We start from the raw sequence: 57,671 nt of genomic DNA, 5'->3' as shown, positions 1-57,671 counted from the left end.
CATACCCATGAAGTTGTTTACAAGCTTAGTAACGTGACCAGAACCTAGAGCACCTAGGTGGAATACGTTTTCGCCTTGCTCTTCAAGAACAGGTTTAACTTTGTTGAAAGTTTCCATGTCGCCAGCAGCCATGATGTTCAGAAGACCATCTTTAGCGTGTGCCGGAGTACGGCCTAGAGGTGCGTCGATCATGCCCGCGCCTTTTTCAGCTAGAGCTGCGCCGATTTTCTTAGTAGAAGCAGGGATAGAAGTACCGAAGTCTACTAATACTGCGCCTTCTTTGATGCCAGCTAGAACGCCGTCTTCGCCGTAAACGATTTTTTCAACAACAGCAGAAGTTGTAAGACAAAACTGAACGATATCACTTGCAGCCGCTAGTTCTTTAGCAGAAGTGAATGCAGTTGCGTTGCCGCGATCTGTAACGCGAGCAACAGCTTCAGCGCTTAGATCCATTACGTTTACGTGGTAGCCGCGCTTTTGCAGGTTTTCAACCATGTTGCCGCCCATAAGACCTAGGCCAATGAAACCGATTACAGGTTTAGTCATGTTCAAACTCCAAATATAGTATTGTATGATTATATGCTCATTATAATAACTACGTCTTTCTCGTTACGCAATAGTTTTAGGGTAATCCTTCAATGCTTAGACGCAAGTTGTGACGGGGGTTCACTTTACGAGAAAATATGGGGCACGCTTTGTACTTACAGGAACTATTTGCCAGTTTAAAAACCGTCTATTGATGAAATAACATACGTTAAATGTCATACGATTAGTAAGCACAAGCTACGCCTTTACCTATGTATAGTTCACGACTCCCCTACTCAGCCAGTGATTAGACTGTTCACGCAGAAGTAAGTCATATCAGTTTTTACGAAAAAGGGGTTGGCGCCCTATTCTTTTAACAGAACGATAAATATAGGTCTCGTATACTACTCCTGCACCTTTCATTAAGAATAGTGGCTAAGTACATACACAGTCTTTGTGTATATCAACTTCCAGGTTTAGCCCTCGATCTACTGACTTGGCATCGAGAAGCGATTGATTTCTCAGCCAATTAGTTTCGTTTCAACCTGATGGGGTTCCCAACTTTGCCAACTAATACAATTTAACTGAGTATCCAACTTGCTAGCTAACAAAACAAAAAAATCCGAGCTTTCACTCGGAGTTTTTAATATCTAGCTTCTGTTGCTTCAGCGAATTACAGTTCGATTGAAACCGTTTCACCGTCAACATTTAGCATTAGCGTGTTACCTTCAAGCTTGTGAGACACTTCAACTTGCTCGCCTTCGTTCTTATTAGGAACAAGAAGGGTCAGGATGTTGTGCTCTTTCGATGGCTTGAATTCCACTTCAACGTGACGGTGGATTTCAAGATCTTTGAACTCGTATGGGTCAACTTCGCCAAAACCTTCAACATTCTTAACTGACGTGATGTTATCAGCAGACTCGTTGATGAAGTTTACGTCTAGGTGCGCAACTTCGCCACGGATAGTGAAAGACTTGTCTGCCACGTCGTTTGCGAAAGTTGTATGCATTAGCCAAGTCATGTCTTTCTCTTCAGAAAGCGTTGCCTTGTCTTGCATTACGAATACTTTACCTTGAACAAACCAGACCTTACGCTTGTAAGATTCAATTTCAGGAACGAAGTACTTGTAAGACGCTGTCGCATCACCTTCAACCATCTTCACATCAGATTCAGTGTCGAAATCAGAGATGTTGCCGCCCGCTTCGATACAGAAGCGATCTTGATGGTTTTCGTAGCCTGTATTCTTGTTCTCGCCATACTGACCTTTACCGCCAAATAGTGGAAGGTTCTTAGAGAACGTTTGACGACGCCATTTCGTGTGCATATCAACACCGAAACCACCGTAGTAGCCAGTGATTGACGCTAGCGTTTCACCGAATGCATGCAACGTGAATGCGTTTTGGTCACCGTGAGAGTGGCTGATTGAGCCAAACGGAGAACATTTGAATACCATGTGAATATGGTTATCACGCTCAGTCATCTTGTTGTGGAATGCAGCCCAACCCGTGATTGGGAATACTTTCAACAGTGGGTCATTCGATGGTGCTTTCTCTTCAGGTGCATCCCAAAGGAAGTTAAAGCGAAGATCATCGTAACCGAAGTCCCACCAACCGAAGTTGTAGAATTTGGTGTGTGCTTCAGTATCACGGCCTTTCAGTTGGTTGTAGTACCAAACATACTCAGGCTTCTGGTTGACACCTGCGTAATGCTTGATGTTGTAAGCCAGTTTTAGACCTGGGAAATCACCGATTGAAGACTGGTCACAGAAGCTCGCGCGCTTAGAGTGAACAGGCATGCAGTAAAGCGGGAAATCACCTGTGTTTTCGTAGAATGTTTTGTTGAACATGTCTACGCCACAGTATGCTTTCAATAGATCGAATGCTTCGCCTAGGAATGCAGTTTGTGTGTTCCAGTAGTCAGGACCTTCAGCCCAACCGCCGTCTACACCGCCCCATGGTGGGTAGTGTACTGCGTAGTATTCTAGAGCGTATGCAATGTACTCGCCTGCTTTCGGGTGATCGTGGTAAAGCGCGATACACGTTGGGATGATAGCAGAAGAGATAGAACGAACACCGTGGCTGTTCAGTGGGTTGTTCAATAGATCAACCGTCACTTTCAGGTGGTGCATGATTTCGTCTAGACGCTCAATCAAAGCATCTTGAACTTGCTGACGTTCTTCATCTGTAAAGTAACCGTGTAGCCAGTCGTAACCCCAAGCCATAGCCGCGATAACACGGAAAGCTGCTTCATCGTTATAGCCACGAGAAGTCACGCCTTCTGGATCGTACGTAGACAGTTTTAGAGTCCAAGCTTTTGCTTTAGCAATTAGCGCTTCGTCTTCTTTCACAACACCAGCAATTGCTAGGTTACGTGTCGCGTTCAGTGCCATTTGGCAATCAACGTACATTTGACGCCAGTAAGGACGCCATAGAGAAGCTTTACCTACCGTCTCAGCTGGGTACGCTTGAGGCTCTTCGAAAGGAGCAGTCTCAAGGAACTTAACTGTCGAGTTGTTATAGAAATCATCAAACATGCAGTGAGCTTCATCAGCTTTCACTTTCGCTTTGAATTCTTCTAACTGATCTGCTTGAACAAGAAGACGTGGACGTGCTTCGCTCAAGTTGTCTAGGAATGATAGGTCGAAGTCACGTGTTTGGACTTCGATAGGGAGTAGGTCTACAAGATTACCTGCTGAAGTATCATTCTCCAGCTTCATCTTCCTGATTGCATCAAGAGATTTTTGGTCGCTCATTCTAACTCACTTATTTTTCAAGTTGATTGAAAGGAATTAGCAATAATATACGTCTTATTGTAGGACAATTGAATCTATTTCGGTTCGATTGAACCATTTTGTACAGTTTTCGTGATTTAGGTCAGATATCTTCCACCTGACAGTTTTTCCGTTTCGCAGAACAAAAAATGCGACGCCCTTTCGAGTCGTCGCATTCTATTATAAACGTTTTCTCTATATTAGCTTTCGGTTACTGCTTTCGCTTGCTTGCCGCCGTCATCGACCGCTTTAACCAATAGCACACCAACACCACCAACAATCACACCACAAAGGATAAAGACTAGACGTCCCCACATTGGGTTAGTAAGTAGAGCCATTAGCATGATACCGACACCCGCTACCGCAATCAGTTTACCAAGCATTTCACGCTGTTTGTTATCCAGTACTTTCTGTTCTGCTGACTCCGCAACCAATGGAGTAGACAGATTGCCGAAGAACTTATCAACGTCTGCTTGACGCTTCTCAGTTAATGGCTTGTAGAACAGAGTTGATAGGATGAAGAAACCACCTGTCAGCGTAATGTGAGCAATCAGACCGATAGCTACCTTAACATCAGACCATTCACGGCTTGTTAGCTCTTCTAGACCGAAGATTGAAGAGACCATTTCAGCGTTAACAACGAAACCCACGTAGTAAGAAACAAAACCACCAACCACTAGCGTACCCCAACCAGCCCAGTCCGGAGTCTTCTTAATAAAGAAGCCAAGGAATGCAGGAATTGTCATTGGGAAGCCGATCAGTGCGCCTACATACATCATGGTATCGAACAGGCTCAAACCTTTAAGCGAGTTGATGAACTGTGCAATAAGGATGATAGCAATACCAAACACGGCAGAAGTAATCTTAGAAACCGTTACTAGTTCTTTTTCGCTAGCCGTACCTTTACGAACGATTGGTTCATAGAAGTTCTTAACAAAGATACCCGAGTTACGGTTTAGACCAGAATCCATTGAAGACATTGTCGCTGCAAACATCGCCGCAACTAGAAGGCCAACCATACCTGCTGGCATGTACTCTTGTACGAAGTATAGGTAGGCAAAGTCACCCGCTTTCTTACCTGCTTCTGGGTAAGCTGCTGCTAGGTCGACACCTTGACCTGCAATGTACCAAGAAGGCATGAACCAGATAAATACACCACAAAGCATTAGCACACACGCTAGTAGCGCCGCTTTCTTCGCGTTCTTTGAGTCTTTAGCCGCTAGGTAACGGTAAGAGTTAAGCATGTTGTTAGTAATAGAGAACTGCTTCACGAAGATGAAGAATGCCCAAATGCTGAAGATGCTTAAGTAGTTAATGTTGTTACCAGAAAGGAAAGAACCGCCTTCCGCTACAGGGAAGTTATTCACGATTTCACCAACACCGCCACCTTGAACAACAGCAACAACAGCACATGTCACGGTTACTGCCATGATGATAACCATCTGCATAAAGTCAGATGCAATTACCGCCCATGAACCACCCGTTACAGACATTGCCAATACAACCAAACCGGTAATCCAGATAGTTGCTGTCATGTCGAAACCGAAGATACCAGAAGCGATGATTGCTAGTGCGTTTAACCATACACCGGCAGAAACAACACTGTTTGGCATTGAAGACCAAGTGAACACTTGTTCGTTAGTCGCACCGAAACGCATACGAATTGCTTCGATTACCGTTACTACACGTAGTTGACGGAACTTTGGAGCAAAATATGCGAAGTTCATGAAGTAACCAAATGCGTTGGCTACGAAGATGACCGCTACTGCAAAACCATCGTTATACGCTTTACCTGCCGCACCGGTGAATGTCCATGCACTAAACTGGGTCATAAAGGCGGTTGCACCAACCATCCACCACAACATGTTACCGCCCCCGCGGAAGTAGTCACTGGTGGTACTTGTAAATGTTCTAAACATCCAACCTATCGCAATCAAGAATAGGAAATAAATGCCGACAATAATCGTGTTGAGTTCCATCGTGTATCCTTTGTCCGTTGTATTTTGTTACGAGGACTATAGGAAATCTCAAACTTTATTTGTAGTACAATAATCTAAATAAGTGATGGCGATCTTATTTTGATTGATTAAGTTAATTATATATATGACATAGGATGGAATATGGCCAATCCATTAAGGAAATTACTGGTGTTTGAGATGAAAACTCAAAAAACCAAGACCAAAGAACATCATACCCATTAAAATCAAAGACTTATAAAAAAGCGAGACTTTGCACACTTATTAACAAATACAACCAAACACATATAGATATAAAATTCTCAAAAATAATAAAAGCCAAATCAGAGCTGAATCACCCTCATTTATCACACAATAAACCAGTGTTTTATATCAATTGAGAGTAGCTAATTCTATTAGAATTCTACGTAAGTTACTCAATATAGAAGCCACATATCTTGTTGAGATGATGATGGATTCAAAAGATAAAAAATGAAAAATCATGGATGGTGCATAATTATTTGAGGAGAGATCGAGTGTCTAAAACACAAATCTCGCCGCAATATTCTCTTAATTACGATGGTAAAAAGAACTACCGCTAAACGTATACAAGAAAAATTGCCTTAAGAAAGAGTTAATCGGGAGTGAACCAAAACCGTGCTACACATGGTGCAACACACTTCTTAAAAACAAAAAAAGCATTCACTTGGTATACCTTTTTGACTGGTTTTGATGAACCTATAAATGGTTCATCGGGACGTTTAAGTGGTTCACATAATAGTTGAAACACCCGTTTAGCTTAACGGTGGTTAGCGTCTTGCAGGTGAGCCGCTGACATGTTCGCATATAACTCGTTGTGTTATAGGACGCTCGATTATCAAGCCAAAATTTTCTCCCATATGAATTAACAGAACGGCGAGCATATGGTGGTGAGTTTATATCTAGGAAATCAGCCAAAATAAAACTGGATCTGTGTCCATTTACACCCAGCTCAAAAAAAGACCAGAATCACACTATTTCCGAAACAATATGGTTAAAACAAGATCGAAGTCTAGTTAGAAGACTTTCACTTGTGATCGCTCCCCGCTTCCAAGTCATCGTTAATTGAAGAATTATTGTCATACAATATTCTATATTCATCTACCAAACGTAAGGACATGTGGAATGCGATCAATGAAAGATATCACTCAAGACGCTATCGATATCGTTAAACCCTCTATCGACAAGCTGTTTGAAAGAACGAATAGAAAAGAACTGCATATTGTCGTTATGAATCCACACCTCAAGCCTTGGGAAGCCTCTTTTGAAGACGCCATTCTATATGAAGAGTCGTTAGGAGCTCCTGACAACTGGACAATCAAGTTTGATCACCTTGCCCGTAAGAAAGCACAACAAGCGTGGCGAGAATCGACAAGCAATCTAACACTGCACTCCCAACACCCATCTTCACTACGTGACGAAGACTTACTGTTTTATGGTTCGTTTGTTTACGGAAACGTGGTTGTTGCCTGCAGTGGTGTACAACAATGGTATGACATGCTGATCAGTGGCTGGATAGCGGTAGCTATTGAACAGTTAGCAATGCACGAATACCAAACAGAAAAAGCAGAAAACCCTACAAAAACATATCGCTAATAATTAGAAACAGAAGGTACTTATTATGAGTAAACTATTAAAATCCATTATGCTAGCAGCCGGTATACTTGTTTCTGCAACGTCAATTGCAGCTGACTATCCAAGCAAAAACATTCGCTTAGTTGTGCCATTTGGCGCGGGCGGCGGCACCGATGCCGTTGGTCGTACTCTTGCAAATAGCGCGAAAGACATTCTTGGGCAAAATATTTCAATCATGAACCGTACTGGTGGCGCAGGCGCAGTTGGGATGAGCTTTGGTGCTCAGCAGCGTGCGGATGGTTACACATTAACAGTAGTAACACGTGAAATCGCTTCACTTCCTCAAATGGGTTTGATGCGTCATACCGCTGACGACTTTAAACTCATTCGTTTAGTTAACTTAGATCCTGCGGTCGTATTGGTTGCAGCAGATAGCCCATACAACACGATTAACGACCTGATTAAGGAAGCCAAAGAAAAACCAGGCAGCGTAAAATTCGCTTCAACCGCTGCGCCAAACTTCTACCTAATGTCTCTTGAAAAAGATCAAGGCATTAAATTAAACGCTATCCCTTACAACGGTGCATCAGAAGCAATTCCTGCTGTACTAGGCCATCACACAGACGTCACTATGGTTACTCCTGGTGAAGCTATCGCTCAACTTCGTTCAGGCCAACTAAAAGCATTAGGTGTCATGTCTGAAGAACGTATTCAGTACATTCCAGATGTTCCTACTTTGAAAGAGCAAGGCATTGATGTAGTAACAGGTACATGGCGCGGTATTGGTGCTCCAAAAGATACACCTGATGCAGTAATCGAAAAGTTGGGGGCTGCATTTGATGAAGCAATGGCAAGTGAAGAGTTCAAAACTTTCATGGCGAAAGGTGCAATGACGATTCACAATCTTGATGACAAAGCCTTCACTGAGTTTGTTGCAGAAGATACAAAATCATTGACTCAATTAATTCAATAACCTTTGTTCAGAGGCACAGCTTTTATCAGTTGTGCCTCTGTTACTAGTTTGTACCTTTCCCTTGCTTTACTTTTTAGGGGTAAACTCCATGTCTAACTCTCACTCTTACTTAAACCGAAACGTCGTTTTCCCTTCTATCATCATTATCCTTAGCGCAATCGCGTTCGCGCTGATCACTCAATTTGATCGTCCGATGTACCAAGATGCAAGTGTCGATGCAAAATTCTTCCCGATGGTGATTGTGATTGCCCAAATTGCTATCTGTATTGTTCTCATCGTTCAACACAAATTAAAAGGTGCCTCTGAACAACAAGAAGTGATGATAAGCAAGATGTCGATTTTCGGCGTTGCTTTTCTTATTGGCTACGCATTACTCATCAGTGTAGTTGGCTACCTTTATGCTAGTTTGATTGCATTTATGTTCTACCTCGTTTACTTCAAAGTGAAGAAGCCAATCTATTACGTTGTCGCCGTTGTCTTTGTGTTCGCGGTTTACTATCTATTTGGCGAGGTGTTCTACATCGCGCTTCCTGAAGCAACGTGGTCTTAGGAGGTCATATGTTTGAATATCTAATCGATGGTCTCGCAACTGCAGTTAGCTTTGCAGTGCTTCCTGTCCTTGTTTTTGGCGTACTGGGCGGCGTTATTTTAGGCGCACTACCCGGACTTACAGCGACAATGGGCGTGGCAATTCTCCTTCCATTTACCTTTGGCATGGAACCGACTTCAGCCCTTGTGATGTTAATTGGTGTATACATTGGTGGGATTTACGGTGGCTCAATTGCCGCAATTTTACTTAAAACCCCAGGAACACCGGCTTCTGCAGCAAGTGTACTCGACGGTCACACTATGGCTGTTAGAGGACAAGCAGCAAGAGCATTAAGTATTTCTGCTGTTGCATCATTTATTGGCGGGCTGTTAAGTACTATCGTCCTCATCGCGATTGCGCCTAAATTAGCGACCTTTGCACTGCGTTTTAATGCGCCAGAATATTTTGCACTCGCTCTGTTTGGTTTAACGATTATTGCGAGTGTTTCTTCGAACAACATTTTTAAAGGGTTACTTGCGGGAACCATTGGATTATTGGTTTCAACTGTTGGACTCGACCCAATCAGCAGTGTGCCAAGATTTACTTTTGACATCATGGATCTTTACAGCGGAATCAATGTCATCCCTGTCTTAATTGGTTTATTCGCTCTATCTGAGGCATTAAACCAACTAGAGAAGCTGTTCTCTGAAAAGAAAGTCGTTGCACCGAAATTTGACCACAAACTATTAAGTAAAAGTGATCTCAAAGAAATGCTACCAACGGCCATAAAAAGTGGTTTGATGGGAACAACTATCGGCTCGGTACCGGGTGCTGGTGCTGATATATCTGCATTTGTTTGTTACAACGAAGCAAAACGTTCGTCTAAGAACCCAGAAGAGTTTGGTAAAGGCTCGGTTCGTGGCCTTGCAGCCGCTGAATCTGGAAACAACGGCGTAACGGGTGGCTCGCTAGTTCCGTTATTAACACTAGGTGTTCCTGGAGATGCCGTGGCAGCGGTTCTTCTTGGTGCACTTATAGTACAAGGACTCACACCAGGCCCACTGCTATTCGCCCAAAACCCCGAAGTGGTTTATGGCGTGTTCAGCTCAATGTTGGTCGCTAACCTTGTGATGTTAGTGATTGGTTTAATGGGTATTCGCTTCTTCTGTCGAATCATTGAAGTACCGAAGATCATCATGATTCCAATCATTGTCTTCCTTTCAATTGTCGGCGCTTACGCAATTAACAACTCGATGTTTGATGTGGGTATTGCAATCGGTTTCGGTCTACTTGGCTTTATCTTAACTAAACTGGATATCCCTTCTTCACCGATTCTGCTTGCGATCATCTTAGGGCCAATGGCAGAAACAAACCTTAGAAAATCACTGCTGATGTACGATGGCAGTTGGTCTTTCCTTTATGAGCGTCCTATTGCTCTCGCGTTTATCGTGTTAGCTGTATTCTCGGTTTATTCAACGTTAAAAATGAAGAAAAAGCAGAAACAAAAGCAAACTTACGAACATCATGATTAGCCGCTTGTTTAAGCTAGAATATTGAAACAACTCAAAGCCAGAGACAACAGTCTCTGGCTTTTTTCATACATGAAAGCAGCCAATTTTCGTAAACGGTAGACAACAAAAAAGGTATGCACTTGGCATACCCTTTTAAGTCGTTTATCCGAGCGTAATGCTGTTCATCTCTATATGAGGTGACTCATCTACCTACGCTCTAGATTATTTCTATTACGCCGTCGCCAGACGGTGGTTGGCATCTTGCAAGTGTGCAGCAGACACAACTCGTGCCTTATCACTATCACCAGCCATGATTGCTTCATAGATTCTACGGTGTTCATTGATACACGTGCTTCCTTCTTCAGAAGAGTGCACGATGAAGTTCACGAACATCGTAGTCAAGATATTGCCGAATGGCAGGTAGAAGTCATTACCTGTCGCATTAAAGATCAAGCTATGAAAACGAGTATCAATATCTGTCCAACGCTCTTGATCAAATACTTCAGCCTCATCCACTTCTACCATTTTTTGGAAGATTTCTGAAAGTTCAATGCGTTGTTCAGCCGTTGCAAATTTAGCCGCCAGTGCGCACGCTTCAGGTTCAATCGCACGGCGAAGGCCTAAAAACTGAGAACAGAATTGATCTATGTCGGTTAGACCATCCATCCATTCAATCAGCTGAGGATCAAGAAAGTTCCAATATGCGCGGTCGACTACACGAGTACCGATTTTCGGGCGGGACTCTAACAAACCTTTAGAAGTTAATAGTTTAACTGCTTCACGTAGTGCCGTTCGGCTAATACCAAACTGTTCACATAACGCCATTTCACCAGGAATAATAGAACCTTGCGGCAGATCGCCAGACAAGATTCCACGAGCGATTTCACGCGCTACTTGCACGTGCAGGCTACGCTTCGAGCCCGAAATTGAATTAAAAGTGCTAACCATAAGTTCACTTATTTTATATGTTATGTTTATGTATTATTTAAGGATTACTATAACAGTATTTCAACCTACAGCCAATTGAGTAAAATCCAAACGAATCACAACCTGCAAATTTTTATAATCAGAGATTTAAAAAACATCCTGTGAGAAACGTTATCTTAAATCACTCATAAATCCGTACTCAAAACTAACCCTCTTTGTATCGGTATGAAAACCACCAGCACAGCCTCGAAAAACCATGGGAAAAAGGTACACCTTTAGAAGCGCAATTCATTAACCGCCAGAGATTATTAAATGAGATCCCCTTCCCAAATTACATCAGCCTCTGTCCTACACGCATAAAAAAACCGAGCAACTCACAACGAGTTACTCGGTTTGACTTATTTCCGATATTCTTTGTCATCGACATTAATTTCGTTCAGTTACTTAGATGCGAACACCCTTACAATCGAACATGATATGGCGCTTCGTTCCCGCAAAGCACCACATCAGCACACACCATCGTTAAACGGTATGTGTGTTGATCATTTACAGTTGAGCGAATGACCCTTCCCACGAGTATGTCTCACCCGCGAACTCAACAGCGTGAGTTGCTTGCTGCGTGTCTTCAGCTTGGTTTGAAATACCGTAGTGGTAAGTGTTACCAGAAGTAGTCTGAATGCGAACAACAGTCCCGACACTGTTATGGCCCACAACAGATACTGATTTAACCAGACCACGAGCGCCTACAGAGGCTTCGATAGACTCGTTAAAGTAACCATGCGTTTCTAGTACAGAAGCAAACACGTGGTTTTGACCAGACTGACGTAAGATAAGCGCAGGCTCACTCTTAAGGTTGAAGTCTGGATCGTTAGCACCAGTGCGAGCAAAAATCACTTCGCTGCCCGCATTCGCGCTGGTTACTAGGCTGTAGTAACTGCTGTCATGTAGCCAGCTTACTAGAGAGCCCTCTTCGTTCACTTTGCCTGAAGCAACGTTCCATAAATGTTGGTAACCGTTGTCTTCACCTAATGGCTTAAGCGTTGTTTCCATGTTGTAATCGAAGTCAGTGCGAATGATTTGACCCGAGTGGTGAACGGGTAAGTCGTACTGGTGCTCAGCGTCAGCTTCGATGCGGTACACATCAATTACTAGCGGTTTTTCGAACTCAGGTAGTTCAGCAAGAATCACGCTGCGTTGCATGTCTACGCCAGTGTAGTACTCAGAAATGGTGCCGCTCATGCCTTGTAGAGACTGGTCGTCTGCTACGAAGAAGTGCTTCTGACCAAACTTAGACTCAGCCAGTGCTGTGTTGAAGTTGTTCTGCGTTTTCTGATCAACCGTTACTGTGTTGTGAGCAACCGTCTGCTTACAGTAAGACTTGTTCTCTGGGATGTAACGACCGCCAAACTTAGGCTCCACGTTTACCCAACGACCGAAGCCGTAATCGTGCAGCACTTCGTGGCCACGGTTGAATACGCTTAGGTGTAAGCCATCGTAGTGACCGTGGTCTAGCGCAGAGTGATACTGGTGGTCAGAACCGTGCTGACCAAACCAGATCAACGCCATGGTATCGTCGTCTTGCTCATCACGGTGACGAAGAATGCTAACGCCGCCTTTCTCACCTTCAGGGCCGTCGGTAACGAACAGGCTACCCCAGTTGAATGGTTTGATTTCATCAGCTGCTTTAACAGCATCAGACAATGTTTTACCTGAAGCATGAACCCAAACGTTTTGTTGGTGGTTAGCCATACCAAGCAGAGTTTCAGTCTGCTCGTAACGGTGGTAACACACAGACGTTGCCATGATAACGCCTTCATCGTTGATAGAGATTGTCTTCGATGAATCGTTCAGCGCTGGCAATGTACCGTCTGGGAATGCGGTTTTGAATACAGAGTAAGACGTTGTCTTGATCACTGAATCGTTGAATTCATAGATACCAACTTCAGGCTGACGACGTTCAATCGCTTCTGCGAACAGGTAAATTGGACGTAGAGAGAAACGGTGGTAGTAAGGACCTTCCATGTAGTAGCCGTCTGGCGAAAACAGTTGGTCAAGTTGCGCTAAGAAACCGCCGCTTACTTTGTCTAGTTTCAGGCCGTAAAGCGCTTTGTCTACAGACTCTTGATCGTTGATTGCGTAACCACAGATACCTACTGCTGCCACCGCCCATAAGCCGTGGTTGTGTACGATATCGAAGTCGTGTGCGTAAGTCACAACGAACATTTCGATCATTTGCTTAAGAAGATCGTCTTCGATCAGACGTTTTTGCTCTTCAGAGATCGTGTGGTAAATACAGCTGTACGCACAAGAAGCGTAAAGCATCCACATGTTCTCGTTCAACGTTTGGTGGAACAACTTACCCGGAGGGTTAGAGTCACGGCTTACGTTGCTTTCAAGCGTTGGGTATACCGTCGCGTACGCAGTTAACATATCAACGATGTAGTCACGGTATTTTGTTTCCTCAGTGATAAGGAACAAACGGCCGGCTAGATCCATGTGGATGTAGTTTTGCTTGTGACGGTTATGTTCGTAACCGCCGCCTTCACCGTGACCTGGAACTTCAATGCCAACTTCAACCATGTAAGCGTCAGTTTGTTTAATATCGCGAGTCAGTGCGTTACCTAAAAGGCTATCCTTGCCAAGTTCTTTACGAAGCTCTGCTGCTTCATCAAAGTTAAGTAAAAGTGGTTGATAGCTCATTATTATTTCCCCTGCTCTGCTGTGCTTGCTAATTCTGGGTTTAAAATTATTTCTACTGAGTAGAAGCCTGTCCAGCTGTATACTTTGCCGTTCAGTTCTACCTTGTGTTCAGTGTTGTCAGTCGCACCAAGTTGGTTGCTGATCATCACGGTCACATTTGATTTTTCTGTGCTGATTTCGACGACTGAACCTACATTTGTATGCGCGACAACCTTGATGTCTTTCACAACGCCGCGAGCATTGACTGATTGCTCGAATTCTTCGTTGAAGTAACCGTGCGTTTCAACAACAGAAGCAAACAGTGTTGTTTCGCCTTTGCTGCGTAGAATGAATGCAGGCTCTGAACGTAGGTTGAAGCTTGGGTCGTTAGCGCCAGTGCGAGTAAAGATCACTTCAGCATTGTCGTTAGACGTTGCACCTAGCCAAGTGTAGTACGTGTTGTTTTGTAGCCAGCTTACAAGTGCTGTGCCCTTCACTTCACCGCTTGCCACGTTCCATAGGTGTTGGTAACCGAAATCGTCACCTAGAGTGTTTAGCTCTTTGTTTACTTGGTATTCAAAGTTAGTGCGAACAATCTGACCTTGATATTGGTGTGAGTAGTCGTACTGATGCTCACCTTCACCGCCTTTCTCAGAATCTAAACGGTAAAGATCTAATAGTAGCGGAGATTCTAATTCTTCAAGGTTTAGCATGAACACGCTGCGTTGCATGTCAAAACCTTCGTAATGATCGTTAGCAAATGCGCTCATGCCATTGATTTGCTCGTCTTCTACTTTGAAGAAGTGTGGCAAGCCGTGTACTGCATCTGCACGTTCAACGTCAAAGTTGTTCTGACATTTTTCATCAATCGTTACTGCGTTATGTGCAATTGTTTGACGAGCGTAAGATTTGTTTTCGTCTAGGTAACGGCCGCCGAATTTAGGCTCAACGTTCACCCAACGACAGAAGCCGTATTCACGCAGTACTTCTTGACCACGGTTGAAGAAAGAAATACCCAGCGTATCAAAGTTACCGTGACCCATGCCGTGTTGGCCGTAGTTCATCACTAACTGAGAAACGTCGCCTTTCTTATCCTGCATACGGATAAAGCCTTGCGCGCCGTTGTGACCTTGAGGGCCTTCGTTCAATTCAACACTTGGCCAGAAAGGCATGCCGATTTCTTGCTCAGCAGACGCCGCTTCATAAGCTTTAGATAGCTCAAGACCACATGGGTGCATCCAAACTGCGTCTTGAATCTTCGCCATACCAAGAATGTTTTGGTCAACGCCGTTTTCAGATGAGTAATGTTTGCTGTAAACGCTCACTGCAACCTGAACACCCATGTCTGTAATACCCATTGTGCGAGATGCATCGTTCAGAGCTGGGAATTCGCCGTTCGGGTAAGCCGTCGCAAGCATCGCTTGTACTGTGTTACCAATCACGCCGCCTTTGTAGTTGTAGATATCCACTTCAGGCATATGACGGTGAATCACTTCAGCGAACACACACGTTGGACGAATCGCATAACGGTGGTAGTAAGGACCTTCCATGTAGTAGCCAGACGGTGCAAACAGCTGAGAAACTTGCGCTAGGAAGCCGCCAGTGTCGTTACGGTCAATGCCGTACACCGACATTTCAAGGTACTCACGCTTGCCAAGAGCAAGACCACAAATACCGACAGCCGCTACTGCCCAAATACCGTGATTGTGAATTCGGTCGAAGTCGTGTGCGTATTTAACCGTGAACATTTCTAACATTGGTTCAAAAATGCGAGACTCAATATTGTCGCGTTGTTCTTGTGTCAGGGTTGAAGCAACACAAGAGTAAGCTAAGCTTGAGAACATTAACCAGCAGTGTTCGTTCAGGATTTGGTGGAACAAACGACCTGTAGGGTTAGTGTTTTTCTGTACGTGGTAATCAAACGTTAGGTATTTGTCTGCGTACTCTTCTAGTAATTCTGTAACAAAGTCAGCGTACTTTTGCTCTTTAGTGATCAAGAACATGCGACCAGCTAGATTCATGTACGTGTAATTTTGCTTATGGCGGTTATGTTCGTAACCACCAGCCTCACCATGACCTGGGACATCAATAGGTAAACGCATGAATGCTTCTAGATCTTTCGCGTTCGCTGCAATGGTTTTGCCCATTAAGCTAGAACGGCCCACTTCAAGGTGAAGTTGCTCTATTTCAGCTTCAGTCAACAATACTGGTTTAGTCGTCATATTCTTTGTCACCCTCAATAAAGAGTTTATCTGCTTAAACTTTGATTAAATTTTCAAACTCCATATAAAGTAATACAATATGAGCTTTAATTATACCTATTCGTCGCCAAATGATGAGTAGAGTCACACTATTAGTCATAAGTCATTGATGTAGCTGACTAATGGTAAATATCAGCCATTTATTAAGTTGTTGATTTATTTACGCTATATGAAGTATCGCTTGATCAATATCACACAAATTTAGATATATTGTATTACAATTAGGCTCATTCCCTTATGATGGATGCAAGTTAAGTAACACTTAAAAGATTTAAACAGATTAGGAGATACACAATGAACTCTTTCTTTATCCTAGATGAAAACCCATGGGAAGAACTTGGTGGCGGCATTAAGCGTAAAATCGTTGCTTACACTGACGATCTAATGGCAGTACACCTATGTTTTGATAAGGGCGCGATTGGCCACCCTCATACTCACGAAATCCATGACCAAATCGGTTACGTAGTTCGTGGTAGCTTCGAAGCTGAGATTGAAGGCGAAAAGAAAGTCCTTAAAGAAGGCGATGCTTACTTCGCTCGTAAACACATGATGCACGGTGCAGTTGCACTAGAGCAAGACAGCATCCTTCTTGATATCTTCAACCCTGCGCGTGAAGATTTCCTAAAATAATAAACAGCGCAACCTCAGTTGCTAAGGTAAGCATATGAAATCATTAAACATCGCGGTCATTGGCGAGTGCATGGTTGAGCTACAAAAGAAACAAGACGGGCTTAAGCAAAGTTTCGGTGGCGACACACTAAATACTGCACTTTACTTGTCTCGCTTAACAAAAGAGCAAGATATCAACACGAGCTACGTAACAGCACTAGGCACTGACCCATTCAGTACCGACATGTTAGAAAAGTGGCAAGCGGAAGGTATCGACACTAGCTTAATTGCTCAGCTTGATCACAAACAACCAGGGCTTTACTACATCGAGACCGATGAAACTGGTGAACGCAGTTTCCACTACTGGCGTAATGATGCTGCAGCAAAATTCATGTTTGACCAGGAAGACACACCTGCTCTACTTGACAAGTTATTCTCTTTTGATGCGGTTTACCTAAGTGGTATTACGCTTGCTATCTTGACAGAGAATGGACGCACACAGCTATTCAACTTCTTAGACAAATTTAAAGCTCAAGGCGGCCAAGTATTCTTCGATAATAACTTCCGTCCAAAACTTTGGGAAAGCCAACAAGAAGCGATTTCTTGGTACTTGAAGATGCTTAAGTACACAGACACGGCTCTACTGACGTTCGATGACGAGCAAGAGTTGTACGGCGACGAAAGCATTGAACAGTGTATTGCACGTACGTCTGAATCTGGTGTGAAAGAGATCATCATTAAACGTGGTGCTAAAGACTGCTTAGTAGTTGAAAGCCAAAGCGCTCAGTACGTTGCTCCAAACCCAGTAGACAACATTGTTGATACTACAGCGGCTGGCGACTCGTTCAGCGCGGGCTTCCTAGCTAAGCGCTTAAGCGGTGGCAATGCACGTGATGCAGCGTTAGCAGGTCATATTGTGGCAGGGACTGTGATTCAGCATCCAGGTGCTATCATTCCTCTAGAAGCGACGCCTGATCTGTCTCTATAATTACGCACTTTAACTATTAATCAAGGGTTTGCTTAGTTGAAAGCAAGCCCACATTTAACGTGAGAAAGAATTCATGACGACATTAAATGAACAACTAGCAAACCTAAAAGTAATTCCTGTAATCGCTATCAACCGTGCTGAAGACGCTATCCCTCTAGGTAAAGCACTTGTTGAAAACGGCATGCCATGTGCAGAAATCACGCTACGTACAGAATGTGCAATCGAAGCGATTCGCATCATGCGTAAAGAATTCCCAGACATGCTAATTGGTTCAGGTACTGTACTGACTAACGAGCAAGTTGACGCATCTATCGAAGCTGGCGTTGATTTCATCGTAAGCCCAGGTTTCAACCCGCGCACTGTTCAATACTGTATCGATAAAGGCGTTGCAATCGTACCGGGTGTTAACAACCCAAGCCTAGTTGAACAAGCAATGGAAATGGGCCTTCGCACGTTGAAGTTCTTCCCTGCTGAGCCTTCTGGCGGTACTGGTATGCTTAAAGCACTAACAGCGGTTTACCCTGTTAAATTTATGCCTACTGGTGGCGTAAGCTTGAAGAATGTTGATGAATACCTATCGATCCCTTCTGTACTTGCGTGTGGCGGTACTTGGATGGTTCCAACTAACCTTATCGACGAAGGTAAGTGGGACGAACTAGGCAAGCTGGTTCGTGACGCAGTTGATCACGTTAACGCTTAATCTATTTTAGATTGAGTGATGAAGCCTCACCTCGGTGGGGCTTTTTGTTATCTGGCGTTTATTGCGCTGACTAACCGTAAAACACGCTCAATCAACATTATGTTTCCCCCACACCTTATCGCCTTTCTCTCTATGGGCTCGTCCAGCTCCGCGACTAAGACAGGCAATAACAAGTAATGTAAGCTTTCAATCGACTTCAGCACGCATCTAACGAAGCGTTACTGGTGCCCCCTATCGCCTATCCAGCTTCTTATCCAGCCCCTTACCCAGCAATGTTCCTTTTCGATACGTCATCAAACATCTCTCGTGGCATCTAATGAAGGTCACAATAGACAAAGTGCACCGCAAAATGTGTCCCGTCCGTCCAGTTTAACGCCCACTCAGTGACAAAAATTCCAAATATGCACCTCTATGGCACGAAAAAATGAATAAATAGCATAGAAAGGCTACAGAGCCGCAGACAAATACAAAATAGCGAAGTGAAAACAATGAGCTACACTTGAAATCCCAATACAGAATTTTTCAGTATAGAGTTCCAAATTAACGTGAATGTCGTCGCACAACACACCAATTTGTAGCACATTTGTTACGGTTATAATTAAAATCTTATAGATACGGCAAAGTAAGCGCTTTTGTTTATATTGTAATACATATAAACATTTAACCCTCAATTTATTTTAGATCTCAAACAAAATACACTCACATTTAAATTCAATTAAAACAAATACTTATATAACCACGTGTTAGAGGCCGAAAAATCAATGCGACCTAGATCATACTAAAGACATATTGTAGTACAAATAAACCTTGAGACGCGTTAATCTAAGCCCAGTTAATTATGATATTTAAAAGGCTGAAAAGATGACTATTGATACTTTTGTTGTTCTCGCCTACTTCTTCTTTTTAATCGCGATTGGTTGGATGTTCCGTAAGTTCACCACCTCTACAAGTGATTACTTCAGAGGGGGCGGCAAAATGTTGTGGTGGATGGTTGGTGCAACTGCCTTCATGACACAATTTTCAGCATGGACGTTTACAGGTGCCGCAGGACGCGCATTCAATGACGGTTTCGTTATTGTAATCCTATTCTTAGCCAATGCTTTTGGCTACTTCATGAACTATATGTACTTCGCTCCAAAGTTCCGCCAACTTCGTGTGGTAACGGCGATCGAAGCTATTCGTCAGCGCTTTGGTAAAACGTCTGAACAGTTCTTCACATGGGCAGGTATGCCGGACAGCCTTATCTCTGCAGGTATCTGGCTAAACGGTCTAGCTATCTTTGTAGCAGCGGTATTCAACATCCCAATGGAAGCTACCATTGTGGTAACGGGTATGGTTCTAGTATTGATGGCAGTAACCGGCGGCTCTTGGGCGGTTGTTGCTTCTGACTTCATGCAAATGCTTGTAATCATGGCCGTGACAATCACTTGTGCGGTAGCAGCTTACTTCCACGGTGGCGGCTTAACTAACATTGTTGCTAACTTCGACGGCGACTTCATGTTAGGTAACAACCTAAACTACATGAGCATCTTCATCCTTTGGGTTGTATTCATCTTCGTGAAGCAGTTCGGTGTAATGAACAACAGCATCAACGCATACCGTTACCTATGTGCAAAAGACAGTGAAAACGCACGTAAAGCGGCAGGCCTAGCATGTATCCTTATGGTTATTGGTCCACTAATTTGGTTCCTACCACCTTGGTACGTTAGTGCATTCATGCCTGAGTTCGCTGAGCAATACACATCAATGGGCGACAAAGCCGGTGATGCTGCTTACCTAGCATTCGTACAGAACGTAATGCCAGCAGGTATGGTTGGTCTTCTTATGTCAGCAATGTTCGCTGCGACAATGTCTTCTATGGATTCAGGTCTGAACCGTAACGCTGGCATCTTTGTAATGAACTTCTACAGCCCGATTCTTCGTCAAAACGCGACTCAGAAAGAGCTGGTTATTGTCAGCAAGCTAACCACTATCATGATGGGTATTATCATCATCGCGATTGGCTTGTTCATTAACTCTCTGCGTCACTTAAGCTTGTTCGATATCGTAATGAACGTAGGTGCGTTAATTGGCTTCCCAATGCTTATCCCTGTACTACTTGGTATGTGGATTCGTAAGACGCCTGACTGGTCTGGTTGGTCTACGCTAATCGTTGGTGGCTTCGTTTCTTACATCTTCGGTATCTCGCTTCAAGCAGAAGACATCGAGCACCTATTTGGTCTAGAAACAGCGCTTACTGGCCGTGAATGGAGCGACTTGAAAGTGGGTCTTAGCCTAGCTGCTCACGTAGTGTTTACTGGTGGTTACTTCATCATGACTTCTCGCTTCTACAAAGGCCTATCGCCAGAGCGTGAGAAAGAAGTTGACCAACTATTCACTAACTGGAACACGCCGCTTGTAGCGGAAGGTGAAGAGCAACAAAACCTAGATACTAAACAGCGTTCAATGCTTGGTAAGCTTATCAGCACAGCAGGTTTCGGTATCCTAGCAATGGCTCTGATTCCAAACGAACCAACAGGACGCTTGTTGTTCCTACTATGTGGTTCAATGGTACTAACCGTTGGTATCCTATTGGTTAACGCATCTAAAGCTCCGGCTAAGATGAACAACGAGTCAGTTGCTAAATAGCTAAATAAGCAGCTAACAAGTTAAACCAAAATGAAGCCCATGTTATTCGATAACATGGGCTTTTTGTTTGTCTTCGGTTTATCAAAACGGAATATGAAACGCACCTCGATCAATGCTCACAAACCATAGAAATACCTATCTCCTGCCCTCGTTTCATCTTCTTTTCCAACCTTTCCAATGGTTTGATCTCTTTCTCTGATTGTTTCTGTTACTTTGAATGACAACACAAACACAACAGACAATTACAATGAAAAAAACATCACTATTACTTGCTTCCATTGCTCTGGCACTTTCTGGTGTCGCACACGCTGACCAGCTAGAAGACATTCAAAAATCAGGTACTCTGCGTGTGGGCACCACAGGTGACTACAAGCCTTTCTCTTACTTCGATGGTAAAAGCTACTCTGGCTACGATATCGACGTTGCACAGCACATCGCGGAACAATTAGGCGTTGAATTGAAGATTGTTCGTACCACATGGAAAGATCTACTGGCCGATCTAGACGACGATAAGTACGACATCGCAATGGGCGGCATTACACGTAAAATGCAGCGTCAGTTAAACGCGGAACAAACTCAAGGCTACATGACCTTTGGTAAGTGTTTCTTGGTTGCAAAAGGCACCGCAGAACAGTACGACAGCATTGAGAAAGTGAACCTCTCTTCTGTTCGTGTGGGCGTGAACATTGGCGGTACTAACGAGATCTTTGCCGACGCGAACTTGCAGAATGCAAGCTTCACACGCTACGAGAACAATCTCGACGTACCGAAAGCAGTAGCAGAAGGCAAAGTTGATGTGATGGTAACAGAAACGCCTGAAGGTCTATTCTATCAAGTAACTGATGAACGTCTTGAAGCGGCACGCTGCGAAACTCCATTCACCAACAGTCAGTTCGGCTATCTGATTCCTAAAGGTGAACAACGTTTGTTGAACACGGTGAACTTCATTATGGATGAGATGAAATTGAAAGGTGTTGAAGAAGAGTTCCTGATCCACAACTCCCTTAAGTAACTCTTTTCAATTTATACCGTAACAAAAAAGAGGCCAGCAATGCTGGCCTCTTTCGTTATGGTTTAATGGTTCGCTTTTAGTTTAATCGTTAGATTCTAATAGCTAGCCTCCAATTTAGCGTTAACCGTGAGTGATGACATTTTGTTGCACTAACGCATCCAAAATATCCGAAGGCATGGTGCTACTTAAGGTTAGCTTTGGCGCAAGGTCTTCAACCACAATCACCTGTTCCGTAGTACCTAAGCCATCCGGGTTGATCGTAAGCTCAATATCATCCCCGTCCACTTTCGCGTCTATCTGTTTTAGCAACGCGGTCATGTCTGGAGATGTATTTTTAAGCTCCGGCAACACTTCTCTCAAGTCAATGCTGTCCCCTTCCGACAAATCAAAGTCGGTAATCGTATCTTCAACACCATCTTCGATGTTAAGCCATACGAACGAGTCCATACCATCACCACCAGTCAGAATGTCTGAGCCTCCGCCGCCAATCAGGGTGTCGTTACCGTCACCGCCAACAAGCGTATCGTCACCTGCGCCACCTTCAAGTCGATCATTCCCTGAACCACCCGTTAAGTCAGTCGCATTAGCACCAGCCAGTAACTGAACATCATCGGTTTCCGAAGCCAAGTTAATATCAACTGCGTTAGACACAATGTTCAAGTTAAGGTCAATCGATGCAGAGGTTGCTGTATCGTTGTTGTCAGTCTCTTCAGAAACCGCCTCGACTTTCAGTGTGTAGTTACCTGGAGTTTGAGAAAGCCCAACCGCTTGCAAGCTTTCAATTGCATCTGCCGTTGCTACCCAAACACCACCGCCAAGATCCGTCACAGAACCCGCAGCACTGGTGATTTGAGCGCCAGCAGGTACATCACTGATATGCAGCGTTAGCTCTTCTGTAATGTCCGTTAAGGCTGCGATAATCCCAACTAAAGGAATGCCACTCGCACTCACAGACTGACTCGCAGTAATGTTTCTCACGTAGTTAGTCGCACTATCGATAGACAGGGTTGGTGCATTCGCCACTGGCGTCACCGCGATGTTGTAAACCACAGGTGCTGTCTCTATCGCAATACCTGAAGGGTTGCCGCTGTCTTTGGCAACAACTTCTAATCCAATGCTATTGGTTGGAGACAGGCTCGCATCAAGGAAAACACCATTTGGACTGGTTGGCGTATCAATCAACGCATTCAGGTCACTCAATGTCCCCACTAAGATGACTGAACCCGTGTTGTTGCCGTTAACAACAACCGTCGTCACTGCTGGAAGTGATACATTCAATGTACCGTAATCCACCGTCAGCGTGACGGTCATCAGATCATCAGAAAATGTATCTACATAATCAGGGTCACTGACATTGATACCACTCAACAGTTGACCAGCATCCTCGTCAATAACCGTAGTGACACTGTCACCATTAACGACCGGTGTATCGTTCACTCCATCGACAATCGCGGTGATCTCCGCTGTATCCGTTAGGAAGTCATTAGCGCCGTTGGTTGTACCATCATCCTCTACGGTATAGGTAAACTTAACGTTGCCGTTGTATTCATCAGCTGCCGTAAATACCCAGTATGGGCCAGTGATCGTAGCATCATCAGCACCACCTACGTTCTCGAAGCGTTGTAGTTGACCTTGGCCTTCATCGAGCGCCAGATTAGTCACGGTAATCGTGTCGTTTTCCGGATCGCTCGTCGCAGCAATTAAATCGCCCTCTTTGATGATCAACTGACCTTCTTCAAGGATGTTGCCTAAGTCGATGTCCGTTGCTACAGGAGCGTCATTCACTTCCGTTACTTCAAGACTAATTTCAGCACTGTCGGTTAGGAAGTCATCCGCGCCATTAGTTGTACCGTCATCAGTAATTGAGTAATTGAATTTAACGTCACCGTTAAAGTCGTTGTCCGCTACAAATAGCCAGAATGGTCCGGTAATCGCCGCGTCATCGGCGCCACCTGCATTTTCAAAGCGGGTTAGTTGGCCTTGTCCCTGAGTCAGAGTTACACCAGTTACTGTTAAGTTGTGGTTTTCTGGGTCAGAGCTTGCTGCAATTAAATCCCCTTCAACAATGACGATTTGACCATCTTCTGCAATCGAACCTAAATCAACGTCTGTCGCGACAGGTGCATCATTCACTTCCGTTACGATGAGGCTAATTTCAGCGCTATCGGTCAAGAAATCATCCACACCATTGGTTGTGCCATCATCGATAATGGAATAGTTGAATTTCACATCACCGTTGAAATCATTATCTGCAACGAACAGCCAGAATGGTCCGGTAATCGCCGCGTTATCGGCGCCACCTGCGTTTTCAAAGCGCGTTAATTGGCCTTGTCCTTGAGTCAGGGTTACACCCGTAACCGTCAGGTTATGGTTTTCAATGTCAGAACTTACTGAAATCAAGTCTCCTTCCACAATCACTATTTGACCATCTTCAGCAATCGAACCTAAATCAACATCAGTTGCCACAGGAGCGTCATTCACTTCCGTTACTTTAATGGTGAAAGTAGTTTGGTTGGTCTGTGCTGTATTCGGATCACCCGCATCAATCAAGCCATTATTACCGCCGTCATCGAGTGTTGCATTAATCGTGACTAAACCACTCTGGTTGAGATAGTTCTGGTCTGGGTCTGGTTTGAAAGTCACGGCTCCATTAGTCAATGCGGTATTGATGTCGGCTTCTTTACCGGTAATCACCAATGAGCCACCAGGTTGCAATACAAACGTCACGTCAGGTGAGCTCGTAAACTCAAACACACCTTGCGCTCCCGGAAGTGTTTGATCGACTTGCAACGTAAGAACATACGGAGCGTCTGGATTATCAAAGTTAGCATCAACGTCGTAGATACTAAAGTTGTCGATAGCAACACTAATGTCTTCCGATGTTTCAATATTCGTTACGTTCACAAAGATCGGTTGATCGTTAATAGGATCAATCACCAGATCAACATCGAAGCTGGTTGGCGTCCCCAAATATTCGGTGTTATCAGCGTCAGTATCCACAGAGCGAACGGTAATCTGCAGCGGGCCATTAATGCCTAATACATTACCCGTATCGCTATTGTGTTCACCTGAATTGAATACGATCTTATCGAGCGACTGTGCAGGAACATCAAGTGTCCAAAGCTGCGTAACTGGATCATAACTAGCCAAGGTTGTGCCGTCTGGATAATAGATAGAGGCATCTTGAGGAACGCCCGCAACTTCTACTCGAAGTGTCTCTGGTGCATTCTCGGTATAAGTGCCGTTGCCCGTTGCAGATAGCTCTTTATCCAAAATCGTCGCATTGATTTCGATATCAATGTTTTGACCTTCGTTACCTGTCACAGAATCTGTTGGATTAGTATCAACATCATCACCCACAGGTACCACATGCAGCTTAAAGCTTGGCAGATTTGATGCTGCAGTAGGCACACCCAACAAAGATTCTTGAGTAAATACGGCAACACCAAATTCAGCCGTACCACTGAAGTCCTTAGGCGGTAAAATCGAAATCTCACTCAAGTCGAACGATAACCCTGATGCTTGAGGTAGTTGAACACTCCACTCACCACCACCATTATTCTTCACCGTGTATGCCGAACCAGCATCTGCACGCATCTGGAAGCCATCAGGTACATCTGTAAACTTAATCGACACAAACTGTTCTGAGCCATCAAGGTCAGTCAGTGCAATCGATACAGGCCCTGTGCCCGACAAAGAAATCAGCTGGTCCTCAGTACCCGTAATCTCGATAACATCAGGATCGCTACCCGGGCCAGTGACAGACACGTCATCCACCACAGGAACGACTTCAAAACTGACATTGGTAGAGAAAGTATCGGTATCAGTCGCGCTGCCAGTTGGCGAAGCTGCATCATTGTATGTAGCAGTATCGGTAATCGTCCCGCTGACATTCACTTGCACCTGATTTACGTCATTATCTGTTGGGTAATTTAACGCCGGTCGGAATAGTACATTATCCAACGCGCCTGCATTAATCTCAGCTTCATTAAAGGTCACCGATGTGCCAAGCGATACCCCTGCGCTGGTATAGAAAGCCCCAACACTCGTGTCATTTAACGTCAGTGTGATAGAGGTGAATTTTTCGTCACCACCTTCAACTCCGCTTACTTGGTCATCAATGGTCGAGCTGAAATCAAGTTGGATATAGGTATCTTCGTAGCCGACTGGATCTTGCCCTGCTTGACCGTCGGTATCGACAGGGTTAAACGAATCGTCAAGCGAACCAACGACAGTAACGTCAATATCTGGGTTACCTTCAACATCAGGAGCAACTTTAATGACTACTTCTGTCACTAGAGTTTTCTCATCCCCCGACAATACGTCTTTAGTTACTATCGTCAACGGCAACCTAAAGTCGCCGGAGTAGTCGGCTGGTAAGTTAAGCAGTAGTCCAGAGAGGTCGGTCGAGACCCCTTGATCGACGGTAGTCTGGAATACATATTTGCCATTAACAAAGTCTAGGTCGCTGCTTCCCGATAAACTAATTGGGAAGGTGACTTCGTTCACCGCTCCTGGATTAATGGTCACACTGTCATCAATAATGATGGTCACTTGATCAGTTGAGTCATCTTCGCCCGAGAAAGTAATTAAACCATTCAATGCCGTACCTAGATCTAACTGGGTGTCCTCAATCGCATCAACAACACTGTCTGGTGTTATATCAATATCGGCTGCAACCTTAGTACTCCCAGCCACCACTTGAGGGAATGACAGAGTGACTTCTCCGTCCCTACGAGCGGCCGTAGATGACTCAACCTCAGCACCATCACCTCGGTCTATTACCGTGCTAAAGATATCCATCTTGATGTCATTGAACCCTCCTGCCCCGCTGTTTCCTGAAGGAAGAACAAGGCCGTTCGATGCACTGATGCTAAATATGTCTTCATTCGTTACAACCCAGCGCCCATTGCCTTCATAAGCAGCGCCAATAACGAGCAGTTGATTGAGTACAGCATCTGATAGCTCCGAACCGTCCACGTTTGTTAATTCAATAACTAACTGGTCAACTTCTTCGATAGCGGACGAAGCATCTGTTTCTTGATATCGAATGACGAACTCATCCGTAACCGATGTATTATCGCTGTTGGTTGTGAACTTAAGCACGCCAGTGTTTGCATCAGCAACTACGGTTGCTAGTGCTCCAGTACCCAGCACATCATCGACGATAAGCTTGTTGCTAGCGTCTTTCGGCTCAACGACTGGACGTACGATAACATCAATCGAGCCCGTGATTGTAGCGGTAGCGATGCCCTGACCAGGATCAGTCGCATCAACATACTCATGATCTCGCTCTTCGATCATGACAACCGTATTAAGCGTAAAGTCGGTGCTCGAGTCTTGTTCAGGTGTGATCTGAATAAAATTATTGTTCAGTGCAATTTGAGTAAACTCTTCTGCCGTCTGTCCACTCTTCGGCGTAATGGTTAAAGTGCCTGCTGAAGCATCGTAAACCCAAGTTACATCGCCATTAACCACAACACTTTCAACATCTGTCGGAATGGCACTGATCACAATAGAAGTGAAATGCTCATCATCATCAATATAATCAGTACCCTCTGGGTGCCAATCAATACTGATCGCCGTATCTTCATCGCCATTAGTGACTGTGCTGTACGTCGCTGAGGTATCGATTCTAGGTTCGACCAACACTCGCACTTCTTGGTCAAACGTAAGCGTATGACCGTCATTCTCAGTCACGATCACTTTACCCTGAATGTGAATGTTCTCTGTTGAAGAATCGACAGGTCTGATGCGGATTCCTGAGGTTTTAACTGCGTCAGTGATGTTCGCTTCGTAGATAGGTTTAGAAAGATCGGGGCTACCACCCGGACCGGTTTCGTAACCGACAAAGTTAAGGTCAATAATGGTACCGTCACCGTCTTCCAGAATAACGCCATCAGGAATACCCGAGAGGATAACGGTTATGGATTCTGAACCATCGTCAGGTAATGGGGTTTGATCTACTGCTGCAGGATCAGGTCTTCTCTCTCCCGACAACACGGTGAAATCAAGCTCGGCGTAGCTGTCTCCATTCTGGCTCTCTTGGATCGTGGTTTGAACACCAGGTGTTGTGCCATCGGTGATTGCTGTCCAAGCCGAACCGTTTGTACCGCCATAAGGAATATCTGCAACCCCTTTAACCTCAACGTTAACCGTTTTAGTTCCTAGGATTTCTTCATCAACTTGTGCACCAGTAGAGAGGTTCGCAGTGTCTTTAACCACACCGGTTACATCAAAAGTAAAATCGACATTGCTGTGTTTAGTCGGAACAATCTCTACGTTGGCGAGATCGGAATACGCCACTTCCTGATAATCAATACCGTTAATGGTGATTGTAGGAACTGGGGTCGTAGTTCCAAGGAAATAAAGCACCGCCCCTTCGGTAATATTACTGATACGAACAAATAGCTCTTCTGAACCATCAGTGTCCACTGAGCCGTTCATTGTGATGACTTCGTCTAGCGTGAAGGCATCTTTGTTGTCCAGAGGACCTAGGTAGTCTGGGTCATCAATATTGTCTTCGTTAATACGAATCCTGTTAACACTGAATGAACCAGGATCCGCGTCGGCAGTCACATCAATGATAATATTTTGCTCAACAGAGCGAGCGGTCGTTTTGTCTAACCCGCCGTTCGCTGAGTCATCGTATGGGTTAAGCGTCTCTTCCGTAATTGCCGTCGCTTTGAACTCAATTTGTCCAGAGAAGTTGTCGATTGGGTTAACGACTGTGCTATTGATATCAGCAGATGCGATGATATAAACACCATTAACAGGCGTTAACACATTGCCATTTTGATCAAGTAACTCAAACTTCCCATCACCCTGAATCGCTTCAAGTTCATAGGTAATCGTCTCAGTATTACTGTTATCTTGCGATTCAGCATTCAGCTGCAACGTAACATTGTCTTCATCTTCATTCACTTGATACTGATAAGTACTGTTGGCGTCATCCCACGTTGCAATATCCGCTACCGCTTCAATCTCGATTCTGAAGTTTGAGTTAACGGTGTGATCCGTATTGCCATTTTTCTCAATTTCTAGCTCATAACGAACGCGCCCACCAGTTTCATCCGAACTAGCGTGTTGGTCCGGAACAAAGAACAAGTTGTCTATCGTCGCAATAGTTTGTCTTGGCTCATTCGGATTTGGAGCAAAGCTTTGTTCGAGTTGAGGAGGACCAAATATAATGCTCCCATTTGACTCAGGCACTAATTCAATGTAGTCAGCACCATCAAAGTAATAAAAAGTACCTTGATGACTATCACCTCCGTTCGGGCTTTTAATCGTCAACTGGCCAATAGATTCAGCGTTATCTTGGTCATACAGACTAACTTGCAGCGCAACTTGAGCTGGCGCATTAGGCAAACCATTTTGGTTATCTTGAATATTCTCAAGAGCCGGCTCATCGCCTGTTGCATAAGGTATGGTTGAGTCTCTACCCGCATCCTCGAAGGTCGTCACTTTCAGAGCGATTCTTGTAGAGTCCCTATCAGTAATCGTTATATCTAACGGTGTTTCAGAGGTATCTAAATCGCCATCCGTCGCAATCACATTAATCGAAAAATCGATGGTGTCTAGGCCGTCATGATCGAGATAGCCGTTAGCTCTAAATTCAACCTCGCCATTTGAGTTGATACGCAAACGCCCTAGCTCACGGGTGTCCACGCCACCACTACCATCGTCGGTTTGTTCGTACACTCGTACTTGTTGACTACCGCTATTTAAATCGAAACTGCTGCTGTACGGCCCGCTGTTTCCTGTACGGAAAACAATATCTGCACCATTACTGGTAATGCCCTCAATTCGACTCAGTACCGCGCCATCCGCGCCGACATCCGTCGCATTAGCAAACATGTCAACTTTGGAATTACCATAGCCCTGGCCTTCAATTCGTGTGATCGATTGAGTTGTCACCAATGGAACATCATCAGTCACCGTGATTTTCAAATCGATCGCGTTTGATTGGTCTTGATCAAAATCTTCTGCAACAACAGAAAAGTTAAGGTCAATTGCGTTTTCATTCGCGCCATCAGGGTGCTTAAGTGGTTTAAACAATTCAAACTGATAGCTGTTATCCGAGGTATCGAAAATAATCTCAAACACAGCTTCATTACTCGTTGCAGTTTGAGCAACGTAAGTAAATGTTGTGCCGCTTTGTGAAACAGCAAGCCACTCTAAACTTTCTCCGTTGGAGGTTAAGCCAGTCAGAACCAAATCTTCATCAACCAGTTCATACTTCACAACACCATCCGCGCCTTCATCGACAGTGAACAGGCCATTAATAATGGTGTCTTCAGATTGATCGGAACCAATACCAGTAAGATCGTCTTCATCGACAACCGTTTCACCCGTCGGCGCACTCATTACTGGCGCATCGTCTAGCACCTCGATTGGCAATACATATTGGTTAGAATCATCACCGTCACCATCAACCGCAACGACATCAAATGGAATCGTTAAGGTATTGGAATTCGGGCTTGTTGGGTGGTTTAGAGGACCTAGCAACGTAAACGTATAAGAGCCGTCATTCGCTAGCGCGAGCGTGAAGATAGGAGTTCCACTTGTCGTCGTACCTTGATAGGTCGTTGTGTTGGCGGCACCTGTGACTTCTGTAATAGAAATCGCTTCAGTTCCAGAGGTCAATGTCGCTTCAAGCGCAGAGATATTACGCAGTTCGTAAACCTCTACTTGGTCTGCACCTTCTGTGGTAACAAATGCACCTGTTGCTTGAGAAATCGCAGAGCCGAGATCATCTTCATCAACCACAAATGTGCTGGTCGCTGTCGTATCGGTAATGACAGGCACATCATCGGTGATAGTAACGGTCAAAGGTTTCATCACAGAGTCGGTATTGTCTTGGTCGACCGCGATCACTGGCAGAGTGAATACTTGATCGTTGTTGCCTTGCACAGGCAGATGATCGAGCTCTTCCAACAAAGTGAAGGTGTATTCGCCTAGCACTACACTATTAAAAGTGATGGTAAAGATATCCGTTTGAACACCCCCACTCTCAACGAAACCAATATAGGTTCCGCTGTTGGCTGGATCTTCTTTAAGCTGAACCACTAGGCCATCCGATTTCAAATCACCAGACGTGTTGAACTGAGTGGTATCAATACGGAAATAGCTCACATCATCACTTCCCGCTGTGAAAGCAATGGTTTCAGTTTGGCTCACAGGTAAGCTCGGAGATGAACCATCCACGAGATTCGCTTCTTCCAATGCAACCGTTGGTACAGTATCAATTACCGGTGGAGCACCATCTGAAATCGTCAATGTCACGGTCGAAGTAACAATATCACCGTCTTTATCTTCTGATGTCACGGTAATCGTCTTAACGATATCACCACCAGAATGATTCAGGTTTCGATTAGGCTCAAAGCGCACATCACCTTCAAGCGTGATAAACAACGAACCTTCCGTAAATACAAACTCTTGCTCACCAGTGTTGGTTTGCACCAGAGACTCTTCAGGCTGACTACCATAAGTAAATTTGGTTATGGTGGCGCCATCAGCACTTTGCGCAGGCATCACATCAAATGTCGTTGTGGTAGGTGTGCCCGTGCTTGGTTCAGTGATGCTAAGCGCACCAGACTTCATTAACTGGACATCATCGGTAATGGTTACTGAAAGCGGTTTAGACGCTGAAATATCGCCATCGGTGTCTTGCGCGTAAACAGAAAGATCAAAACTCAGATCGTTGCTTCCTAAGCCATCAACGTGATCCAAACGCTCAAGCAGCGTAAAGGTATACTGGCTAGGATTAGTATCATCAAAATCTAGGGTGAATATGATTTTCTCACCACCCGAACCATCCGTCGTAAACGCAATGTAGTCGCCAGAACCCGCAGGCTCCTCACGTAAACTCAATTCAAGGCCATCAGACTTCAACACGCCGTTGGTATTGAACAGCCCAGCTTCAACGACTATTTTTCCAATGTCATCACTGCTCGCTAGCGAGGTGATAGTCTGAGTCACACTGACAGGCGTTCCGCTAGGTGTCGAACCATCCGCAAGTAAGCTTTCCGACAAGCTGACACTTGGCACAACGTTGATTGTTGGTCCATCGCCATCAACAATCGTAAGCGTGACTGTTGATGAAAAGGTATCTTTATCAAAGTCAGAAGACGTAAACACAATCGACTTAACAATGTCGCCCGCAGAATGATCTAGATTTCGGTTTGGTTCGAACCTTACATCACCGCTTAGCGTGACAAACAATGAGCCTTCAGTGAAGGTAAACTCTTGCTCGCCATTGTTAGTTTGATCCAAGGTGATCGCTGAACCGCCACCAAAAGTAAACTGAGTAATGGTCGTCCCATCAGCACTTGGTGTAGGCATTACATCAACAGTAGCAGTGGTTGGTGTGCCAGTATTTGGCTCTGTGATGCTTAACGTGCCATCTTGCATCTGTTGAATGTCATCTTGTATCGTTACCATGACATCGCGTTTAACCGAATCATCACCATCGGTATCAACGGCGTAAACAGGCAGGTTGAAGTTGAGGCTGTTATTAAGATCACCATCAAGGTGATCTAACGCCTCAATCAAAGTGAAGGTGAACTGCCCTTTATTAACGCTATCAAAATCAATGGTGAATACATTAGTTACGTTACCGGCCCCGTCATCAGTAAACCCGATGTAGTCGCCAGGTGAAGCAGGATCTTCTTTTAACTGAACAACAAGACCATTTGATTTGAGTAGGTCGCCAGGATTGAACTCGTTGGTTGCAATTCTAAAGTGGCTTAAATCATCACTACCCACGGTATAAGTGATCGTTTGTGTCGAGCTAACCGCTGAACCACTCGGCATAGAGCCATCAGCAAGACCAACTTCCGATAGGTTAATATCTGGCACTACATCGATAACCGGATCAATTCCGTCTTTGATCGTCAACGTGACATCCGCGGTATCGGTATCGTTATCAAAATCACTGGTCGTCACGACTATCGTTCTCACGATATCGCCAGATGAATGGTCTAGATTTCTACTTGGTTCAAAGCGCACCTCACCTTCAATCGTGATGTACAGTAAGCCATCGGTTACGGTAAAAACTTGTTCTGTAGACACAGTTGGGTCTAACGTAACAGCCGTGCCACCATCGTAGATAAACTGAGTCACTTTCGCGCCATCAGCACTCTGTGTCGGCATAACGTCGATTGTTGGCGTGGTTGGCGTACCTGCTGCTATATCAGCAAGTGAAGGCTCAGTGATACTTAACGCCCCATCTTGAACGCCTTGTACATCATCGGTGATCACCACGGTCATTGGCGACATTGCAGAATCATCACCATCGGTATCAACCGCTAAAACAGGGACATCGAAACTTAGAGTATTGTTTTGTAATCCATCTGTATGGTCTAACGCTTCAAGCAGTGTGAACGTATATTGCCCTAGATTGGTTGTCGAGAAACTGATCGTGAAGACGTTGGTTTCGACGTTAGAACCGTCCTTGACGAAGCCAATGTAATTACCAGAATTCGCTGGCTGCTCTTTAATCTCAACCTCTAATCCATTCGACTTCAAAGCCCCCGAAGTATTGAACTGAGCAGGGTCAATTCTGAAATAACTAACATCGTCACTACCCTCTGAATAGGTAATAACTTGAGTCATCGCCACTGGATTGCCGGTTGGCGAAGAACCATCAGCGAGATCCACTTCTGAGAGCGTAATTCCAGGGACCAAATCGATCGTTGGAAGATCACCATCGGTAATCTTCAATGTCACGGTAGATGAGACGATATCACCATCAAGGTCAGTAGATGTAACAACAATCGTCTTAGTAATATCACCACTCGTGTGATCTTGATTTCGCACAGGCTCGAATCGTATCTCACCTTCTGTGGTAATAAATACAGAACCTTCAGTGAACACAAACTCTTGCTCGCCATTCACATTGAGATCAAGGCTTTCTGCACTGTTTCCATCAAACACAAATGAAGTGATTTTTGCTCCATCTGCGCTCTGATTTGGCATCACGTCCAGAGTATTCGATGTTTCGACGACTCCAGCAGGCTCACGACTGGTTATTGTGCCGCCTTGCATCAACTGCACATCATCACCAATAGTCACGCCAAGCTGAGAGACTAACGAATCGTCGCCGTCACTATCCACCGCATACACAGGCAGATCAAAACTCAGGTCGTTGTTGCCACGTGCATCTTGATGATCCAAGGCTTCGATTAAGGTAAAGGTGTATTCACCTAAGGTTGTCCCAGAAAAACTCAACGTAAATACTGTGGTTACCGCATTCGACGAGCTGGTTGTAAATCCGATGTAGTTGCCCGACCCTTGCGGATCTTCACGTAATTCAACAGCTAAACCATTCGATGTGAGTGCATCATTGGTATTGAACTCTGTTGGTTCAAGGCGGAAGCGGACCACATCATCACTTTGATTAGTGAAGGTGATGGTTTCGGTTTGACTTACCGCACTGCCACTTGGGGCTGAACCATCCGTCAGGTTCGTTTCAGATAAGCTAACCGTTGGAATAACATCAATGGTTGGAATATCACCATCGGTGATCGTTAACGTAACGGTTGACGTGACTGAGTCTTTGTCGAAATCGCTTGAGGTCACCACTATCGACTTAACAATATCGCCGGCCGTATGGTCAAGATCTCGATTAGGCTCAAAGCGAACTTCACCTTCGAGGGTAATGTACAGTTTGCCTTCTGCGAAGATAAACTGCTGTTCGCCTGCAATATTTTGATCGAGGGTGTTTACGACGCCATCATAAGTGAACTGAGTGATGGTCGCGCCGTCAGCACTTTGGTTTGGCATGACATCAAAAGTAGCCGTGGTCGGTGTACCAGCCGCTAAATCAGCGACGGTCGGCTCGGTAATATTGAGCGCACCACCTTGCATGATTTGAACATCATCATCAATCGTTACATTAAGCTGCGATACCAGTGAATCATCACCATCACTGTCTACCGCATAAACAGGCAGATCAAAGCTCAGATCATTGTTCGCTAGGCCAGCAACATGGTCTAGCGCTTCAAGTAGAGTGAAAGTGTATTCACCTAACGTGGCTGAAGAGAAGCTAATGGTAAACACGGGGACTTCAGCGCTCGAACCGTTGGTAATAAAGCCTATGTAAGTGCCCGGATTAGCAGAATCTTCTTTTATCTCGACCGCAAACCCATTCGATTTCAGTACACCACCGACATTAAACTCAGTTGGTTCAATGCGGAAACTCGTCACATCATCACTTTGGTTAGTGAAAGTAATCGTCTCGGTTTGACTTACTGCGCTACCGCTCGGGCTAGAGCCATCGCTAAGGTTAGTTTCAGATAGAGTAACGCTTGGCACGGCATCGATGGTTGGGATATCACCATCGGTAATCGTCAGCGTAACCGTTGCTGTCACGGGATCGTTATCGAAGTCACTTGAAGTCACCACAATCGACTTCACGATGTCTTCGCTCGTTGTGTGGTCTAAATTACGATTTGGCTCAAAACGCACTTCACCTTCAAGAGTGATAAACAACTCACCTTCTGTGAAGCTAAATTGCTGCTCACCATTGTCAGTTTGATCCAATGTTCGAGTTTGACCATCATACGTAAATTGAGTGATCGTCGCGCCATCGGCACTTTGTTCTGGCATCACATCGATGGTATTGGTTGTTACAGTACCACCAGCCAAATCAGCAACATTCGGTTCAACGATATCTAATGTGCCGTTTTGCATGATTTGGACATCATCACCAATGGTCACGTTAAGTTGAGACACCAACGAGTCATCGCCATCGCTATCGACCGCGTAAACCGGTAAGTCGAAACTCAAACTATTATTTGCGAGGCCATCTACATGGTCTAGTGCTTCAAGTAACGTAAATGTGTATTGACCTAGATTTGTATCCGAGAAGCTAATGGTAAAGACGTTGGTTTCAACATCCGACGTGTCTTTAACAAAACCGATATAATCGCCAGCACTGTTAGGATCTTCTTTTAGCTGAACCGCCAAGTTGTTTGACGTTAACGTACCTAGAGTATTGAACTCTGTTGGCTCGATACGGAACGACTCAACATCGTCACTCTCATGAGTATACTGAATGACTTTGGTGTCGCTGACCGCAGAATTCGACGGATCAGAGCCATCGGTTAGATTCGTTTCAGATAGTGAGATTGGTGGAATGACATCTATGGTTGGGACATCGCCGTCCGTAATCGTAAGCGTCACTGTCGAGGTAAGAACGTCATCATCGCCATCGCTTGATGTCACAACGATATTTTTAACAATATCGCCTGCTGAGTGGTCTAAATCTCGGTTCGGCTCAAAGCGCACTTCCCCTTGAGTCGTAATAAACAGTGAGCCTTCGGTGAAGGTAAACTCTTGCTCGGTCGCATCATTCGGGTCTAGAGAGTAAGCGGTGCCGTCATAGGTAAATTGAGTCACGCTCGCGCCATCGGCACTCGCGAATGTTAATACATCGAAAACGGATGTCGTTGGCGTACCTGCAGCTAAGTCGGCGACAGTAGGCTCTTCAATCGTCAGATCGCCACTAGCCATCACTTGAACATCATCGGTAATAGTGACTGACAGAGGTGACATTAAAGAATCATCACCGTCGGTATCAACCGCGTAAACTGGTAGTTCAAACGTGAAGTCGTTATTGCCACGACCATCCTCGTGGTCGATATTCTCCAACAGCGTAAAGGTATATTGCCCCAGAGTCGCAGCGCTAAAGCTTAATGTGAAAATCTGTGTTTCTACATTCGAGGCACTAGTTGTAAAACCAACATAGTTACCTGAGCCTGTCGGATCTTCTTTCAGATCAATTGGCAGACCATCGGATTTCAATGAGTCATCACTGTTGAACTCACTTGGCTCTAAACGGAATTTCTCAACATCATCGCTTTGATTCGTGAATGAGATGGTTTCTGTTTGACTCACCGCACCCATGATTGGTGACGAGCCATCCGCTAAATCTGCTTCAGCAAGCGCGATGCTTGGCACCGATTCAATCGTTGGGATATCACCATCAATAATCGTCAGTGTGACAGTGGCCGTTTCAACATCGATATCGCCATCGCTTGACGTAAAGACGAGAGATTTAACGATATCGCCATCTTCGTGGTCTAAATCACGGTTTGGCTCAAAGCGCACGTGACCTTCGATGGTGACGAACACATCACCCTCAGTGAACGTAAATTTCTGCTCACCTGTGATTGTTGGATCTAGAGTTTGAGCGGTACCACCGTCATAAGTGAACTGGGTAATCACTGCGCCATCGGCACTTTGCGCCGTCATTACATCAATGGTGTTGGTTGTGATTGTTCCGTCTGCAAGATTTGGCTCAGTGATATCTAACGTACCGTCTTGCATGATTTGAACATCATCACCAATGGTCACATTGAGTTGAGACACCAGTGAATCATCGCCATCACTGTCTACCGCATAAACAGGAAGATCAAAACTCAGATCGTTCTTATCTAGGCCATCTGCATGGTCTAGCGCTTCAAGTAAGGTGAAGGTGTATTCGCCCAACGTACTTGTAGAGAAAGCAATCGTGAATACAGGAACTTCAGTATTCGAACCATCGGTAATAAAACCGATATAAGTACCCGGATTAGCCGAATCTTCTTTTATCTCAACCGCAAATCCATTCGATTTCAGTGCACCGCCCACATTGAACTCTGTTGGCTCAATACGGAAACTCGCCACATCATCACTTTGATTGGTGAAGGTAATCGTCTCTGTTTGACTTACAGCACTGCCGCTTGGCGCTGAGCCGTCACTAAGATTAGTTTCAGACAGAGTAACGCTTGGCACTGCATCAATGGTTGGGATATCACCATCAGTAATAGTCAGAGTGACCGTTGACGTCAGTACATCGTTATCTAAATCGCTTGAAGTCACCACAATCGACTTCACGATGTCTTCGCTCGCTGTGTGGTTTAGATTGCGATTTGGCTCGAAACGCACTTCACCTTGCAAGGTGATGAACAGTGAACCTTCAGTAAATACAAACTTCTGTTCACCGGTGTCGTTTTGGTCGAGTGTTATTGCCGCCCCGCCATCGTAAGTAAACTGAGTGATTGTCGCGCCATCGGCACTTTGGCTAGGCATCACATCAACAGTGGCTGTCGTCGGAGTACCTGCAGCCAAATCAGCAACCGTTGGCTCAATAATATTAAGCACTTGGTTTTGCATGACCTGTACATCATCACCAATGGTCACATTCAGTTGAGACACCAGTGAATCATCACCATCGCTATCAACCGCATAAACAGGAAGATCAAAAGTCAGATCATTCTTCACTAAGCCATCTACATGATCCAACGCTTCAAGCAGGGTGAAGGTGTATTGACCTAAATTGGTATCCGAGAAGCTAATCGTAAACACGTTAGTTTCAACGTTCGAACCATCAGTCACAAAACCGATGTAGCCACCCGGTGTAGTTGGGTCAGCTTTCAGTTCGACCGCCAATCCGTTCGATTTCAGAGCACCACCAACATTAAAATCAGTCGGTTCAATACGGAAACTCGTCACGTCATCACTTTGGTTAGTAAAGGTAATGGTTTGAGTTGAACTTACCGCACTTGCATTCGGAGCAGATCCGTCGCTCAGATTCGTTTCTGACAGAGTAACGCTTGGCACCGTGTCAATCGTTGGGATATCGCCATCAGTAATGGTTAGCGTTACCGTTGAAGACACAAGATCGCTATCGGAATCACTTGAAGTTACGACTATCGACTTCACGATATCGCCACCAGTATGGTCAAGGTTACGACTTGGTTCGAAACGAATATCGCCTTGCAGAGTGATATATAATGCCCCATCAGCAACCACGAACTTCTGCTCACCTGTATCGTTTTGATCAAGCGTTAATACCGCCCCACCATCATAAGTGAACTGAGTAATGGTCGTGCCATCAGCACCTTCTTCATCAAGTACATTAACGGAAGCTGTCGTCGGAGTACCTGCTGCCAAATCTGCAACCGTTGGCTCTTCAATTGTGAGAGAGTCATTAACCATCACTTGAATATCATCAGTGATAGTTACAGCCAGTGGCGACATTAGCGAATCATCACCGTCGCTATCAACCGCGTAGACTGGCAAGTTGAATGTTAGATCGTTATTGCCTTGAACAGGCGTGTGGTCAATCGCTTCCAGAAGCGTGAAGGTGTACTCACCCAAAGTGGTACTGCTGAAATCGAGTGTAAACACAGTGGTTTCGACATTCGAAATATCGGTCGTGAAACCAATATAATTGCCGGATCCTGTTGGTTCCTCTCGAATCTCAATGATCAAGCCATCGGACTTGAGCGCGTTGTTAGTATTAAATTCACTTGGTTCTAAACGGAATTTCTCAACATCGTCACTTTGATTAGTGAAAGTGATGGTTTCCGTTTGACTAACCGCGCTGCCACTTGGCGATGAGCCATCAGTTAAATCAGCTTCTTCAAGTACAACGCTCGGTACCGAATCGATAGTCGGATTATCACCATCAGTAATGGTCAGCGTAATGGCTGAAGTCACCGGATCGTTATCGAAGTCGCTTGAAGTCACTACTATCGACTTCACGATATCTTCGCTAACGGAATGGTCTAGATCGCGATTAGGTTCAAAGCGCACTTCACCTTCAAGGGTGATAAACAACTCGCCTTCTGTGAAGCTGAACTGCTGTTCACCAGTGTCATTTTGATCAAGCGTTCTTAGCTGACCGTCATAAGTAAACTGAGTGATCGTCGCACCATCAGCACTTTGGTTTGGCATCACATCAATGGTGTTGGTTGTGATTGTGCCGTCTGCAAGATTTGGCTCGATAATATCTAACGTACCATCTTGCATGATTTGAACATCATCACCGATGGTCACATTCAGCTGAGACACCAGTGAATCGTCGCCGTCCGTATCAACCGCATAAACCGGCAGATCAAAACTCAGATCGTTCTTATCTAAACCATCCGCATGGTCTAACGCTTCAAGCAGAGTAAAGGTGTATTCACCCAACGTACTCGTAGAGAAAGCAATCGTGAATACAGGAACTTCAGTATTCGAGCCATCGGTAATAAAACCGATGTAAGTTCCCGGATTAGCCGAATCTTCTTTTATCTCAACGGCAAAGCCATTCGATTTCAGTGCTCCACCCACATTAAATTCAGTAGGTTCAATACGGAAACTCGCCACATCATCACTTTGATTGGTGAAGGTAATTATCTCGGTTTGACTGACTACACTGCCGCTTGGCGCAGAGCCATCGGCTAAATTAGTTTCAGACAAAGTAACACTTGGTACCTCATCAATCGTTGGGTTATCGCCATCAGTAATGGTCAGCGTCACTGTGGAAGTCAGTACGTCATTATCTGAATCGCTTGAGGTCACCACTATCGACTTCACGATATCTTCGCTAGCTGTGTGGGCTAGATTTCGGTTTGGTTCGAAGCGTACTTCACCTTCAAGAGTGATGAACAACTCGCCTTCAGTGAAGCTAAATTGCTGCTCACCATTGTCAGTTTGATCCAGAGTGCGAACTTGACCGTCATACGTAAACTGGGTGATCGTCGCGCAGTCAGCGCTTTGCTCTGGCATCACATCGATGGTGTTGGTTGTGATTGTGCCATCTGCAAGATTTGGCTCAGTGATATCTAACGTACCACCTTGCATGATTTGAACATCGTCACCAATGGTTACGTTAAGTTGAGAAACCAATGAATCATCGCCATCACTGTCGACGGCGTAGACTGGCAGATCAAAGCTCAGATCGTTATTTGCAAGGCTATCCGCATGATCCAACGCTTCAAGCAAGGTGAAGGTGTATTGACCTAAATTGGTATCCGAGAAGCTAATCGTGAACACGTTAGTTTCAACGTTCGAACCATCAGTCACAAAACCGATGTAGCCACCCGGTGTAGTTGGGTCAGCTTTTAGCTCAACTGCCAATCCGTTCGATTTCAGAGCACCACCAACATTGAACTCCGTTGGTTCAATACGGAAGCTTGTCACATCATCACTTTGAGTGGTGTAAGTAATAGTTTGAGTTGAACTCACCGCGCTGCCACTTGGTGCAGAGCCATCACTCAGATTTGTTTCCGACAAGTTCACAGTTGGAACATTATCAATGGTTGGGATATCACCATCGGTAATGGTCAACGTGACGGTTGAGGTCAACACATCGTTATCGGAGTCACTAGACGTCACCACGATCGATTTCACTATGTCTTCGTTCAGCGTGTGGTCTAGATTACGATTAGGCTCAAAGCGCACTTCACCTTGAAGCGTGATGAATAGTTCACCTTCTGTGAAGCTAAACTGCTGCTCGCCGTTATCATTTTGGTCAAGCGTTCGAAGTTGGCCATCATAAGTGAATTGCGTCACCGTTGCGCCATCAGCACTTTGACTTGGCATCACATCAATGGTGGTGGTTGTCACAATGCCATCGGCAAGATTTGGCTCGACGATATCTAACGTATCATCTTGCATGATTTGAACATCATCGCCGATAGTGACGCTTAACGGAGACATCAGTGAATCATCGCCATCACTGTCTACCGCATAAACAGGCAGTTCAAAACTGAGGTCGTTGTTGCCGCGGGCATCTTGGTGGTCCAACGCTTCGATGAGCGTGAACGTGTATTCACCTAATGACCCAGAATTAAAGCTTAATGTGAATACTGTAGTTTCTACGTTTGTGGCACTGGTCGTAAAACCAATGTAGTCACCCGACCCTGTCGGATCTTCACGTAACTCAACGGCTAAACCGTTCGATTTAAGATCGTCGTTAGTATTGAACTCCGTTGGCTCAATACGGAAACGAACCACATCATCACTTTGATTGGTAAAAGTAATAATTTGAGTCGAGCTTACCGCGCTGCCACTTGGAACAGAGCCATCGCTCAGGTTAGTTTCAGAAAGAGTAACGCTCGGAATAACGTCAATCGTAGGGTTATCACCATCCGTAATCGTCAGCGTTACGGTTGAAGTCAGAGCGTCATTATCAAAATCACTTGAAGTCACCACAATCGACTTCACGATGTCTTCGCTTACCGAGTGGTCTAAATTACGATTTGGTTCAAAGCGCACTTCACCTTCAAGGGTGATATAAAGCTTACCTTCCGTGAAGCTAAACTGCTGCTCACCAGTGTCATTCTGATCAAGTGTTCTTAGTTGACCGTCATAGGTGAACTGAGTGATCGTCGCGCCATCAGCACTCTGATTTGGCATCACATCAATGGTGTTGGTTGTGATTGTGCCATCAGCCAGATTTGGCTCGATGATATCTAACGTACCGTCTTGCATGATTTGGACATCATCACCGATGGTCACGTTTAGCTGAGACACCAATGAATCATCGCCGTCCGTATCGACCGCATAAACAGGCAGATCGAAGCTCAGATCGTTCTTATCTAAACCATCTACATGGTCTAACGCTTCAAGCAGAGTAAAGGTGTATTCACCCAATGAGCTCGTAGAGAAAGCAATCGTAAACACTGGGATTTCAGCGCCCGAACCGTTGGTAATAAAGCCAATGTAAGTACCCGGATTAGCCGAATCTTCTTTTATCTCGACCGCAAATCCATTCGATTTAAGTGCACCGCCCACATTGAACTCGGTTGGCTCAATACGGAAACTCGCAACATCATCACTTTGATTGGTGAAGGTAATCGTCTCTGTTTGGCTTACTGCACTGCCGCTTGGTGAAGAACCATCTGCAAGATTCGTTTCAGAGAAAGTGACACTTGGCACCGCATCAATGGTTGGGATATCACCGTCAGTAATGGTCAGAGTGACCGTTGACGTCACCACATCGTTATCTAAATCGCTTGAGGTCACCACTATCGACTTGACGATATCTTCGCTAACCGTGTGGTCTAGATTGCGATTTGGTTCGAAGCGTACTTCACCTTCAAGAGTGATGAACAACTCACCCTCTGTGAAGCTAAATTGCTGCTCACCTGTGTCCGTTTGATCCAGTGTTCGAACTTGACCGTCATACGTAAACTGAGTGATCGTCGCACCATCGGCACTTTGTTCTGGCATCACATCGATGGTATTGGTTGTCACTGTGCCGTCTGCAAGATTTGGTTCAGTGATATCTAACGTACCACCTTGCATGATTTGAACATCATCACCAATGGTCACGTTAAGTTGAGACACCAACGAGTCATCGCCATCGCTATCGCTATCGACCGCGTAAACCGGTAAGTCGAAACTCAAATTATTATTTGCGAGGCCATCTACATGGTCTAGTGCTTCAAGTAAGGTGAAGGTGTATTGACCTAAATTGGTCTCCGAGAAACTAATCGTGAACACATTGGTTTCAACATTCGAACCATCAGTAACATAACCGATGTAGCCGCCCGGTGTGGTTGGGTCAGCTTTCAGCTCGACAGCTAATCCGTTTGATGTGAGAGTGCCGCCAAAATTGAACTCAGTCGGTTCAATACGGAAGCTGGTCACATCATCACTTTGAGTGGTGTAAGTAATAGTTTGAGTTGAGCTAACCGCGCTACCGCTTGGTGCAGAGCCATCACTCAGATTGGTTTCCGACAAGTTCACAGTTGGCACATTATCAATGGTCGGAATATCACCATCGGTAATGGTCAGCGTGACGGTTGAGGTAAGCACATCGTTATCGGAGTCACTAGATGTCACCACGATTGATTTCACAATGTCTTCGTTCAGCGTGTGGTCGAGATTGCGGTTGGGCTCAAAGCGCACTTCGCCTTGAAGCGTGATGAATAGTTCGCCTTCAGTAAAACTGAATTGCTGTTCACCATTGTCATTCTGATCAAGGGTTCGTAGTTGACCGTCATAAGTAAACTGAGTGATCGTCGCGCCATCAGCACTCTGATTTGGCATCACATCAATGGTGTTAGTTGTTACCGTACCATCTGCAAGATTGGGCTCGACGATATCTAACGCAATATCTTGCATGATTTGAACATCATCACCGATAGTGACATTTAACGGAGACATCAGTGAATCATCGCCGTCACTGTCTACCGCATAAACAGGCAGATAAAAGCTGAGCTCGTTGTTACCACGGGCATCTTGATGGTCCAACGCTTCAATGAGTGTGAACGTGTATTCACCTAATATGGTGCTAGAAAAACTCAGCGTAAATACCGTGGTTTCGACATTCGTCGCACTAGTAGTAAAACCAATGTAGTCACCCGACCCTGTCGGCTCTTCACGTAACTCAACGGCTAAACCGTTCGATTTAAGATCATCGTTAGTATTGAATTCCGTTGGTTCAATTCGGAAACGAACCACATCATCACTTTGGTTGGTAAATGTGATGGTTTGAGTGGAGCTCACCGCGCTGCCACTAGGAGCGGAGCCATCAGTCAGATTTGTTTCAGAAAGGGTTACGCTTGGAATAACGTCAATCGTAGGGTTATCACCATCAGTAATCGTCAGCGTTACGGTAGAAGTCAGAGAATCGTTATCGAAGTCACTTGAAGTCACCACAATCGACTTCACGATGTCTTCGCTCGCAGAGTGGTCTAGGTTACGGTTTGGCTCGAAACGCATTTCACCTTCAAGGGTGATGAACAAGCGACCTTCTGCGAAGTTAAACTGCTGCTCGCCTGAAATACTTTGATCCAGTGTATTTACGACACCGTCATAATTGAACTGAGTGATGGTCGCGCCATCTGCACTTTGATCGGGCATCACGTCAATGGTGTTGGTTGTTACAGTGCCGTCAGCAAGATTTGGCTCGATGATATCTAACGTACCGTCTTGCATGATTTGAACGTCATCACCAATAGTCACATTAAGCTGAGACACCAATGAGTCATCGCCATCGCTGTCTACCGCATAAACAGGAAGCTCAAAGCTTAAATCGTTTTTATCTAGGCCATCCACATGGTCTAGCGCTTCAAGTAAGGTAAAGGTGTATTCACCTAACGTAGTAGCAGAGAAACTAATGGTGAATACTGGGATTTCAGAGCCAGAAGCGTTGGTAATAAAACCGATGTAAGTGCCCTGAATAGCAGAGTCTTCTTTTATCTCAACCGCAAACCCATTCGATTTCAGTGTCCCATCGACATTGAATTCAGTTGGTTCAATACGAAATTTAGCTACATCATCACTACCAGCAGTAAAGGTAATCGTCTCGGTAGCGCTGACCGCACTTCCACTTGGAGAGGAACCATCAGCAAGGTTGGCTTCTGAGAGAGTAACTGGCGGGATCAAATCAATGATTGGATCTTGACCGTCAGTGATACTTAGCTCAAGCGATGAAGTGTCAGTGTCTCCATCACCATCTTCAGCTAAAAACGAGAACTGTTTGACGAGAGTTTCACTGCTTGAGTGGTCGATATCACGAGCGACTTCAAAACTAAAATCGCCATTTAGTGAGATGGTTACAACACCCTCAGTAAAACTGAATGTTTGAACAGCATCTGGCAGCAAGCTCTGATCTAGTGAGTAATCAACACCATCATAGTTAAACGATTGAATTGTCGAGCCATCAGCGCCTTCGAAGTTGAATAGGTTATACGAAACAACGGTATCGCCGGCTAAAGTTGGTTCCGTGACTGACTCAACTTTATCAACTAGCTCAACAACATCATCTGTGACATTAACGAGAATCTCTGCGGCTTCTGGTGTACTCGAACCGCCAGATAGTGCAGAACGGTCGCCATCTGCATCAACAGCATAAATTGGCAATGCAAAAGTTAGCAGCGCGTCTTCAGCGCCTTGATGAGAAAGTTCTTCATAAAGATTAAACTCATAGTTGCCCAATGAAGGGCTATCAATTTTAACATCAAAGACCGTAATTCTCGTTCCATTGACCTCAACGTAACCTTCATAAGTTCTTACACCACCGATCTCACCAATCAGCTCAAGTAGCACAGCCTCACCATTTGAAACCAAGGTGCCACCCGTATTAAATTCCGTCGGCTCCAGTTCATAATGGTCGATGATGTCACTTTCAAAAATATCCGCGGTAATACTGCCGCTGCCAGACACTGCCGCCGTGCCCTCTTGTGAGCCGCCAACAATGCCCGCTTCATCAACGTCAATACTGTCAACATTAATGATAACCGGGCTATCGCCATCAGTAATGACAATGTTGATCGTATTGGTTACAACATCTTGGTCAAAATCGGTAATCGTGATCGGCAAAGCAAACGTCAGTGAATCGGTGCCCACTTGTTCTATCGGATTAGACTGCTCGAATTTATAGGTGCCGTCGGTATCAAGGGAGATAGAGAGAACAACCTCACCTCGACCTTGGATGGACAGAGTAATCGTTGTTCCATCATCAGAAAGTCTCGCAAGCGTGTTTTGATTATCACTGAGCAACCCATCAAACTGGTCCAGTGCACCAGCATCAAATACAGCTGATTGAAGATTATCACTACCAATATTGGAGAACGTTCCTTCAATTGCTGCACTGCTAGTTTCTACGTTACTGATATTCACACTTTCAGCAGACGGATCGCCCCCATCAACCACGGCAACTTGCGCATTAATTGGTGTTGCTAATGGGTTTCCGGCGGTGTCTTCACCTTGAATATCAAAAGTGATGTTAATTTGATCGCCTGTATAGGAAACCTGACCGCCACTAACAGACGTTACGTGATCAATTGGTTGAGAAATCGTTGTGGTCAATGAAAGCTCAGCGTTGTTTCCAACACTAACAACATCGATGTCGATGCGTAATACTTCATCGGTGCCTTGAACACCAATGATAGAGTTCGTCGCCGCATCATAAGTAAACGTAACGGGTTGACCACTTGAAGTAATATCACTGTTTAGCTCTGTGAGTAGCGAAGCGAGAGACAGTGCTTCTGGAACAAAAGAATCAGGGGAGAGCGCTAAACTACCAGCAATAATCGTTTCGGTAGTTGTAATAGATTGGGGGTAGGTATTGCCAGAAATGGAGCCTTCGGTGAGCACTTCACTGATTGATTGACCGCCCGATGAACGGGTTATTGTTCTGAACTCTTCTCGGTCTTCATCAACCGTTTGTTCTGCTAGACCTGCGGTCTCAAAAAATGTCGACGGATGAGTTTCGGTGTAGTTGTAGTCAATCGTCACAAAGCCAGCGTTTGCAGAACCTAATCCGCCCCCCGCAGCCGTTGCTTCTAAGATTTGGGTCGGATCGGCACCACCTAAAATGGCTTCTTGGATAGCAGCAAATTCATCATCATCAAAATCTCCTGCATCGGCTTGCTGTAAGTCAAAATTAACTTCTCCAGCGATAGGAGCATCAGCCCACACTAAGTCTTGATCAACACAGCCAACACAATTACTTGCCACCTCAGTGACACCGTTTGGATTACCTAATAACAGCTCTGCTTGGTTTGCAGTGATAACAATCTCGTTTTCACGAATAATATCGCCAACTGAAATTTTTCGTGCGCTTCCATCAGACTTAACCGCAATGACTTCTCCACTCACTGCCTCTACAACTGCAGCTTGGCGCGAAACTTCAATACCCATATATCCCCCGAGGTCACAAAATGCTGTATTGCCCAACATCGTGAAAATGATAGTAATAACGGTTTCAGGCTTAAATTATATTCAGAACTTATTCTCTGCATTAACAATCAATTACGTAGACTGATGTATGTGATGAGTCAGTTCCGTTTCGCCTGTTTTTTTTATAGTTTACTTAACTTTAAGCCTAGTCTTCCTTATCCGAAATGTCATGTCTGTGCGAAGTGACTTCTTTTCACAAATCTAGGCATTCACTTTAGTTTGTTCATGGACTAAGCAAAAGTTTATAGGGTGTTGATTAATATGCAATAAAACGCATACCTTAATTACACCTCAAATTTTTATAAATATATACAGTAATAAAGTTGATAAATCATTAGGATTTATGGGCGATTGATAGGGTCGATATATACCTAAACCCCAAAGAAGAACTAAATCCCATATTTGAGACAAGGTGTAGCACAAAGCTGATGAGAAACTGTTCAAACACCGTATATGGCGTCAATTACATATACAACCGTTAGAGTATTGAATGGGTATGCAGGGACAATGAGTAGAAGTTGCAAATGGATATTTCGAGGTATCCAAAAAAAGCCCACTAAGTTGAACCTTAGTGGGCTTTAAAATCAGTATATAGCGTTATGTTGTTAGCAATGACACACAACTATTTAGCGAGGCGGTTCGCCGTCCAAACGTAAAGTAGCTCGAGAGCAATCGTCGCACCAGCCAATGCTGTAATCTCGCTTTGGTCATACGCTGGAGAAACTTCTACAACGTCCATACCAACCATGTTGATGCCCTGCAAACCACGGATAATTTTCAGAACTTTATCTGAATTCAAACCGCCGCATACCGGAGTACCTGTACCCGGAGCAAAAGCAGGATCCAGACAATCGATATCAAACGTTAGGTAAACTGGCTTATCACCAACAATGCCTTTCACTTGAGCAATGATCTCATCCACGCTCATGTCATTCGCTTGCATCGCATTGATAACATTAAAGCCATGACCTTCCTGCTTATACTCTGTACGAATACCTATTTGCACAGAATGCTCAGGCGAGATTAACCCTTCATTTGGCGCATAGTAGAACATAGTACCGTGATCGTAACGACTGCCCTGATTGTAAGTATCAGTGTGCGCGTCAAAATGAATCAGAGCCATTTCACCGTACTTCTTGCCGTATGCTCTTAGCAAAGGCAATGTAATGAAGTGATCGCCACCTAAACCTAACAATGTTTTACCACTGTTTAGAATCGCATTTGCAGCCGCTTCTAAACGCTGAGTTAAATCTTCAGCATCACCGCAATCAAACACAAGATCGCCAGCATCAATCACCGAGGTATGTTCAAATACATTGAAGTCCCAAGGAAATTTTTTGCCTTCCCACGCCAAGTTTACCGACGCACGACGAATCGCATCAGGCCCCATACGAGCGCCCGGTCGACCCGACGTCGCCATATCTAACGGCGCGCCCAACACAACCACATCAGCATCGTGATCAATTGGGTTCTGTACCAATGGACGACGCATAAAAGTCATCGCGTTGGAGTACAGCGAGTAATCTGGTTTGGTAAATAGATCGTTCATTAAAAATCCTCAAGATAGGTGTAACCCATCAAGCCTTGCTCTAACTCTTCAAGTACGCTTTGCTGCTCTTGTGCTGGTACTTTCGCCGTGACCAAATCTTTGTAGTTCTGACGAATCAGATCCGTATCGATATGAACATAACGCATCATGTCTTCAACCGTATCGCCTTCATTGATGTAGTCGATATTCGCTTGACCACTTTCATCAACATTCACCACGACACTGTGGGTATCACCAAATAGGTTGTGCATATCGCCCAAGATCTCTTGATATGCGCCGACTAAGAAAAAGCCCATCAGGTATGGTTCATCTGGGTTCCACGCAGGAACTGGCAGCGTTGTTTCAATACCTTGGCCATCAACGTACTGATCAATCGTACCGTCAGAATCACAGGTGATATCCAGTACTACAGCGCGTCGCTCATCCGCATTATCCAAACCACTTAGAGGTAATACAGGGAATACCTGATCAATACCCCAAGCATCTGGTAAAGATTGGAACAGCGAGAAGTTCACGAAGAACTTGTCGGCTAAACGCTCGCTCAACTCATCCAAAATAGGACGGTGGTAACGGTTCTTAGTACTCATACGAGAGCTAAGTTCGTAGTTAATACGCAAAGACATCTGCTCTGCCCAAGCACGGTGCTGAAGATTCAGCATGCCTGTTGCAAATTGGTTGTGCGCTTCTGCGATATCGCTTTGCGTGTCGTTGTAGATCTCGATCAACGCTCGGTCATCATTACCCGCATCTAGCTCTAAGAAGTTCTTCCACATGTTATTAAGCAACATTGGTGCGTCAGCTTCTGGAGCCGCCATATCTTCCGGAGAATAGCTTTCTGTACCGATCACGTTAGTAACAAGCACAGCGTGATGCGCAGTCAACGAACGACCAGATTCAGAAATGATCACAGGTTGCGGCTGATTGTAGAGCTTACAAATATCCCCTACTGTCATTACGATGTTGCGAGCGTACTCAAGCAAGCCGTAGTTCATTGAGTTTGAAGACTGGCTACGTGTACCGTCGTAATCCACAGCCAAACCACCACCAACATCTAAGTACTTCAATTGAGCACCGATATCGCGCAGTTCACAGTAGAAACGAGCCGCTTCGCTCACACCATTTCGTACATCACGAATATTGGCCATTTGTGAACCAAGATGGAAATGCACTAGCTCTAGAACATCCAGTTGGTCTTCTGCTTTCAAGCGTTCAATAACAGTCAGCACTTGTGATGCAGACAAGCCGAACTTCGACTTCTCGCCACCACTCGCTTGCCATTTACCTGCGCCTTGAGAAGCAAGACGAATACGCAAACCTAAACGAGGTTTCACGCCAAGCGCTTTCGCTTCAGAAAGAACAAGATCAAGCTCAGATAGCTTCTCTAAAACGATGAATACTTTATGACCTAGCTTTTCGCCAATCAGCGCTAGACGGATGTATTCTCTGTCTTTGTAACCGTTACACACGATCACTGAGCTCGCTTTTTGAGCCAGTGCCAATACCGCTAATAGTTCAGGCTTGCTACCTGCTTCTAGGCCCAATTGCTTCTGCTCTAATTGAGCTTGGCTCGCTAAGATCTCGTCAACCACTTCTTTCTGTTGGTTAACTTTAATCGGGTAAACAAGCAGGTAACGGTTGTCATACTGATATTCGTCGATCGCTTGGTTAAATGCGTTACAGATATTGTGCACACGTTGGTGCACTATTTGAGGAAAACGCACAAGAGCAGGCAAACCAATATTTCTCTGCTCTAACTGTTTTACGATCTGACTAAGAGGAACTTGATGATCGGTTTCGCTCGGTGATACATACACCTCACCGTTATCATCAATTCCATAAAAACCTTGGCTCCAGTGCTTTACATTATACTCAGCACGGATGCGTTCCAAATTAACCGAATTTTCCAATTCTAGAGACCTCACACTATAGGGCCATCGACAGAAGATACCTCATTGGAATAGCGAGGTATAACCCAACAAAAAACGTTCAAAAACGATTTGTTGGCTGCATTAACCGATATTATTAAGAGTGAGTCCAACCATTGATATTTGTGGTTACGATTACGTTTTTTTATCGTCGATCCGACTTAAAGTGACAGGTAAGGTATTACAAGGTTTTAGGCCAAAAAACAGGCTGAAGCGCATTAGATTTAAAGCACTTTCTAACAAAAAATCAGGTGAATAAAATACCAAAGACACATAAAATTCTTGGCTAATCTGGTCAAGTTAAGTCAGGGTTGTGACAAATATGCGCACTTCCCAATCTGAACTCTCGCTATCACAAACACAACTTGTATCCCGTGATTCGATACCTATAAACACTTCGTTCTTCCAACTAAAACTCGCTCACTTCAATGTTGTAACCGCTCAATTATTGAACTTTTCTCGTGCATATCTTGTATTCGATTCGATCTTCTTGTAAATTCAACTGACCGACCAATCGGTCAGCTTTCGAATTTAGGGGATACTATGAGCCATAATCTAGACCTTGAACCAAACACGTCGAGCATCAACGACATGGATCAAATGTTCGACCGACAAAAAGATCACTACCGCAGTAATGTTAATCCAACGCTTGAGCAGAGAAGAAAAAACCTCTCAGTACTAAAAGCGTTGTTAATGCGCTATCAAGAGCTGTTGATTGAGGCAGTATCTGAAGATTATGGCCATCGAGCAAAACACGACAGCTTGATTGCTGATATCACCCCTTCTCTTCACCAGATCAATTACAGCCTGAAGAACCTTAAGAAATGGTTGAAGCCATCACGCCGCAAAGCAGGCTTAATGCTGACACCCGCGAAGATCACCGTTCATTATCAGCCAGTGGGTGTTGTCGGTATCATTGTTCCTTGGAACTTCCCGGTGATGCTCTCTTTAGGGCCCCTCATCACTGCGTTGGCGGCAGGTAATACTGCAATGCTCAAGATGTCTGAGTTCACTCCAGCGACCAACCGAGTTTTAAAAGCTATGCTGGCTGAGGGTTTTAACGAAGATCAGGTTGCGATTATAGAGGGTGAAGCTGACGTTTCCGCGAAATTTAGCCAACTCCCGTTTGATCATATTCTATTCACAGGGTCGACCTCTGTGGGTAAGCACGTAATGAGAGCAGCAGCCAACAACTTAACGCCAGTAACTTTGGAATTGGGTGGCAAGTCTCCAACGATTATTGCCCCTGACTTTGATGTGGCTGACGCCGTTGAACGCATCCTGTTTGCAAAAAGCTTAAACGCTGGCCAGATTTGCGTGGCACCCGATTACATCTTATTGCCACGAGAAAAAGTCGACGCGTTCATCACGGCTTATAAGCAGTACTTCAAAAAACTTTATAAAGCCGGTATTGAAAGCAAAGACTTAACCTCAGTGATCGATATGCGCCAATACAATCGTTTGAAAGGTGTGATTGCAGATGCTCAGTCTAAAGGTGCGGTTATTCACACTGTCACCGAACAAGCACAAGATGATGTAAACCACAGAATGACGCCACACCTTCTAACCGAAGTGAACGACGATATGGTTGCGATGCAAGAAGAGTTGTTTGGCCCTATTCTGCCTATCGTGCCTTATGACTCTATTGAAGAAGCGATCAGCTACATCACAGCAAGAGAACGTCCACTTGCTCTGTATCTGATGAGTCATGATAAACAGACCCAAGACCAGTTCTTATCGAATACGCATTCTGGCGGTGTTTGTATCAACGACTCGCTAGTGCATGTGGCAGCAGAAGATGCGCCGTTCGGTGGCATTGGCCCTTCAGGCATGGGACACTATCACGGTATTGAAGGCTTCAAGACCTTTAGCCATGCCAAAACCGTTCTAAGTAGAGGAAAAATTAACTTCACTAAGTTAATGCACCCTCCTTACAACAACCCAATTAAAAAGATTCTGTTCAAAGTACTAAATAGATGATTACGAAAAGGCAAAAAATCCTAGATGCTGCGCTCCTGCTCTTTTCTCAGCAAGGGCTCGAGGGCACATCTACAGGACAAATAGCGAAAACAGCAGGCGTAGCAAAGGCGACACTGTTTCACCACTTCGAGAACAAATCTCTACTGATTGATGAACTGTTTCGTGAACTGAAAATAGAGCTATTTTCTACCCTTGACCAGCACACAGAAATCGCTGAACAAGATCGCTACCAAGCCTTTAAGTTCATGTGGATCACAGGGCTTGAATGGGCGCTAGAAAATCCAGTTGCGATGAAGTTTTTCACCAATGTTCATTTCGACCCAACGACTCAAACTCGAGAAGTCATCGTCTCAAAGATGTTCGCATCGTTAGACGAGATCATTTTGAAAGGACAAGAAACTGGTGAACTGATGGTATTAGACATCAATCTTGTTAGGCACTTCATCCACAGCCACTTTTTGATTTGTGCAAACTGGTTAATTGAACAGAATGAGTTGCCACCAGAGCAGTCAGCCAAGTACATCAACGATAGCTTTGATATGTGTTGGCGCGCCGTTGGTGGGCAAACCAAGTAGCTTTAGCTTTAAGCCCAAGGCTCTAAGCTCTAAGCTCTAAGCTCTAAACCCAAAGATATAAGTTCTAGACTCAACTTATTTCCAATAATGATCACTAAAGCGCCACACAGGCGCTTTAATCATTTGAACACAATTTAATCACCTCAGTATATTGACTCAGAGTACGTTCTTTCAGTACCATCCCACCATCATTTCAAAAGAGAATAACGCCATAATGAAGTACTAACATCCTGACATCCGATTTATTTTTATAAAAATCATTTGGACACTCGGGGTTAGTGGGCGTTACTTCGTCATCTATTTTCGCGACAAATCAAGCTCTTAAAGATCCGTTTTTTGACAACCTACATCTTTAAGATCAGCACCTTAAAGACAGAAATCAGATCAGCACTCTATTTCCTATCTTTGATTGGTACGCTACCTAAGTAACGTCTTTGGCGATCTATACATAGAATTCTGTGTAGGGTTCTATATAGAAAAAGCGCCTCACCCCTTTTACTCGTTTACACGTAAAGGGAGGTATTTCTATGCCGACTATATTAGCCAATAATCTCTCATTCCAACTCGATACTGGTGAGTGGTTATTCAAAAACATCACCTTTAATTTGAGCACTCGCCTCACAGGCCTAGTCGGAAGAAATGGGGCTGGAAAGTCATTGTTACTTTCATTGCTCGTTGGACAAAAACAGCCCACAACGGGCAGTGTTTCGCGCCAAGGTTCAATCGGCTTTTACTCTCAGTTACCATCAACGCTACTGGATACCAACATCACCATCGCTGACTTCTTAGGACTCACCGAAAAGTTAGAAGCGTTAAGCGCAATAGAACAAGGTAGCTGTGAACTGCAGCACTTCAATATCGTTGGCGATGATTGGGATTTAGAGGCGCGTACCCAGCAGTTGCTAGGTACATTAAAGATCACTCGTGATTTGAACACACTTTGTTGCTCTTTGAGTGGTGGGCAACTCGCCCTGTTACAGCTTCATCAGCTATTCGTATCAAATAACGACATACTGATCCTCGATGAGCCTTCGAACCATTTGGATAACGACGGACGCAATTGGCTACTAGAACAATGCCAGGTGTTTGAAGGTAAGGTACTTGTCGTCAGCCATGATCGAAGCTTATTGAGACAAATGGAAGGTATCTACCATCTCAACAGTTTGGGGTTACGTTTCTATAAAGGAAACTACGATGACTACTTCAAACAAATGTCGAATCAGGCCGATGCACTAGATAAACAGATTGCTCATCATCAATCAGAAAAGAGACGACTTGAACGCCAAGCTCAAGCCAACAAAGAAAAAGCACAACAGCGAGAGGCGCAAGGAAACCGACTGCGAGAATCCGGCAGTCAGCCAAAGATCTTAATGGATGCGATGAAAGACAAAGCCGGACGAACACAAGCAGCATCAGCCACTAGCCAAAATAACTTAAAGGAGCAAAATCAAGATAAGCTTCAATCTCTTAAAGAACAAAAGGAACAACTAAAACCACAGGCCTTGTATCTACAACAGAGTAATAACAGTAAAAAGAACTCGCTATTAACCGTTGAAGATTGCCATCTGAGTTTTGGTTCTGACGCTCGTATCAACTTTTCTATGTCGCAAGGTGAACGGTGTTATCTCACTGGTGCAAACAGCTGCGGAAAGTCGACGCTGTTAAAGGCCATTCATGGGCAACACTCGAACTATACAGGTTCCATTAAACGCTTAGGGTCCACAGTATACTTGGATCAACACTTTGGACTATTAGACACCAACGACACAATGTTCGATAGCCTCATGACACATAGTGACGGGCTCACAGAGAGTGATGCTCGGACATTGTTAGCAGGCATCGGCTTTAGGCGTGATACCGTGTACCGCAAAGTCGCTCACCTAAGTGGTGGAGAGAAAATGAAGCTAGCGATGTTGATTGTCAGTCATAAGCAAGACTCCCCATTACTGCTGCTTGATGAGCCAGACAATCATTTAGATATCGACTCAAAGCAGATATTGGCGTCAGCTTTACGTGAATACCAAGGAGCTTTTATCTTAGTCAGTCATGACTTGGATTTTGTTGAGGAGGTCGGCGTTAGCCAAAATCGTATTCAGCTTTAACCTTGATATCAACAGCCACTGAGCGTAGATAGGCGAGTATTGTTGCGGATACTCGCCTTTCTCGGTTGAGACAAGTAAACTACGCGCCTCGAACATCTACTCATAAGGCTAAGGTTTGCATACTCTAGAACAATTAAAATCAGGGCAACTTAAAGGTATTAAGCGTCTAAAACTATCAGAAGATCTCACAGAGTTCCCTCTAGAAATCATAGAGCTTGCAGATTCTCTTGAGATCCTAGACCTTTCAGGTAATCAGCTGTCAGACCTACCAGCCGAGTTATCAAAGCTAACTAACCTGCGTATTATCTTCGCGTCGAATAACCTGTTTACGCACCTGCCTGATGTTCTAGGGTCACTTCCTAAGCTCGAAATGGTTGGCTTCAAAACCAACCAAATCAAAACCGTTAGCGAACAATCTCTGCCGACTCAACTACGTTGGTTAATCCTGACCGACAATGAGATTGAGGCCCTGCCTAGCTCACTAGGTGAAAGACCGCGACTACAGAAACTGGCATTGGCGGGTAACAAGATTCGCGTGTTACCAGAAAGCATGGAAAACCTATCCAACCTTGAGCTAGTTCGCCTGTCTGCAAACCAGTTGACTGAATTCCCAGAGTTCCTTATCAAGCTACCAAAACTGGCTTGGTTAGCGTTTGCGGGTAACCCGTTTTGCAAACACCCTAGCAGCTTAGATAGCGTGCCTGCGGTTAGCTCTCAAAGCTATTCACTGAATCAAGTACTTGGCCAAGGCGCATCTGGCGTGATCTCGCATGCAAGCTGGCTAAACAGCGACTTCGATTTTCCACAGGAAGTGGCGGTTAAAGTGTTTAAAGGCGAAGTCACCAGTGACGGCTACCCACATGATGAACTGGAAGCGTGCTTGCAGGCTGGACACCATAACAACTTGGTAAAATCTATCGCCCAAGTAGAGGAACAAGATTACCTAGCTTTGGTGATGGAACTCATTCCAAACAGCTACTACAACCTAGGGCTACCACCAACACTCGAGACTTGCACGCGTGATACTTTCCCAGAAGGTTTCGAACTTTCAATTGCTCAAATCAATAGCATTACAGAGCAGATGATTGATGTGTTTGAACACCTTCATGCCAATAAAGTCTCTCATGGTGATCTATACGCTCACAACACTTTAGTGAACGAACAAGGTCAGATGATCTTTGGTGACTTTGGCGCTGCGACTATCTACGGCTACCTAACTGAAGAACATCAACAAGGTATTCGCCGAATTGAAGCACGTGCATTGAAGTACTTTATTGAAGACCTACTGACGATTTGTGCAAAGCAAGATCAAGACAGCGAGCTTTATACTCGATTGGCGAACTTCGAAGCTTAATAGAAGTATTCAGTCAGATTGAAGACAACAAAGCCAACATCACTGTTGGCTTTTTTATATGCTAATTAAACGAACCAGCGTTTAGCTTTCAACTTGAACAAGCTTCAAGTACGAATGCAGCTCTCCGCTCTTATACTCAACCGCAGAGTGAATATTAAGGTCAGCACGAGCCACAACAGCAAACTGGTAGCAGTTCTCACCCTTCAGAATCTCGACGTGTAACAAACCGTCTTTTAGTTGCCACTGCCCTGTTGTTTCAAATCGGTCGAACAAACGATATTCAGTCAAAGAACCGTCAGCATTGAAGTGCACTTCAGTGATGTAACCGCCGGGGCAGCTCTTCACCCAAACTCGATTCTCGATATCACTGACCGTAAAGTTACGCCTTGTGTCACGCCACGCTAGAAAGCCTTCGCTATCATAAAGAGCAATGTCGAGATCAGTTCTAGAGATTAACGGCTGCTCATTTTGCTCACGACAATAAAGTTGAAGCAAAATTTGCTGAACTGTTTCGCTCTGTAATTCACTCATTGTGGCTTCCCTTTATCATTGCTCTGCGTTAGACGCAGTATTGATCAACAAATTCTATTTAAAGCGGGCTACACAAGCTCGTAAGAAACCACATACAGTTGAGAGATACCCGGGTAGATATCTTGAATCACGTCTTTCAGTACTTGCAGCGTCATGTTCTCTTGCTGAGCATGGAACTCACCTAAGTCATCAAACAAAATTGGCTCAACGCTGATGATCTTAAGATTACAGAACACACGGTCTTGCTCTAGCGTCGATACTTCCACAACACTGCCTGGCTGGTAGTCTCGCTCAGATTCATCACGAATAGTAATCGTCTTCTTGCCAGATAGGATGTCAGTTTCAAAACGTTCGAAGAACGTCATAGTGGTCGGTGCGGTCATTTATTTCGGTCGCTTTACATTTAAAGGTTAGGTAAATGTTTATATACCAGAATGCGTGTTCAAGCGAATAAAAATTAGGTGCGGGATGCGAGATGCGAGATGCGAGATGCGAGATGCGAGATGCGAGATGCGAGATGCG

At 44.7% G+C, this 57,671-nt stretch carries 24 protein-coding genes (1 of these 24 running past the window's edge); 13 read left to right on the top strand and 11 right to left on the bottom strand.

What is annotated here, in order from left to right; translation table 11 throughout:
* From AB6E54_RS15665 to AB6E54_RS15655, 3 genes are all read right to left on the bottom strand, one after another.
* Positions 1-546 carry the 5' portion of an NAD(P)-dependent oxidoreductase gene (locus tag AB6E54_RS15665; protein ID WP_004733521.1) on the bottom strand. It extends 336 nt beyond the left edge of the window, so the window shows 546 of its 882 coding nt (coding positions 1-546); its start codon is at positions 544-546; its stop codon lies beyond the left edge, outside the window.
* A 652-nt stretch (positions 547-1,198) separates the two neighbouring features.
* Entirely contained in the window at positions 1,199-3,277 is a 2,079-nt protein-coding gene (locus AB6E54_RS15660) for a DUF4962 domain-containing protein (protein WP_102394655.1), read from the bottom strand.
* 218 nt (positions 3,278-3,495) lie between these two features.
* Positions 3,496-5,274, bottom strand: coding sequence for a sodium:solute symporter family transporter (locus AB6E54_RS15655; protein WP_017061477.1), 1,779 nt, complete (start codon positions 5,272-5,274; stop codon positions 3,496-3,498).
* A 1,140-nt stretch (positions 5,275-6,414) separates the two neighbouring features.
* Here AB6E54_RS15655 and AB6E54_RS15650 point away from each other — a divergent pair.
* The 4 genes from AB6E54_RS15650 to AB6E54_RS15635 all read left to right on the top strand — a co-directional run bounded on the left by AB6E54_RS15650 (position 6,415) and on the right by AB6E54_RS15635 (position 9,898).
* Positions 6,415-6,885 carry a hypothetical protein gene (locus AB6E54_RS15650; RefSeq protein ID WP_016785024.1) on the top strand — a complete coding sequence of 157 codons (471 nt, stop codon included), beginning with the start codon at positions 6,415-6,417 and terminating at the stop codon, positions 6,883-6,885.
* 25 nt (positions 6,886-6,910) lie between these two features.
* Positions 6,911-7,837, top strand: coding sequence for a tripartite tricarboxylate transporter substrate binding protein (locus AB6E54_RS15645; protein WP_010438355.1), 927 nt, complete (start codon positions 6,911-6,913; stop codon positions 7,835-7,837).
* Positions 7,838-7,925: 88 nt separating this feature from the next.
* Positions 7,926-8,387: a tripartite tricarboxylate transporter TctB family protein gene (locus AB6E54_RS15640; protein ID WP_372106156.1), complete on the top strand. Its 462-nt coding sequence runs from the start codon at positions 7,926-7,928 to the stop codon at positions 8,385-8,387.
* 8 nt (positions 8,388-8,395) lie between these two features.
* Positions 8,396-9,898: a tripartite tricarboxylate transporter permease gene (locus AB6E54_RS15635; protein ID WP_372106155.1), complete on the top strand. Its 1,503-nt coding sequence runs from the start codon at positions 8,396-8,398 to the stop codon at positions 9,896-9,898.
* Between the two features lie 210 nt (positions 9,899-10,108).
* On the opposite strand, the gene AB6E54_RS15630 is transcribed toward AB6E54_RS15635, so the two are convergent.
* From AB6E54_RS15630 to AB6E54_RS15620, 3 genes are all read right to left on the bottom strand, one after another.
* Positions 10,109-10,825 carry a FadR/GntR family transcriptional regulator gene (locus AB6E54_RS15630; RefSeq protein WP_010438348.1) on the bottom strand — a complete coding sequence of 239 codons (717 nt, stop codon included), beginning with the start codon at positions 10,823-10,825 and terminating at the stop codon, positions 10,109-10,111.
* A 525-nt stretch (positions 10,826-11,350) separates the two neighbouring features.
* Complete coding sequence (locus AB6E54_RS15625) at positions 11,351-13,504, bottom strand: heparinase II/III family protein (RefSeq protein ID WP_372106154.1); 2,154 nt, start codon at positions 13,502-13,504, stop codon at positions 11,351-11,353.
* 2 nt (positions 13,505-13,506) lie between these two features.
* Positions 13,507-15,705, bottom strand: a complete 2,199-nt coding sequence (locus AB6E54_RS15620) for a heparinase II/III family protein (protein ID WP_372106153.1) — start codon at positions 15,703-15,705, stop codon at positions 13,507-13,509.
* Between the two features lie 333 nt (positions 15,706-16,038).
* On the opposite strand from AB6E54_RS15620, the gene AB6E54_RS15615 reads away from it, so the two are divergent.
* The 5 genes from AB6E54_RS15615 (at position 16,039) to AB6E54_RS15595 (ending at position 21,681) form a co-directional block, all read left to right on the top strand.
* Positions 16,039-16,374, top strand: coding sequence for a cupin domain-containing protein (locus AB6E54_RS15615; RefSeq protein WP_009846518.1), 336 nt, complete (start codon positions 16,039-16,041; stop codon positions 16,372-16,374).
* Positions 16,375-16,408: 34 nt separating this feature from the next.
* Positions 16,409-17,341: a sugar kinase gene (locus AB6E54_RS15610; RefSeq protein ID WP_017061485.1), complete on the top strand. Its 933-nt coding sequence runs from the start codon at positions 16,409-16,411 to the stop codon at positions 17,339-17,341.
* A gap of 73 nt (positions 17,342-17,414) precedes the next feature.
* Positions 17,415-18,041 carry a bifunctional 4-hydroxy-2-oxoglutarate aldolase/2-dehydro-3-deoxy-phosphogluconate aldolase gene (locus AB6E54_RS15605; RefSeq protein ID WP_017069898.1) on the top strand — a complete coding sequence of 209 codons (627 nt, stop codon included), beginning with the start codon at positions 17,415-17,417 and terminating at the stop codon, positions 18,039-18,041.
* 861 nt (positions 18,042-18,902) lie between these two features.
* The gene (locus tag AB6E54_RS15600) at positions 18,903-20,669 is read left to right on the top strand and encodes a sodium:solute symporter family transporter (RefSeq protein WP_102332113.1); all 1,767 of its coding nucleotides are present in this window, start codon (positions 18,903-18,905) and stop codon (positions 20,667-20,669) included.
* Between the two features lie 247 nt (positions 20,670-20,916).
* Entirely contained in the window at positions 20,917-21,681 is a 765-nt protein-coding gene (locus tag AB6E54_RS15595; protein ID WP_017067326.1) for a transporter substrate-binding domain-containing protein, read from the top strand.
* Positions 21,682-21,801: 120 nt separating this feature from the next.
* On the opposite strand, the gene AB6E54_RS15590 is transcribed toward AB6E54_RS15595, so the two are convergent.
* The 3 genes from AB6E54_RS15590 to speA form a co-directional block, all read right to left on the bottom strand.
* Positions 21,802-47,094, bottom strand: coding sequence for a retention module-containing protein (locus tag AB6E54_RS15590; protein WP_372106152.1), 25,293 nt, complete (start codon positions 47,092-47,094; stop codon positions 21,802-21,804).
* 661 nt (positions 47,095-47,755) lie between these two features.
* Positions 47,756-48,682 carry an agmatinase gene (gene speB / locus AB6E54_RS15585; protein WP_102332111.1) on the bottom strand — a complete coding sequence of 309 codons (927 nt, stop codon included), beginning with the start codon at positions 48,680-48,682 and terminating at the stop codon, positions 47,756-47,758.
* Positions 48,682-50,589: an arginine decarboxylase gene (speA, locus tag AB6E54_RS15580; protein WP_065680285.1), complete on the bottom strand. Its 1,908-nt coding sequence runs from the start codon at positions 50,587-50,589 to the stop codon at positions 48,682-48,684. The genes speB and speA overlap by 1 nt, the downstream gene beginning before the upstream one ends.
* A gap of 561 nt (positions 50,590-51,150) precedes the next feature.
* Between speA and AB6E54_RS15575 the strand changes: the two genes are divergently transcribed.
* The 4 genes from AB6E54_RS15575 (at position 51,151) to AB6E54_RS15560 (ending at position 56,618) form a co-directional block, all read left to right on the top strand.
* The gene (locus AB6E54_RS15575; RefSeq protein ID WP_102332110.1) at positions 51,151-52,587 is read left to right on the top strand and encodes a coniferyl aldehyde dehydrogenase; all 1,437 of its coding nucleotides are present in this window, start codon (positions 51,151-51,153) and stop codon (positions 52,585-52,587) included.
* Positions 52,584-53,162 (top strand): TetR/AcrR family transcriptional regulator, encoded by a 579-nt coding sequence (locus AB6E54_RS15570; protein ID WP_102332109.1) that lies wholly within the window; start codon positions 52,584-52,586, stop codon positions 53,160-53,162. The genes AB6E54_RS15575 and AB6E54_RS15570 overlap by 4 nt, the downstream gene beginning before the upstream one ends.
* A 527-nt stretch (positions 53,163-53,689) precedes the next feature.
* The gene (locus tag AB6E54_RS15565; protein WP_102332108.1) at positions 53,690-55,264 is read left to right on the top strand and encodes an ABC-F family ATP-binding cassette domain-containing protein; all 1,575 of its coding nucleotides are present in this window, start codon (positions 53,690-53,692) and stop codon (positions 55,262-55,264) included.
* A 115-nt stretch (positions 55,265-55,379) separates the two neighbouring features.
* Positions 55,380-56,618 carry a leucine-rich repeat-containing protein kinase family protein gene (locus AB6E54_RS15560; RefSeq protein ID WP_102332107.1) on the top strand — a complete coding sequence of 413 codons (1,239 nt, stop codon included), beginning with the start codon at positions 55,380-55,382 and terminating at the stop codon, positions 56,616-56,618.
* Positions 56,619-56,699: 81 nt separating this feature from the next.
* On the opposite strand, the gene AB6E54_RS15555 is transcribed toward AB6E54_RS15560, so the two are convergent.
* A complete protein-coding gene (locus tag AB6E54_RS15555; RefSeq protein WP_102332106.1) occupies positions 56,700-57,149 on the bottom strand; it encodes a hypothetical protein in 450 nt (149 codons plus the stop codon).
* 68 nt (positions 57,150-57,217) lie between these two features.
* Positions 57,218-57,532 carry a N(4)-acetylcytidine aminohydrolase gene (yqfB, locus tag AB6E54_RS15550; protein ID WP_017063603.1) on the bottom strand — a complete coding sequence of 105 codons (315 nt, stop codon included), beginning with the start codon at positions 57,530-57,532 and terminating at the stop codon, positions 57,218-57,220.
* Positions 57,533-57,671 lie beyond the last annotated feature (139 nt).

It is taken from the genome of Vibrio sp. 10N.247.311.49 (assembly GCF_041467655.1).
GTDB lineage: Bacteria > Pseudomonadota > Gammaproteobacteria > Enterobacterales > Vibrionaceae > Vibrio > Vibrio crassostreae_C.
The sequence above is the reverse complement of the archived record's forward strand: the minus strand, read 5'-3'. Positions and strand labels throughout refer to the sequence as shown.

Excerpts from the sequence above, each read along its gene's own strand:
- AB6E54_RS15610 (WP_017061485.1), top strand. The coding sequence starts at position 16,409 with ATGAAATCATTAAACATCGCGGTCATTGGCGAGTGCATGGTTGAGCTA.
- AB6E54_RS15590 (WP_372106152.1), bottom strand. The coding sequence starts at position 47,094 with ATGGGTATTGAAGTTTCGCGCCAAGCTGCAGTTGTAGAGGCAGTGAGT.
- AB6E54_RS15645 (WP_010438355.1), top strand. The coding sequence starts at position 6,911 with ATGAGTAAACTATTAAAATCCATTATGCTAGCAGCCGGTATACTTGTT.
- AB6E54_RS15615 (WP_009846518.1), top strand. The coding sequence starts at position 16,039 with ATGAACTCTTTCTTTATCCTAGATGAAAACCCATGGGAAGAACTTGGT.
- AB6E54_RS15660 (WP_102394655.1), bottom strand. The coding sequence starts at position 3,277 with ATGAGCGACCAAAAATCTCTTGATGCAATCAGGAAGATGAAGCTGGAG.
- AB6E54_RS15625 (WP_372106154.1), bottom strand. The coding sequence starts at position 13,504 with ATGAGCTATCAACCACTTTTACTTAACTTTGATGAAGCAGCAGAGCTT.
- AB6E54_RS15635 (WP_372106155.1), top strand. The coding sequence starts at position 8,396 with ATGTTTGAATATCTAATCGATGGTCTCGCAACTGCAGTTAGCTTTGCA.
- AB6E54_RS15595 (WP_017067326.1), top strand. The coding sequence starts at position 20,917 with ATGAAAAAAACATCACTATTACTTGCTTCCATTGCTCTGGCACTTTCT.
- AB6E54_RS15650 (WP_016785024.1), top strand. The coding sequence starts at position 6,415 with ATGCGATCAATGAAAGATATCACTCAAGACGCTATCGATATCGTTAAA.
- speB (WP_102332111.1), bottom strand. The coding sequence starts at position 48,682 with ATGAACGATCTATTTACCAAACCAGATTACTCGCTGTACTCCAACGCG.
- AB6E54_RS15600 (WP_102332113.1), top strand. The coding sequence starts at position 18,903 with ATGACTATTGATACTTTTGTTGTTCTCGCCTACTTCTTCTTTTTAATC.
- AB6E54_RS15640 (WP_372106156.1), top strand. The coding sequence starts at position 7,926 with ATGTCTAACTCTCACTCTTACTTAAACCGAAACGTCGTTTTCCCTTCT.
- AB6E54_RS15630 (WP_010438348.1), bottom strand. The coding sequence starts at position 10,825 with ATGGTTAGCACTTTTAATTCAATTTCGGGCTCGAAGCGTAGCCTGCAC.
- yqfB (WP_017063603.1), bottom strand. The coding sequence starts at position 57,532 with ATGACCGCACCGACCACTATGACGTTCTTCGAACGTTTTGAAACTGAC.
- AB6E54_RS15655 (WP_017061477.1), bottom strand. The coding sequence starts at position 5,274 with ATGGAACTCAACACGATTATTGTCGGCATTTATTTCCTATTCTTGATT.
- AB6E54_RS15555 (WP_102332106.1), bottom strand. The coding sequence starts at position 57,149 with ATGAGTGAATTACAGAGCGAAACAGTTCAGCAAATTTTGCTTCAACTT.
- AB6E54_RS15620 (WP_372106153.1), bottom strand. The coding sequence starts at position 15,705 with ATGACGACTAAACCAGTATTGTTGACTGAAGCTGAAATAGAGCAACTT.
- AB6E54_RS15575 (WP_102332110.1), top strand. The coding sequence starts at position 51,151 with ATGAGCCATAATCTAGACCTTGAACCAAACACGTCGAGCATCAACGAC.
- AB6E54_RS15605 (WP_017069898.1), top strand. The coding sequence starts at position 17,415 with ATGACGACATTAAATGAACAACTAGCAAACCTAAAAGTAATTCCTGTA.
- AB6E54_RS15570 (WP_102332109.1), top strand. The coding sequence starts at position 52,584 with ATGATTACGAAAAGGCAAAAAATCCTAGATGCTGCGCTCCTGCTCTTT.
- AB6E54_RS15565 (WP_102332108.1), top strand. The coding sequence starts at position 53,690 with ATGCCGACTATATTAGCCAATAATCTCTCATTCCAACTCGATACTGGT.